Annotated in this window: 55 protein-coding genes and 1 riboswitch; of the genes, 25 read left to right on the forward strand and 30 right to left on the reverse strand. The window is 37.8% G+C overall.

Features of this window, described 5'->3' with window-relative positions:
* Positions 1-199 precede the first annotated feature (199 nt).
* Positions 200-1216 (reverse strand): GTP 3',8-cyclase MoaA, encoded by a 1017-nt coding sequence (moaA, locus tag E2K98_RS26365; RefSeq protein WP_235824937.1) that lies wholly within the window; start codon positions 1214-1216, stop codon positions 200-202.
* A 435-nt stretch (positions 1217-1651) separates the two neighbouring features.
* Here moaA and E2K98_RS26370 point away from each other — a divergent pair, with 435 nt between their 5' ends.
* On the forward strand, positions 1652-2350 hold the full coding sequence (locus E2K98_RS26370; RefSeq protein WP_133339430.1) for a Crp/Fnr family transcriptional regulator: 699 nt from the start codon (positions 1652-1654) through the stop codon (positions 2348-2350).
* 69 nt (positions 2351-2419) lie between these two features.
* Here E2K98_RS26370 and E2K98_RS26375 read toward each other — a convergent pair whose 3' ends face one another.
* The 3 genes from E2K98_RS26375 to E2K98_RS26385 form a co-directional block, all read right to left on the reverse strand.
* Complete coding sequence (locus E2K98_RS26375; protein ID WP_133339432.1) at positions 2420-3544, reverse strand: TIGR04053 family radical SAM/SPASM domain-containing protein; 1125 nt, start codon at positions 3542-3544, stop codon at positions 2420-2422.
* Positions 3545-3719: 175 nt separating this feature from the next.
* Complete coding sequence (locus E2K98_RS26380; protein WP_133339434.1) at positions 3720-4028, reverse strand: metal-sulfur cluster assembly factor; 309 nt, start codon at positions 4026-4028, stop codon at positions 3720-3722.
* 31 nt (positions 4029-4059) lie between these two features.
* The gene (locus E2K98_RS26385; RefSeq protein ID WP_133339436.1) at positions 4060-4827 is read right to left on the reverse strand and encodes an alpha/beta fold hydrolase; all 768 of its coding nucleotides are present in this window, start codon (positions 4825-4827) and stop codon (positions 4060-4062) included.
* A gap of 233 nt (positions 4828-5060) precedes the next feature.
* Between E2K98_RS26385 and E2K98_RS26390 the strand changes: the two genes are divergently transcribed.
* The 3 genes from E2K98_RS26390 (at position 5061) to E2K98_RS26395 (ending at position 6317) form a co-directional block, all read left to right on the forward strand.
* Positions 5061-5873: a Cof-type HAD-IIB family hydrolase gene (locus E2K98_RS26390; RefSeq protein ID WP_133339438.1), complete on the forward strand. Its 813-nt coding sequence runs from the start codon at positions 5061-5063 to the stop codon at positions 5871-5873.
* Between the two features lie 109 nt (positions 5874-5982).
* The gene (locus tag E2K98_RS31255; protein WP_165976391.1) at positions 5983-6135 is read left to right on the forward strand and encodes a hypothetical protein; all 153 of its coding nucleotides are present in this window, start codon (positions 5983-5985) and stop codon (positions 6133-6135) included.
* Between the two features lie 2 nt (positions 6136-6137).
* Positions 6138-6317: a DUF3813 domain-containing protein gene (locus E2K98_RS26395; protein ID WP_026574504.1), complete on the forward strand. Its 180-nt coding sequence runs from the start codon at positions 6138-6140 to the stop codon at positions 6315-6317.
* Positions 6318-6354: 37 nt separating this feature from the next.
* On the opposite strand, the gene E2K98_RS26400 is transcribed toward E2K98_RS26395, so the two are convergent.
* Positions 6355-7134 (reverse strand): BsuPI-related putative proteinase inhibitor, encoded by a 780-nt coding sequence (locus E2K98_RS26400; protein ID WP_133339440.1) that lies wholly within the window; start codon positions 7132-7134, stop codon positions 6355-6357.
* Positions 7135-7145: 11 nt separating this feature from the next.
* A complete protein-coding gene (locus E2K98_RS26405; protein WP_133339442.1) occupies positions 7146-7988 on the reverse strand; it encodes a YitT family protein in 843 nt (280 codons plus the stop codon).
* Between the two features lie 128 nt (positions 7989-8116).
* On the opposite strand from E2K98_RS26405, the gene E2K98_RS26410 reads away from it, so the two are divergent.
* The gene (locus E2K98_RS26410) at positions 8117-8974 is read left to right on the forward strand and encodes a DegV family protein (RefSeq protein WP_133339444.1); all 858 of its coding nucleotides are present in this window, start codon (positions 8117-8119) and stop codon (positions 8972-8974) included.
* 286 nt (positions 8975-9260) lie between these two features.
* On the opposite strand, the gene E2K98_RS26415 is transcribed toward E2K98_RS26410, so the two are convergent.
* Both E2K98_RS26415 and E2K98_RS26420 read right to left on the reverse strand, forming a co-directional pair.
* Complete coding sequence (locus E2K98_RS26415; RefSeq protein ID WP_081810752.1) at positions 9261-9392, reverse strand: DUF3941 domain-containing protein; 132 nt, start codon at positions 9390-9392, stop codon at positions 9261-9263.
* A gap of 71 nt (positions 9393-9463) precedes the next feature.
* Positions 9464-10327, reverse strand: a complete 864-nt coding sequence (locus tag E2K98_RS26420; protein ID WP_133339446.1) for a CvfB family protein — start codon at positions 10325-10327, stop codon at positions 9464-9466.
* Between the two features lie 121 nt (positions 10328-10448).
* Between E2K98_RS26420 and E2K98_RS26425 the strand changes: the two genes are divergently transcribed.
* Positions 10449-10940, forward strand: a complete 492-nt coding sequence (locus tag E2K98_RS26425; RefSeq protein WP_133339448.1) for a YajQ family cyclic di-GMP-binding protein — start codon at positions 10449-10451, stop codon at positions 10938-10940.
* A gap of 98 nt (positions 10941-11038) precedes the next feature.
* Positions 11039-11908, forward strand: coding sequence for an SDR family oxidoreductase (locus E2K98_RS26430; RefSeq protein WP_133339450.1), 870 nt, complete (start codon positions 11039-11041; stop codon positions 11906-11908).
* 86 nt (positions 11909-11994) lie between these two features.
* Here E2K98_RS26430 and E2K98_RS26435 read toward each other — a convergent pair whose 3' ends face one another.
* Positions 11995-13527, reverse strand: coding sequence for an alpha-amylase family glycosyl hydrolase (locus tag E2K98_RS26435; RefSeq protein WP_133339452.1), 1533 nt, complete (start codon positions 13525-13527; stop codon positions 11995-11997).
* 89 nt (positions 13528-13616) lie between these two features.
* A complete protein-coding gene (asnB, locus tag E2K98_RS26440; protein WP_133339454.1) occupies positions 13617-15464 on the reverse strand; it encodes an asparagine synthase (glutamine-hydrolyzing) in 1848 nt (615 codons plus the stop codon).
* 168 nt (positions 15465-15632) lie between these two features.
* Here asnB and E2K98_RS26445 point away from each other — a divergent pair, with 168 nt between their 5' ends.
* Positions 15633-16196 (forward strand): DUF2777 domain-containing protein, encoded by a 564-nt coding sequence (locus E2K98_RS26445; protein ID WP_133339456.1) that lies wholly within the window; start codon positions 15633-15635, stop codon positions 16194-16196.
* 30 nt (positions 16197-16226) lie between these two features.
* Here E2K98_RS26445 and E2K98_RS26450 read toward each other — a convergent pair whose 3' ends face one another.
* The 3 genes from E2K98_RS26450 to E2K98_RS26460 form a co-directional block, all read right to left on the reverse strand.
* Complete coding sequence (locus E2K98_RS26450; RefSeq protein WP_133339458.1) at positions 16227-16586, reverse strand: YisL family protein; 360 nt, start codon at positions 16584-16586, stop codon at positions 16227-16229.
* 91 nt (positions 16587-16677) lie between these two features.
* The gene (locus tag E2K98_RS26455; RefSeq protein WP_133339460.1) at positions 16678-17769 is read right to left on the reverse strand and encodes a CpaF family protein; all 1092 of its coding nucleotides are present in this window, start codon (positions 17767-17769) and stop codon (positions 16678-16680) included.
* Positions 17770-17898: 129 nt separating this feature from the next.
* Positions 17899-17984: riboswitch (cyclic di-GMP riboswitch) on the reverse strand.
* A 233-nt stretch (positions 17985-18217) separates the two neighbouring features.
* Positions 18218-18613: a globin domain-containing protein gene (locus tag E2K98_RS26460; RefSeq protein ID WP_026574485.1), complete on the reverse strand. Its 396-nt coding sequence runs from the start codon at positions 18611-18613 to the stop codon at positions 18218-18220.
* A gap of 188 nt (positions 18614-18801) precedes the next feature.
* On the opposite strand from E2K98_RS26460, the gene E2K98_RS26465 reads away from it, so the two are divergent.
* From E2K98_RS26465 to E2K98_RS26490, 6 genes are all read left to right on the forward strand, one after another.
* On the forward strand, positions 18802-19023 hold the full coding sequence (locus E2K98_RS26465; protein WP_026574484.1) for a spore germination protein: 222 nt from the start codon (positions 18802-18804) through the stop codon (positions 19021-19023).
* 17 nt (positions 19024-19040) lie between these two features.
* Positions 19041-19289, forward strand: a complete 249-nt coding sequence (locus E2K98_RS26470; protein ID WP_133339462.1) for a spore germination protein GerPB — start codon at positions 19041-19043, stop codon at positions 19287-19289.
* Positions 19290-19382: 93 nt separating this feature from the next.
* On the forward strand, positions 19383-20000 hold the full coding sequence (gerPC, locus tag E2K98_RS26475; RefSeq protein ID WP_133339464.1) for a spore germination protein GerPC: 618 nt from the start codon (positions 19383-19385) through the stop codon (positions 19998-20000).
* Positions 19997-20203: a spore gernimation protein GerPD gene (locus E2K98_RS26480; RefSeq protein WP_133339466.1), complete on the forward strand. Its 207-nt coding sequence runs from the start codon at positions 19997-19999 to the stop codon at positions 20201-20203. The genes gerPC and E2K98_RS26480 overlap by 4 nt, the downstream gene beginning before the upstream one ends.
* The gene (locus E2K98_RS26485; RefSeq protein WP_133339468.1) at positions 20184-20573 is read left to right on the forward strand and encodes a spore germination protein GerPE; all 390 of its coding nucleotides are present in this window, start codon (positions 20184-20186) and stop codon (positions 20571-20573) included. The genes E2K98_RS26480 and E2K98_RS26485 overlap by 20 nt, the downstream gene beginning before the upstream one ends.
* Positions 20574-20618: 45 nt before the next feature.
* Positions 20619-20837, forward strand: coding sequence for a spore germination protein (locus E2K98_RS26490; protein WP_133339470.1), 219 nt, complete (start codon positions 20619-20621; stop codon positions 20835-20837).
* Positions 20838-20881: 44 nt separating this feature from the next.
* Here E2K98_RS26490 and addA read toward each other — a convergent pair whose 3' ends face one another.
* From addA to E2K98_RS26515, 5 genes are all read right to left on the reverse strand, one after another.
* Positions 20882-24667 (reverse strand): helicase-exonuclease AddAB subunit AddA, encoded by a 3786-nt coding sequence (gene addA / locus E2K98_RS26495; protein WP_133339472.1) that lies wholly within the window; start codon positions 24665-24667, stop codon positions 20882-20884.
* Positions 24660-28145, reverse strand: coding sequence for a helicase-exonuclease AddAB subunit AddB (gene addB / locus E2K98_RS26500; RefSeq protein ID WP_133339474.1), 3486 nt, complete (start codon positions 28143-28145; stop codon positions 24660-24662). The genes addA and addB overlap by 8 nt, the downstream gene beginning before the upstream one ends.
* A 155-nt stretch (positions 28146-28300) precedes the next feature.
* Positions 28301-28855: a signal peptidase I gene (lepB, locus tag E2K98_RS26505; RefSeq protein WP_133339476.1), complete on the reverse strand. Its 555-nt coding sequence runs from the start codon at positions 28853-28855 to the stop codon at positions 28301-28303.
* The gene (locus E2K98_RS26510) at positions 28845-29501 is read right to left on the reverse strand and encodes a TVP38/TMEM64 family protein (protein WP_133339478.1); all 657 of its coding nucleotides are present in this window, start codon (positions 29499-29501) and stop codon (positions 28845-28847) included. The genes lepB and E2K98_RS26510 overlap by 11 nt, the downstream gene beginning before the upstream one ends.
* A gap of 33 nt (positions 29502-29534) precedes the next feature.
* Positions 29535-30467, reverse strand: a complete 933-nt coding sequence (locus tag E2K98_RS26515; RefSeq protein ID WP_133339480.1) for an LCP family protein — start codon at positions 30465-30467, stop codon at positions 29535-29537.
* A 266-nt stretch (positions 30468-30733) separates the two neighbouring features.
* Here E2K98_RS26515 and E2K98_RS26520 point away from each other — a divergent pair, with 266 nt between their 5' ends.
* Positions 30734-31099 carry a hypothetical protein gene (locus E2K98_RS26520; protein WP_133339482.1) on the forward strand — a complete coding sequence of 122 codons (366 nt, stop codon included), beginning with the start codon at positions 30734-30736 and terminating at the stop codon, positions 31097-31099.
* A 13-nt stretch (positions 31100-31112) separates the two neighbouring features.
* On the opposite strand, the gene E2K98_RS26525 is transcribed toward E2K98_RS26520, so the two are convergent.
* Entirely contained in the window at positions 31113-31682 is a 570-nt protein-coding gene (locus E2K98_RS26525; RefSeq protein WP_235824938.1) for a competence protein ComK, read from the reverse strand.
* 191 nt (positions 31683-31873) lie between these two features.
* On the opposite strand from E2K98_RS26525, the gene E2K98_RS26530 reads away from it, so the two are divergent.
* A complete protein-coding gene (locus tag E2K98_RS26530) occupies positions 31874-32107 on the forward strand; it encodes an IDEAL domain-containing protein (protein ID WP_026574472.1) in 234 nt (77 codons plus the stop codon).
* A 90-nt stretch (positions 32108-32197) separates the two neighbouring features.
* On the opposite strand, the gene E2K98_RS26535 is transcribed toward E2K98_RS26530, so the two are convergent.
* Positions 32198-33472 (reverse strand): M48 family metallopeptidase, encoded by a 1275-nt coding sequence (locus E2K98_RS26535; RefSeq protein ID WP_133339486.1) that lies wholly within the window; start codon positions 33470-33472, stop codon positions 32198-32200.
* A gap of 329 nt (positions 33473-33801) precedes the next feature.
* Between E2K98_RS26535 and E2K98_RS26540 the strand changes: the two genes are divergently transcribed.
* Positions 33802-35364, forward strand: a complete 1563-nt coding sequence (locus tag E2K98_RS26540; protein WP_133339488.1) for a fatty acid--CoA ligase family protein — start codon at positions 33802-33804, stop codon at positions 35362-35364.
* A 49-nt stretch (positions 35365-35413) separates the two neighbouring features.
* On the opposite strand, the gene E2K98_RS26545 is transcribed toward E2K98_RS26540, so the two are convergent.
* From E2K98_RS26545 to hemE, 5 genes are all read right to left on the reverse strand, one after another.
* The gene (locus E2K98_RS26545) at positions 35414-36403 is read right to left on the reverse strand and encodes a lipoate--protein ligase (RefSeq protein WP_133339490.1); all 990 of its coding nucleotides are present in this window, start codon (positions 36401-36403) and stop codon (positions 35414-35416) included.
* An 11-nt stretch (positions 36404-36414) separates the two neighbouring features.
* The gene (locus E2K98_RS26550) at positions 36415-37149 is read right to left on the reverse strand and encodes an MBL fold metallo-hydrolase (protein ID WP_133339492.1); all 735 of its coding nucleotides are present in this window, start codon (positions 37147-37149) and stop codon (positions 36415-36417) included.
* Positions 37150-37255: 106 nt separating this feature from the next.
* On the reverse strand, positions 37256-38695 hold the full coding sequence (gene hemY, locus E2K98_RS26555; protein ID WP_133339494.1) for a protoporphyrinogen oxidase: 1440 nt from the start codon (positions 38693-38695) through the stop codon (positions 37256-37258).
* 31 nt (positions 38696-38726) lie between these two features.
* A complete protein-coding gene (gene hemH / locus E2K98_RS26560) occupies positions 38727-39659 on the reverse strand; it encodes a ferrochelatase (protein WP_133339496.1) in 933 nt (310 codons plus the stop codon).
* A gap of 90 nt (positions 39660-39749) precedes the next feature.
* On the reverse strand, positions 39750-40796 hold the full coding sequence (gene hemE, locus E2K98_RS26565) for a uroporphyrinogen decarboxylase (RefSeq protein WP_133339498.1): 1047 nt from the start codon (positions 40794-40796) through the stop codon (positions 39750-39752).
* 271 nt (positions 40797-41067) lie between these two features.
* On the opposite strand from hemE, the gene E2K98_RS26570 reads away from it, so the two are divergent.
* Complete coding sequence (locus E2K98_RS26570; RefSeq protein WP_133339500.1) at positions 41068-41571, forward strand: antibiotic biosynthesis monooxygenase family protein; 504 nt, start codon at positions 41068-41070, stop codon at positions 41569-41571.
* Positions 41572-41740: 169 nt separating this feature from the next.
* A complete protein-coding gene (locus E2K98_RS26575; RefSeq protein ID WP_235824939.1) occupies positions 41741-42937 on the forward strand; it encodes a hypothetical protein in 1197 nt (398 codons plus the stop codon).
* A gap of 717 nt (positions 42938-43654) precedes the next feature.
* Here the strand turns inward: E2K98_RS26575 and E2K98_RS32150 are convergent.
* A complete protein-coding gene (locus E2K98_RS32150; protein ID WP_268884142.1) occupies positions 43655-43786 on the reverse strand; it encodes a hypothetical protein in 132 nt (43 codons plus the stop codon).
* A 336-nt stretch (positions 43787-44122) separates the two neighbouring features.
* A complete protein-coding gene (locus E2K98_RS26580) occupies positions 44123-44752 on the reverse strand; it encodes a GNAT family N-acetyltransferase (protein WP_133339502.1) in 630 nt (209 codons plus the stop codon).
* A 414-nt stretch (positions 44753-45166) separates the two neighbouring features.
* On the opposite strand from E2K98_RS26580, the gene E2K98_RS26585 reads away from it, so the two are divergent.
* The gene (locus E2K98_RS26585) at positions 45167-45349 is read left to right on the forward strand and encodes a hypothetical protein (RefSeq protein ID WP_133339504.1); all 183 of its coding nucleotides are present in this window, start codon (positions 45167-45169) and stop codon (positions 45347-45349) included.
* Positions 45350-45485: 136 nt separating this feature from the next.
* Here E2K98_RS26585 and E2K98_RS26590 read toward each other — a convergent pair whose 3' ends face one another.
* Positions 45486-45950 (reverse strand): GNAT family N-acetyltransferase, encoded by a 465-nt coding sequence (locus tag E2K98_RS26590; RefSeq protein ID WP_133339506.1) that lies wholly within the window; start codon positions 45948-45950, stop codon positions 45486-45488.
* A gap of 275 nt (positions 45951-46225) precedes the next feature.
* On the opposite strand from E2K98_RS26590, the gene E2K98_RS26595 reads away from it, so the two are divergent.
* Positions 46226-47248, forward strand: a complete 1023-nt coding sequence (locus tag E2K98_RS26595; protein WP_372512610.1) for a GMC oxidoreductase — start codon at positions 46226-46228, stop codon at positions 47246-47248.
* A gap of 87 nt (positions 47249-47335) precedes the next feature.
* Here E2K98_RS26595 and E2K98_RS26600 read toward each other — a convergent pair whose 3' ends face one another.
* Both E2K98_RS26600 and E2K98_RS26605 read right to left on the reverse strand, forming a co-directional pair.
* Complete coding sequence (locus tag E2K98_RS26600; protein ID WP_133339508.1) at positions 47336-47674, reverse strand: YmaF family protein; 339 nt, start codon at positions 47672-47674, stop codon at positions 47336-47338.
* Positions 47675-48004: 330 nt separating this feature from the next.
* On the reverse strand, positions 48005-48844 hold the full coding sequence (locus E2K98_RS26605) for a DUF2935 domain-containing protein (RefSeq protein ID WP_133339510.1): 840 nt from the start codon (positions 48842-48844) through the stop codon (positions 48005-48007).
* 490 nt (positions 48845-49334) lie between these two features.
* On the opposite strand from E2K98_RS26605, the gene E2K98_RS26610 reads away from it, so the two are divergent.
* The 4 genes from E2K98_RS26610 (at position 49335) to E2K98_RS26625 (ending at position 50239) form a co-directional block, all read left to right on the forward strand.
* The gene (locus E2K98_RS26610) at positions 49335-49445 is read left to right on the forward strand and encodes a YjcZ family sporulation protein (protein WP_133339512.1); all 111 of its coding nucleotides are present in this window, start codon (positions 49335-49337) and stop codon (positions 49443-49445) included.
* A gap of 36 nt (positions 49446-49481) precedes the next feature.
* Positions 49482-49646 carry a YjcZ family sporulation protein gene (locus tag E2K98_RS32450; protein WP_133339514.1) on the forward strand — a complete coding sequence of 55 codons (165 nt, stop codon included), beginning with the start codon at positions 49482-49484 and terminating at the stop codon, positions 49644-49646.
* A gap of 333 nt (positions 49647-49979) precedes the next feature.
* Entirely contained in the window at positions 49980-50099 is a 120-nt protein-coding gene (locus tag E2K98_RS26620) for a YjcZ family sporulation protein (RefSeq protein WP_235824940.1), read from the forward strand.
* 53 nt (positions 50100-50152) lie between these two features.
* On the forward strand, positions 50153-50239 hold the full coding sequence (locus E2K98_RS26625; RefSeq protein ID WP_133339518.1) for a YjcZ family sporulation protein: 87 nt from the start codon (positions 50153-50155) through the stop codon (positions 50237-50239).
* The last annotated feature ends 331 nt before the right edge of the window (positions 50240-50570 follow it).

Here is a 50570-nt window from a genome sequence, read left to right on the forward strand (position 1 = left end):
CTAACAGATTTAACATAGGGGTTTTTAGATAAAATTATGATTTCTTTCTCTGTAAAAGTCTTTTTACTCATGATTTCTCCGTCTCCAGTATGTCTCTAGTTGTGTTATTAAATTATATAAAAAAAGTACCCTATAGAAAGCACTTTTTTAAGTGTCTACTCTATAGGGTACATTTTAATTGAAGCAGGTTGTTTTTTTATTATCCACCAATATAAGACATTTCAATTTTTTTCCGCTTCTTATTGGATTCAGCCATTCTTTCGTCAGAATAGCGATCATCACGACCATTCCAAATTTCTGAAATCCGCCTGGTAAGCTCCTCATCCGTAGCACCATTTCTCATGATATTACGAACGTCATGACCGTTTCCATTAAACAAACAGGTAAATAATTGGCCATTTGCCGATAAGCGTGCACGAGTACAGCTTGAACAAAAAGACTCAGACACGGATGAAATAAACCCAACGTTTACATTCGTATCTTTATAACGGTAAAGTTTCGCCACCTCACCAAAATAAGCAGGGTTCACCGGCTCCAACTCATAATGTTCTTTTAGCATTTCATAAATCTGCCTTTTCGTAATGACATCATCCATCTTCCAGCCATTCGTTGAACCTACATCCATAAATTCAATATACCGGAGCTCAAGACCGTTTTTCTTGCAAAAATCCGCCATCGGGACAATTTCGGTATCGTTTAGCCCTTTTTTAACTACCATATTGATTTTCACGCCCAATCCTGCTTGTTTTGCCGCTTCGATTCCTTCTAGAACAGGTTTGGTTCCGATATTTCGCCCGTTTATTTTTCCAAACAATTCATCATTCAGGCTGTCAAGGCTGACATTAACCCGTTTTAGTCCGGCCTGTTTTAGTTTTTCAGCAAATTTCTTCAACATTACACCGTTTGTTGTTAAACCAATATCTTTAAGACCTTCTATTTCAGAGAGTTTACTAACCAATACAGGTAAATCTCTTCTTAACAGTGGTTCTCCACCTGTTAATCGAATTTTTTCAACTCCTATTTGAACAAAGATCTTTGCCAGCCGCTCAATTTCTTCATAGGTTAATAAAGCGCTTTTTGGCAAAAAAACAAAATCGGGTCCAAATTGATCTGCTGGCATGCAATACTGACAGCGGAAATTACAGCGGTCAATAACAGAAATCCGCAAATCATGTAATGGCCGATTAAATTTATCTTTAATAATGGTATTTTCCATTCTAATCAACTCCATTATTTTTAGGCTCTGTTGATATGGCAGTCGATTTCCGTTCTAGGCACGAAGAAAATGCGTTAGCATTTTCGAGGAGTCTTCGTGCCTTCCACTCCAATCAACTTTGTTGAAAAATCAACATTAACCTTTACACAACTTATTTAAATAACCACTCATTTTTTTGATGAAATCCTCACTTTTACTAGTTAACTTACTATTTATCATAACAGAAGATGGTTTTGGTACAAACGATTGTTTTTGGAAATATTCATTGAAAAATATTTCAAAACATTTATCAAAAAAAGCGATAATCAGTTTTCACTATATTGTCATGGTTTACTTCTTTTTTTCACAAAAACCTGAGGTAAAATGTTTATAACAATACAAAAATGACCTAGTGAAATATAACTAGTTTTTAACTATAGACGGGGTGAGAACTGAATGATGACGAAAATGAAACCTACCCATTCATTAGAAATAATAGAATTACTTAAATTCGCTGACCGTAAGTTCAGAAGTGAGAGAGGAAAATTTTTATTCCAAGAAGGAATGGTGGCTGAGGAACTCTATATCATCCTTTCCGGCAAAATCCAAATTAGTAAAATTACCTCAGATGGACGGGAGCTTTCCTTAAGAATCTGTGGGGAAAATGATATTTGTGGAGAATTGACACTGTTTACGGATAATCCAAAATTTTTACTTAGTGCCAAGGTCCTGGAAGAAGGGGAAATTGTCGCTATTAAAAAAGATGTGATTGAAAGCGAAATTTTCCAAGACAGCAAACTTGCTTTTGAATTCATGAAATGGATGAGTGATCATTTCCGCAAAACCCAAACAAAATTTCGTGATCTTGTCTTAAATGGTAAACGCGGCGCACTTTTTTCAACGCTTATTCGAATGTCTAATAGTTATGGTATTCATAAGGACCGTGAAATATTAATTGATTTACCCCTTACAAATCAAGAGCTTGCCAATTTCTGTGGCACCTCCCGCGAAAGTACGAATCGTATTTTAAGTGAATTAAAGAAGGACAATATTATTTCAGTTAAAAAAGGAAAAATCTCAATTTTGGATCTTCAATATTTAAAAGATGAAATCGGCTGCGAGAATTGTCCAGCTGTTTATTGTAATATCGAATAGGATGGGAAACCATCCTATTTTATTTTGGGTCGGGGAAGCACTCGGTTTGAATTACTTCCCCGAAATTTTTTACTGGACTTGCTTATCCCTTAATGCTTTTGGAATGTAAACGCAGAATGGTTCACTTTCAAGATAATCCCCTGTCATCGCATATGCTCTAGATCTTGATCCACCACAGACATAGCGGAATTCGCAAACACCGCATTTTCCTTTAAACGAATCCGGATCTCGCAACGATTTAAAGATTGGAGACTCACGGTAAATTTCCGCAAGTGGCCTCTCACGAATATTCCCAGCTTGTACAGGTAAAAGTCCACTAGGATAGACATCACCGATATGAGAGATGAACACAAAACCATTTCCGTCATTTACACCTTTTGGTGCACGGCCTAGGCCGTCAATTGAACCTGTAAGTCCTTTTTCTGTTAGAGCAGTTAAATAGTTAATTTCATCGGTTTGTTGTTTCGCTTCACGCATTTTTTGCTGGATGACCACACGACGGTAATGCATTGCTTCTGTTGTTTTAATATCAAAGGATACTCGTTTACTTAAATCATAAAGCCATCTTAGAACCCTTTCATGTTCTACTGGGGAGATCATATCCGAAGCCTGGCCTCTTCCAGTTGGTACAAGGAAAAAGACACTCCAAAGTACACAGTTTAAATCCTCGACCATTTTCGCCATTTCATCGAGATATTCAACATTATATCTTGAAATTACCGTATTAATTTGAATCGGCAGCCCTACCTCATGCAAGTAATTTATTCTTTCCATCGTCAAATCAAAGGACCCTGCAGTACCGCGGAAATGGTCGTGGACCTCCGCGTTTGGTCCGTCAATACTAAATGCCCAGCGGGAAAGACCAACTTCCTTCGCCTTTTGAATGGCTTCCTTCGTAACATTTGGAGTCGCACTCGGAGTCATCGAAACTCGGACGCCTTTTTCGACTGCATATTTAGCAATATCAAAGATATCTTCCCTCATAAGCGGATCTCCGCCTGTAAAGACTAGCATAGGATTATTCATTTCATATATTTGATCAATAAGATTTTTTCCTTCTTCAAAGGTTAATTCACGCGGGTCCCTTGCATATTGGGCATCGGCACGGCAATGCAGACATTTTAATTGACAAGCACGTGTAAGTTCCCAAATAACGATAAATGGATCTTTATTAAAATCTCGGCTAATAGCCATGATGAAACGCCTCCTACATCAGCTATTTCAAAACAAACAGCTTTAATAACTGTATTATAAAGTTGTTTATATTTGAAAAATGTGAAATAACTCACTAAAGAGGCGTTTAAATATGTCTGTTTTGTGAAAACAAAAAAACAGCAAGAGTTCGACTCTGCTGTTTAAAAACTAAATTCTAGCGAATTCCAAGGGCAATTTTAGCATAGCGTGACATCATTTCTTTATCCCATGGCGGATTCCAAACGATATTTACCTCTACATCTTTGATTTCCGGAATATCTGCTAATGATCTTTTCACCTGATCCACAATTGTTCCTGCAAGGGGACATCCCATTGAAGTTAACGTCATCGTAATATCAACTTTGCCTTGATCATCCATTTCCACATTATAGACTAAACCTAAATTAACGATATCAACACCTAATTCCGGATCGACTACTAGCTCTAGGGCACCCATTATATTTTCTTTTAATTCCTCATTCATTATGTTCACTCCTGTTCATTTTCTATTTACTTTACAAGTATTTTGCAAACCAATCAACCGTTGCTATTAAGCCCTTCTTGCTAACCTTATGACCGGCATGCTCATCTGTTATAAAGGCTAGCCTTTCAGGGTTTTGGCTATAGCTAGATATAATGGTTTCATAAAATTGATATGTTAAGGAATAGGGAACAATCGGGTCTTTTTTTCCATGCCAAAACAATAGCGGTCTTTGTTCTAGTTTTTCCGGATATAGACTTAAGTCATAATCCCTAAGAATCATGAGCTGATCCGCAATTTCTTCCTCAGTAAAAGGAATTTCCATTCCCTGGCTTTTTAAATGGTCAAGCTGCCAGAGAGAAAATTGCTCGTATGACGGCATTCCCATTAAGCTAACTGCCACTTTAATCCATTGGTATTGGGTGATAGCACCGAGTGTTACAATTCCACCCATTGAAGTTCCGACAAGACCGATACGGTTTGGATCAGCCAATCCATGTTGAACCAAATGTTCTTTTAGCGTCTTAAGTTCAGTAATGGTTTCGATGACGATGTTCCAAAATTCGGTGACTAACTCCCTCTCCTCTAATTCTTTCTGACGTTCACCATGGTGCATGGTATCAGGCAAAATCACCCGAAAACCTTTTTCTGCTAATAGATAGGCATAGTGCAGATTATGTTCCTTTGCACTTGTAATTCCATGAATAAAAATAATGGTTGGCAGTGAATCTTGATGTATTTCTTTTTTAACAACTTCTAAAGCAGGTATATCCTTAATGTAATCTCTTTCGATGATGACCACTATAGAATCCTCCTGAAGCTATATATAAGTATATCGATAATTTACATGGTATGATGTGAATTTTTTTACAGGTTAGGTATAAAATTGTTAACATAGTATTTATATAAGTTCTAAACCTGCTTTCAATTGTATGTAGAAAATCACATTTGTAGTGTATCATGTAAACAATCATTTTCCTAAAATAAAGCTTTTATCGCTTCCAAAATAAAAATAGAGAAGGAGTCCATATCCATATGGCAGAAAGACACTTAATTGCTTTAGATTTAGATGGGACATTATTAAAAGACGACAAAACGATTTCATTAAAAACAAAGGATATTTTGAAAAAAGCCAAAGACGCAGGACATATCATTATGATTGCTACAGGGAGACCATACCGCTCTAGTGAAATGTATTATCATGAATTGGAATTGGATACTCCTATTGTTAATTTCAACGGAGCATTTATGCATCATCCACGAAACCCTGGCTGGGGATTTTTTCATGAACCCTTGGATGTTAAAGTGGCAAAGGAAATTGTTGATGCCTGCAGATCCTTCCAATTTCATAATATTATTGCGGAAGTGATGGATGATGTTTATTTTCATTACCACGATGAAAAGCTTCTTGATATTTTTGGAATGGGAAAACCAAAGGTGACAACCGGGGATTTAAGTAATTTTTTAAAGGATTCACCAACAAGTTTATTAATTCATACAGAAGAGGATGAGTTACGGCTAATTCGCCAGCATTTATCTGAAATCCATGCAGAAGTGATTGAACAACGCAGTTGGGCTGCACCATGGCATGTGATTGAAATTATTAAATCCGGAATAAACAAAGCAGTTGGCTTGAAAAAGGCTGCTGATTTTTTCAATATTCCTGCTGAAAGAGTGGTTGCATTTGGGGATGAGGATAATGACCTTGAAATGATTGAATATGCTGGGCATGGAATTGCGATGGGCAATGCAATTGATCAGTTAAAAAATATTGCAAACGATGTTACCCTTACGAATGAAAAAGATGGAGTCGGAGTATATATAGCTGATTTATTACATTTAAAATAGTGCTTTTTTCGCCATTGTTTACCTAAATGAAAACGTCAATTCGGAGCATACTAATTTTTGAGGCAGCAACTGCTGTTTCAATCGAAGCTCAAACATTGGAGGGATTCGAATGGGTAAACGAAACAAATCAAAACGCTTTGTCCAGCAAGGAAAAGATACGGTCTCTAAGCATGCCGAACGTATCCCCTATCACATGACATACGCTGAAGCGGAAGCTCAGAAAATGTCCAATGTGCAAGACTCCTCGCTGGGAGGAATATAATAATGGGTAACCAATTATTCCAGGAAGCACGAAGATTTGTGGAGATGGCGAAGTCTGCCAGCCCTGCTGAACGTGATTCGGCTGTGGAAAAAGCCAAAAATGCTTTAAGTTCCGCATTTGCCAATTCTACATTCGCCGAACAACGTCAGCTCCAACAAATGCAAAATGAGCTTGAGCAATAAGAAAAAGGAAAGCGCCTGGCGCTTTCCTTTTTCATTCCTACTGATAAAATTTTTCTAAAACAACTGGGAAGGAATTCATTATTTTATTTTCATGGTCTCTTTCATATAAAAATAAAATGAAGGATCCATGCTCAGGAAGCTTTGTTTCAGAGATTTGAACTTGAATCGTAAACGGTTTCCACACTTCTGTTTTCTGTCCAATATTAATTTGTGTTTCTTTAACAAACTCCCTGTGTCCATCTTCCACTGTATAATAAAAATTCCCTTTTGATGGTTTTGTTTCGCCCATTATTTTATATTTCCCACGGTTTCCTGCCACCTTCACATGTCGGAAAACTGGATTCTCTTCGGGGATGATTATTGTTTTATGAATCGTTAATTTCTCTCTATTTGATATAGGTTCCTCATTCAAACTTACAGGTTTTAACGTGATATGAGCATTGTATTCACCAGCAGGGACCCTTTTTCCGTCAACCATATAATCCCAGACAGCAATTCTTTTATAAGAAGTTTTTGGCTCTATCTTTATTGTTTGAAAGGCCTGTAAAAAATAGCGTCCTTTGGAATAGCGATATACTTCATTGCCGCTTTTATCTGTGACGGTAATGTCAAAAAGTTGAGAAGTTGGGAATTCCAAGTTAAGCGGTATTTCTCCTTCATTCTTAAGAAGAAATTCAAATTCCACAGCTTCCGGCCCTGCTGAAGGGATTACATTAAAGGTAAAGGCAGAATCACTTACATTCCTCTCGTTTCCATTTGCAAACGTATTTGTATGAAAAGAAAAAAATAGTAGAAAGATACACAATAGATTCTTCATAATGCCTCCTGTTAATCTTTTCGAAAGAAACCGTAAATTCCCGCTGTTTCTATGATATTTGTAAATGCTTTTGGGTCAACCTCCTTAATAATTCTTTCTAAATCAAAAAGCTCATAGCGAGTAATCACAATCATCAACATATCTCGGGGTTCATTGGAAAAAGCCCCCTTTGCAGGTACCATTGTGATTCCTCTAACCAGTTTGTTTTGTATTTCCTTTTTTAATTCATCCGCTTTTTTTGTAATAATCATCGCAGTCAGCTTTTCATGTCGTGTGTGAATGGCATCAATGATCCTAGTGGACGTGTACAAGGTCACCAGTGTATAAAGTGCTTTTTCCCAGCCATAAAGAAGCCCGGCAGTTGCAATGATAATTCCATTTAAAATAAACATATACGTCCCAACCGGCTTGTCTTTCATCCTTGAGAGAACCATTGCAATGATATCCAATCCGCCTGTTGATGCTCCCCATTTTAAAGTGATTCCAACCCCAACAGCCAAAATTACACCGCCAAATACTGCATTTAACAGGATATCATGAGAGACCTTATGAATAGGGATGACGGATAAGAATAAAGAAGAAAGGATAACACTGAGAAAGCTATATATGGTAAATGACCTTCCCACCTTCATCCAACCAAGAATTGCAACAGGAATATTTAACACTAGCAATAAAAATCCCATTGAGACATGAATCGGGGTATGGTCACTTAACACTCTTGAAAGTAATTGGGCAATCCCTGTAAAGCCACTGGAATAGACATTGGCAGGAATTAAAAATAAGTTCATTGCAATCGCATTCAATAAAGCCCCCGCCACGACGATTAATATTTTTTTCGTTTGCAGCCAAAGCATTTCATCATCCCTTCATTTGTAAAATTCAATGTTCTGATTGTACAGTTCCTTCCATTTCTGAATTGTATTTTTAGCCTTAAACCGATAAACTAAAGTTAACTATATTAGCTTGAAAGCAGGTGAGCTTCATGCCGATAAAGATTCTGGCGGATAGCGCATGTGATTTACCTCTTAGTTTTTATTCTGAAAGCAATGTAACACTGATTCCGCTAAAGGTTCACGTAAATGGGCAGGAGTATGAGGATGTAAAAACCATTGATCCTAAAACTGTTTATGATGCCATTCGAAACGGAAGTGTACCGAAAACATCCCAAGCATCTCCTCTATTATTTGAGCAGATCTTTACAAACATGGCTGAAAATAATGAAGTTGGAATTTATATAGCCTTTTCCTCACAGCTATCCGGAACCTATTCAACCGCTGTTATGATTCTTGACCAAGTCAAGGAAAAATATCCAAATTTTGATCTAACAATTATTGATACGAAGTGTGCCTCTCTTGGACAAGGCCTTATTGTGACGGAAGCGGCAAGGCTTTCATCGAAAAATGTTCCGAAAGAAGAAATTTTGAAGGATATTATTTTTAGAAGTCAGCATATGGAGCATCTTTTCACAGTCGAAGACTTAGACTATTTAGCAAAGGGGGGCAGGGTTTCGAAAGCATCTGCCTTTCTCGGAGGATTACTAAATATTAAACCGGTTTTAAACGTAGAGGACGGAAAATTAGTTCCGATTGAAAAAATACGCGGTAAAAAGAAAGTGTTGCGCCGTTTAATTGAATTGATGAAGGAGCGCGGTTCCGATATACAGGAGCAAGTCGTAGGAATCAGCCATGCTGACAATGAAGAAACAGCCCTGGAAATAAGAGCAATGATTGAAGAGGAACTACACCCCAAAGCGGTATATATTTCTTCCATTGGCTCAGCAATTGGTTCCCATACCGGTGCCGGAACCATTTCAATTTTCTTCTTAAATCAATTGCCATAATGCCCTTTTGCCTCACTAAGCTGTCGAAAAACTTTCGATAGCCTTTTATTTCTTCATTCCCTTTAATAATTCACCGCAATAATTTATTAAAACATTCATAATATTAAAGCCTGTTCAACAGGCCCAATAGCATAGACAATCATTTTAAAAAATCAGTATTTTAATTAAATAAAAATTGCCAAGAAAAATAACATTTCTCGACAATCTGAGTGAGACTTTTGCTTATCTAGCTCTAGCGTCTAGGGGCTCTGGACATAAGCCCCTGGTAAAGACGCTTTCGCTTTTCTTATTTATGGTCTGTTTTCTTCGAGTATTGATTTTTCCCTGCTTGGCGATTTTTTTCGCGCATCATGTTTTTTTCGTGTCTTAAGGCATTATTGTCCTGTGCTTTTTTATCATTATCTGATGTATGAGGCAAATTCAAAACTCCTTTCCTTCATGTTCAATCATTAGTGTAAGCATTTCGAAAAGGAGTATGTAATATGTTTGCTAATCTTTTTTTACATAGGTCCAACCATTCTCTTGATAGACCTTGCCTTCTTTCATCAGCTTTCCAAGAGCACGTTTAAAGGAACCTTTGCTTAAACCAAATCGTTCTTTAATATCCTCAGGCATACTCTTGTCCCCGTATGGCATGGCGCCATTTCTGCTCATTAAATATTCATAAATTATTTCTCCATCCTGATCCAGCGATTCCTCTTTTCTGGCAAGCAGTGAAATATTAACCGTCCCATCTTCTTTTACATCAATGATCCTGCCTTCGATTTTTTGTCCAAGACGGGGTTCTTGCTGTCTTTGTGACTCATGAATAAAACCCTTAAAGCCCTCAATTGTATAGACCCAGCTGCCGACCTTTGCCGTACGGTAAATATGGCCCTGAACATTTTTATTGAATGCCTGTCTTGTTGCTTTGACGGAAATAGATTGAATGATCTGGTCACTGGCAAGCTTTGCGTACAAAAGATAATTACGATTTACCCTCAAAGTAATGTAAACCATATCACCAGGCTCCGGCCAGACGGATTTATGGGCTGGAAGATCGTCTGCACCTAATAAAAGGTCCTTTTGCATTCCAATATCTAAAAAGACTCCGATTTTCGGATTAACATCTGTTACCTTGACCCAGCCATACCTGCCAACAGAAATTTCCGGAATCTTTGTTGAAGCAATCATCCTGCCCTGCGAATCATGGAAAAGAAAGACCTCTAAGCGCTCTCCTTCTTCATATTCACGCTCGGTTTCATTTATATGTAACAAGACATCCTCATTTCCATCTGTTAAAAAATAGCCAAATGGCGCTTTTCGTGCCACTTCCAAACTGGTAGTCTGGCCAATCAATTCTTTTATTGACATGTTTATTCCCCTTTTCTTTCCCTTGGAGATAGTTGTTTGAACTGCTATATTTTACTATAATGTACCCATAAAGGGAAACCATGCAAATATTGGCGAAAATGATAAACAGGAGGTTTTTGTTATGTCTAAAGATAGTTCGTTTGATATTGTGTCCAAAGTAGACTTTTCTGAAGTCACAAACGCAATCACCCAAACAATGAAAGAAATTCAGACCCGTTACGATTTTAAAGGCAGTAAGAGTGAGGTATCACTCGATAAAGAAGATCTTGTCCTTATTTCAGATGATGAATATAAGTTAGACCAATTGAAGGATGTTCTGTTAGGCAAACTGATTAAGCGAGGGATTCCGATCAGAAATCTTGATTATGGTAAGATTGAAAAAGCTTCCGGAGGAACCGTAAGGCAAAGGGCGAAACTTGTTCAAGGAATTGATAAAGAAAATGCCAAAAAAATAAACACAATCATTAAAAATAGCGGTGTTAAAGTCAAAAGCCAGGTGCAGGACGACCAGGTACGAGTCAGTGGCAAGAACCGGGATGATCTCCAAAAAATCATTTCATTAGTCCGAGAAGCAGACCTTACTGTAGATGTTCAGTTTATTAATTATCGATAGAAAATATGGGAAATGGTTGAAAAACCTTTTCCCTTTTTTCATATTCTTAGGTTTTTATCGAAGACTAACAGGTGTAATTAACACTTGGAGGTAACAATATGAGCAGCCAAAAGCAACCAAAAGCAGTTTTTCCGCCACAGCACCAAAATCATCAGCCTGGCGTGGAAAGTGAAATGAACCCTCGACCCATTTCGATTGATGCAAATTATAAATCCAGCGGAAAATTATCCGGAAAAAAGGCGATTATTACCGGTGGTGACAGTGGGATTGGTAAATCGGTGGCCATTTATTTTGCCAAAGAAGGCGCGGATGTAACTATTGTCTATTTAGAAGAACATCAAGATGCGGAAGAAACAAAAAAGTTAATTGAAGAAGAAGGAAGGCGCTGCCTGCTCTTTTCCGGTGATATAGGCAGTGAAGACTATTGCAAGAAAGTCGTGAACAAAACCATCGAAGAATTTGGAAAGATTGATATACTTGTAAACAATGCGGCGGAACAGCACCCGCAAAAAAGCTTACTGAATATTACAGCGGCCCAGCTTGAAAAAACATTTCGCACCAATATTTTTTCCTATTTTCATATGTCAAAAATGGTCCTGCCACATCTAAAAAAAGGAGCATCGATTATTAATACGGCATCAATTACTGCCTACAAGGGAAATGAACAGCTGCTGGATTACTCTGCCACAAAAGGGGCAATTGTTTCTTTTACTCGCTCACTTGCCCTCTCGCTTGCATCGCAGGGAATAAGAGTGAACGGGGTTGCACCGGGCCCAATATGGACCCCGCTCATACCCTCTACCTTTACAGATGATCAAGTAGCCGTATTCGGTTCGACCACTCCTCTAGGAAGAGCAGGGCAGCCACATGAGCTTGCTCCAAGCTATGTTTTTTTAGCCTCTGATGATTCCTCCTATATTAGCGGCCAAATGTTCCATGTAAACGGCGGGGAGATTATTAATGGATAAATAGAATAGCTCCAGTGCTTTTCTAAGAGTCACTTTCGCTAGACAAAGAACGCACCGGAAGCCTATCAGCTTTCCGGTGCGTTCTTTTAATTCATATTTCTTTTACTTCTCCTAATGATTAAAAACAAAAATAAACAGGCCAATATGATTACAATCATAATGGCTGAAACAAACGGAATATTTATCCCTGTCTTATCCGCCAACACATAAATTTCAGAGTTATCCCGGTCGAGAATAATCGTATATCGATCGCCTTCACTCTTTACCGTATCACCGTTAAGTAAACCGCGAAGCTCTTTTCCCGCATCTAATTGCTTATCCTTTAACGTGATACTTTGTGATTTTTTCGTATTATTAATTGCAATGACCGAGGTTTCACCTTTATATTCCCGCTTATAAATAACCATACCATTCTTTTCATATAATATTTCAAGATTCCCTCTTGTTAAAGATGGAAGTTGATTTCTAAGCTCTCCGATTTTTGTAATAAAATCAATTAAATCTTTTTCTGCTCTGAAGCTCATCTGCCGGCGATTATCCGGAATATCACCGCCATTCAAAGCAATTTCCGTTCCATAATAAATTACGGGTATTCCTGGAATCGTATATAAATAGGTCAAAGCAGTTTTCCAACGGGAACCGGGGAACTGTCTATTTTTTACAATATCTTGCGTGAATCTTGTTGTATATTCATTATCGAAATAATTTGCCATATTGGCTGACGTGTCAAATGTTTTTTTCCCCTTGTCCAATTCAGAAACAACAGGTTGAATGGATTGGTCAGTATTGGCAAAGGCGTCCCTTAAATCCGCACTAACGGGCCCATTATAAAAACTATCAATCCCGGCTTTTTCATACTCTAGTTCATTGGATGGTGATTTTACTGCCGGAATTCCCATTAAAAAAAAGTTTTGCTTCACACCTTTAACTGACGTTGAAAAATCATGCCAAAAGCTGACAGGCACCATGTTTACTTCGGGTAAACTATATCCGTCAATATCTGTTTTCTGAATCCACCATTTAGCAGCCTTAATTAAATAGTTTTTTACCTCAGGGTTATCCTGATTCAGGTCCGGCAACCCATCTGCCCAGCCATTTTCAATCTCTTGGGCGTTGTTCCAGTCCTGGATATCCTGCTTTTTATGAAACCAATCCTGCTTATTTGGATCTGTCACCCACATATGATTTGCTGCAACATTGTTTGCAGGAAAATCAATTAATACTTTCATTTTGCGTTTATGAGCTTCGTTAACCAGCTTTTGAAAGGTCTTAATCGAGCCAAAATGCTCGTCCGTTTTATAAAAATCTTTCACCCAAAAGCCATGATATCCTTTATCGGCATTATCAAAAATCGGATTAAGACGAATAGCGGTAAAACCCATATCATGTATGTAGTCAAGTTTATCGATGATTCCTTGAAAATCGCCGCCGTTATAGACATTAGGATCTTTTGTATTTACATCGAAATTGATACTTGTGTCTCCATCATTAAAGCGGTCCACCATAATTGAATAGATGGACTCATCCTGCCATAACCGCTTATCTTTTTTTACTGCAGCATTTGCAGGAACGGAAGACATCAGAAAAACTGAAATTAAAATGAGTATGATTCTTTTCATATATTGTTCCTCCCTTAAAAAGGGAAGAGGTTCTCCCTCTTCCCTAAACCCATTTTAATCGAATTATGGTTTGAAATCCAAATTTTAACTCAATTTACTATGTTAATATTATAGTCTTTAAACCATGTGTGTAATTGAACAAAATAGGCTAACAACTGCGGTCCTGTCATCAACTGACCAAACCATGGTTCTTTAAAGGATTCTCCCCCGGAATCAACAATACTTTGTAATGAGGTCTTTTCAAAAAATTCATGAAGAGCTGATGATTTATCCTTTAGAATCTCTACCATACGTTTTTGGATCATAGCGGTATATTCCGGATTATGTGTTTTGGGATAAGGACTTTTCTTCCGATAAAGAACTTCTTCGGGTAATATCCCTTCAAATGCCTTACGAAGAATCCCTTTCTCTCTTCCTCGATACATCTTCACATCCCAGGGAATATTCCAGACATATTCAACAAGACGATGATCGGCAAAAGGAACTCTGACCTCTAGGCTGGCCCCCATACTCATTCGGTCCTTTCGGTCAAGTAAGGTGGTCATGAACCAAGTCATATTAATATAAAATAGCTCCCGTCGTTTCGCCTCTTCCAAGCTTTCTCCCGGTAAGCTCGGTGTTTCCTTCACCGCTTGCTGATATTTTTCCATCACATATTCAGATAGTTTTAATTTTCCCCGCCAATTTTGGTTCAATAAATTTTCCCGTTCAAAAACGGAACGCATCCATGGAAACCCCGCACGTTCAAGGTCTTGTTTCCGATGAAACCATGGGTAGCCGCCGAAAATTTCATCTGCACATTCGCCTGAAAGACTAACGACGAAATCCTTTTTGATTTCCTTGCAGAACCAGAGTAAGGAGGAATCTACATCCGCCATTCCAGGGCAGTCCCTTACATGAACCGCTTCGATCAAATCGTCTACAAGTTTTTGCTGTGAAATCATTTTGTTGTGATGTGAGGTATTAAATTTGTCGATAATCATTTGGATGTACTTTCCATCTGCATCCGGCTGGAATTCATTTGCGGCAAAATGGAGATCATTGCCCTCATAGTCAATTGAGTACGTATGGAGTTGCCCTTTCCCTTGGTCTTGAAAGCCTTTCGCAGCAATCGCTGTTATAATGCTTGAGTCAAGCCCGCCTGATAAAAATGTAGATAATGGAACATCTGAAACAAGCTGTCTCGTCACTGCATCTGTCACTAGATAACGTACCTTTTCTGCTGTTTCCTCCACCGAATCTTTATGTTCTTCACTTTTCACGTTCCAATAACGCCAAGTTTTTAAGCCATTTTTTGAAAAGGTCAATGCATGTGCCGGCCGTAGCTCTTTCATTCCCTTAAAAATCCCTGAACCTGGTGACCTTGATGGTCCTGTACCAAGAATCTCGGCCAGCCCTTCACGGTCGAGTTCTGTTTTGATTTCGGGGTGCGTAAGAATCGCTTTTAATTCTGATGCAAAGAGTAACCCTTTTTTGTGTTCCGTGAAAAAAAGTGGTTTTACTCCTAATCTGTCCCGTCCAATAAATAGCTGTTCCTTTTTACTGTCCCAAACAGCAAACGCATAAATTCCGTTTAAATAATTTACGCACTCTTCCGCCCATTCTATATAGGCAGTTAACAGAACTTCTGTATCAGAATGACCCCTAAAAGAATATCCTTTAGTAAGGAGAATTTTACGTAAATCTTCTGTATTGTATAATTCTCCGTTGTAGCAAATGGTATACACAATGCCTTCTTTTTGTTTCGACATTGGCTGTCTTCCCCCTTCTGGGTCGACAACAATCAGTCTCTTATGTCCAAAACCAACATGTGTATTTGTCCAGATGTTCGTTTCATCAGGGCCTCTTTTTGCAAGTGTATTGGCCATTTTTGCTATTGTTTCTGTTTCATTTTTTAATAATTTTTCAAAATCTACCCATCCAGATATCCCGCACACGGTAGTTGGCTCCTTTCTACTACTGTAACTCCAATTTCAATTACATGTTTTAGTGTATTCAGCCCAAAGCAATTGGTTAATTGTCCAAATAAAATGGTATACCAAGTTATAAATTTGCAAGAAGATGTCAACAAAGAAGATGAAAGCATTTGGCACGGAGGTTTAAACATGAATCGACAGCAGCGAAATAAACTTTATGATAATCAACAAAGAGCCTTTAACCAAGGAACTGTTGAGCAAATAAATGATCAATGGATTTTCTTTGATGAGGAAACGGAAGAAGCAAACATGCTTGATGATTTTCATCAGCAAGAAATGGAAATCTTCCGGATGAATCGCTGGAGAAGAGGGATTTTATTTGAGTCAGGAAAAATCCGTTTGGGAAACGAAGTCATTATGCTTCGTGACCATGATCAAGTAAGAATCAAGAAGCATTTGGTGTATTCCCTGGAGAGATTGCTTGAAGGGATTAATGATGATGCCTTTTTTCAATTTGTTACTACCCTAAACTCATTAGGTTTTTCTATTTATGATTGTATCTACTGCTATAACCATTTATCTTTCTTATCAGAGGAACAGCGAAAGGATGGGGTGAATTTTATTGTTTTTGATAATCAGGAACAAATTTGCAATGTGCAGCACCATTTTTTCTATTTTGAAAAGGTCAATGATCGATTTGAATTTACATTGAATACAGGGAAAAGGTTAATCATTGAGAAAATGATTTCATAAAAAAAAGCTGCCGATAAAGGCAGCCTTTTTTTATGGATGTAGGAAAGACATTGGCAGTACGGCAAATCCTAAATATAAAGCAAGGGCGAAAGCCACAACAAACTGAATCCAAAAAACGGAAGTCCTACGATCATTTTTTACCCGTGTTAAAATCATTTCAAAGGTTCCGATTACCCATAGCCCAGCTACTGCTTTTAAAATATATTTCCAGTCAATAATAGATACCTGCGAGAGCAGACCAACACCTGTTGCAATAATCAATAGATAAAATAATCTTAAAATCATTTGGACAATTTTGGCACCTTTTGTTTTGCCGCTTTTATTTAAAGAAAGTGCAACAAAAAATAAAATAAGTGCTACAATCCATGTCGTAATATGTGCGTGAATCATGTAAATTTGCCTCCTTATGTATAGTCCAAACTATCATATCACAGGCAAATTAAAATTACTAAAAATTAAGGCTTAAATCCTGACAATATTGTTAATGAAATAAAGAAGTCGGCATGGCTATACCTGTTGCTTCAAGCTGCTGATAAAATTTCGGCCTTACGCCAGTTGGTACCAAACGACCGATAATTTCCCCTTTCCGATTGATTCCTTCTTGTTTAAAGGTAAAAATCTCCTGTAATAAGATTCTATCTTCTTCCACTCCTAAAACCTCTGTAATACTAGTTATTTTTCTGGAACCATCCTTTAAACGTGATTGATGAATAATCACATTAAGTGCTTTTGCGATTAGGTTTCGAGTAGCCCTTACCTCTAAATCCACTCTTACTATACGCACCATCGTTTCCAAACGAATAATCATATCCCTTGGGCAATTGGAATGTCCTGCAGCCAAAGCCCCCGTGTTACTAGTATTCAGAGCTTGAAGCAAATCAAATGCTTCCTCTCCGCAAATTTCATCAATTATAATATAGTCTGTTGCTACCTTTTCTTCTTCCTCAATATCTATCAAACGTTCACCATTCGGAATAAAATTTTTCAGAGCATTGAGAGTAGTCGATTTACCTGAACCTGTCCCACCACTGAGAAACAGATTGAGCCTGGCTTTTACGCATGCATTCAAGAAAACTGCAATATCCTCTGTTACTGTACCAAAATTAATTAAATCATTCATTTTATAAGATTCCTTTGAAATCTTTCGAATCGTAATAGCCGGTCCATTAATTGCTAATGGCGGAATAATTGCATTCACATGCGACCCATCGGGAAGCGTTGCATCCACCATTGGCGAACTCTCGTTAATTCTTCGCCCAAGTGGAGCTATCATTTTTTCTATTAATCTTATAACATGTTTGTTATCCGAAAATTGGATGGGGGTTAAGATCAATTTCCCCTTCCGTTCACAGTAAACCTGATTAGGACCATTCACCATTACTTCCGAAACGTCCTGATCTAAAAGGAGTTGTCTAAGCTGGGAGAATTCCGCAAAATCGCATAGTAATCCTTGATTACAACTTGCTTTATGATTCGCATGATTGGGAGAGGATGAATTGAGTTTAACAAAAGATGCCTTTTTAGCTGCCTCACCGCCACTTTGGTTTCTTTTATTTTTATTTATTAAACCCATTAATACACCCTGCCTTTCCCAAAAAAAATAACCCCGCCTTTACCTAAAGGGGGGTTGTAGACACAATACTCTTCAGAACATAGAGTGCCTATGCTTTCTAAAAAATATTGTGATAAAACACCCTGATCTTTCGGTAACTGGCTGGCATCGTGCGTAGCACCTTAGCCCCTGTAGCTTTGCGTCACTGATTTTCATCAGCTTTGCCTTTATCGAGTTCAGTGTCTTTCTTATACCGACTGATCTCGTAATCCCATCATAGAACGTTTTCCCCTCGGAGAATACCCAACTTTTTTCTTATTTACTAACAAAAACGATAGTTCTTTTTGACTATCTTATCTTTTTAACGTCATAACTATTGATTACTTTTGTAGAAAAATGGACTTTCATCCTATATCACTAGAAAGAAAAATCCCCCTGCCTGAATCAGCAAGAGGATTTAAACCTATATTTATTCATCCGAATCTGGACTGTTAACCATGATTCCGGCAACTTGTGTTAAACGGTCATAGAATGCTAATCCGGCCGGATTTTGATCCAGACCAATTTCCTGAAATGCCTCCCACATACAACGGAGCCAAGCCCTTGCCCTTTTAGGTGTCACTTCAAATGGCAGATGCCGATCACGCATCGCCGGTGGTCCAAATTCCTGGCTGTATAGCGCTGGCCCGCCTAAGAACTGCGGCAAAAACATGCGCTGTTTTCTCATAATTTCACTCATATCGCCCTCAAATAATGGCCTTAAATCTTTATCATCATATACACGTGGATAAAAGGCATTAACAAGCTGATCAATTGTTTCTTGTCCGCCAATTTCATTATAAAGCGTCTTAAATTGATAATTCATTTTCTTCACCCACTTTAATATTTACTATTTTTATAATTATAAACTTAAATTAAGAATAGTTTTGTGATTCATATCACACAAAAACAGCTTGTAATTTTTAGGGCCTACATTTTTTGGGCGAATGAATCACATTATATCCGCCTATACATATGATAAGTAAAGAAACTTATAAAAAAGGGTGTTGATTTATGCCGGCCATTGTTGGAGTTGCTCAGGTCATTACACTGGGGAACAGTTCAGTTTTTCACATTGGAGATGTTTATAAAATTATGCCCTTTGCTGCTGCTAAAACATTCTCTGGAGCAGGTTCCTTTAACACTGGGGAACGTTTAAACGTCCATAACAATTTAAGTTCCACTAATACAACGGATCCAGACATGATTGATCAAGCAAATGCCTTTAATATGTAATGAATGGGTGATCTAGAATGAATTTTTACATCCAGCAGTCCATTCAAATTAATTTTATCAAAATTGGCGGGATTACCAATTCCTCTGTCCTGCAAATTGGCAGTGCTGGTATCATTAAACCGGCCGCTTATTTGTACAACACTGGCGGGTTTACAGGACCGGCACCGCAAGCTATCAAGCCCGGTGAAGTTCTCCAAACGCCACAGTCCTCACAAATTCTGGCACCGGCTGTTCCATTGCAGGCACCGGTAAGAATGGATGAGTAAATTCCCCGTTATCAAAAATAATTAGCATGTCTCAGGTCGTTCCGCATATATATTTATTTAGGATAGGGAGACGACTAGACGGGGTGATTTTAAATGTATCAGGATTTATACCAATATCTTCAGTGGCTGCTGTCAAACATTCAAACACAGGAAAAAAGGATTGCTGCATTAGAACAGGCTTTGCAGAAAATGCAGAACGATTTAAAGCAAATAGGAGAAAAGCCAACGATTCATGTTGATACAATTGAATATAAATTTGATCAGTTAAAGGTTGAAACTCTTGAAGGCACGCTTTCGATTGGCCTTAATCCTAATGATTTATCCGGTATTGAGGATTTTGCGATACAAGGTCAATCATTAAATACCCCAATTTCTCCAAAGGACCAAATGCAGCGGTCAATGAAAATTGAAGAGGCGATTTATCGTTATTTGGAAATAGATTTACCACAAATAATTGAGGATACCGAAAAACAATTAAGACTCCAGCCAAATGAGTCCTATTTAGCTTTCATCAAACAGGATATAATCAAACAGCTTCCCAATAGAATTGAATATCATTTAAAATCCATTCCTGTAAATGAACAATCAGAGGAAAATAAAACGTTAGTGGAAAATCGAATTATAGAATTACTGAAACAGGAAATTCATAATGGTGTTTATACCTTTTTCAATAATTTACCAGATAATGTGAAAGGAATGAATATCGAATGATCCTTGAAGTTTATAACCGTGAGCTGGTAGTAGGAAACATTCAAATTACTGGTGTAGCCAGTTCTTCTTTAGTCCTTGTGGGTGATACCCAAACGATTCAATTGGCCTCAGCTTTCGACACTCCTGCTGAATCATTAATTATCGGACCATTTGTTCCGCTAGAACCGGATGTGACCCCTGGTTATGCTACAACGAACATCTAATGTTGACCGATTAAATGTAATGGTCCTATCCTACTCCTCGATTATTCAGCTTGGGGATTCCTGCATCGTTAATGGATTTTCCCGCGCCATCGCAGTTCAAAGAGAAGCTGAAATATTCTACGGAAATGAGGGAAATTTCCCAACCTATATGATTTTTAAAAAACCTATTCCATTACCGCCTATCGACGAAGCCATTTCATTTATACCTCACAATCCAAAACCAATAATTAAAGTGAAAAATATTGATATTATCGGTATTTCATCATCCTCGATTTTACATGTAGGAAACAGTAGAAATATTTCAATGGAGGCTAGGGTAAAACATATTCGGCAAGAACTCCCCTTTGGGCATGAGCAGGATATGCAATAGCCGCATATGTTACCTTAGACATTTTTATGGTAAAGGATGTTTTTGATGCCAGCAATTATTGGCCCTGTACAAATCGTTACGGTAAGTGGAGGAATTGTTCAATTTGGTGATACGTTTTATATTTCGCCAAAAAGCACTGCAAAAGCTAATGGAGGCTCTGGGGGATTTAATACCGGTGGAATTGTTGTTACCAACAACGCTATCAGTGGAACAAATGTATTGGATACCGATCTAATTGATCAGCCCATTGTTGGAAACAATTAAAAAACGACATAAACCTATGAACTGGTTTATGTCGTTTTTTTAGTTTATCGCGTATTATCCAAATTTAACATATGGGCACCATCGAAGAAAAACAAATAGCGTTCATTCACTTTTCTTTTCCAAATTTGCTCAATTGCCTTTGTATATAAATTAATCTGCACTTTATAACGTTCATGAAGTATTGGTTTTGCCTGCTCAAACCCGCCTTTATATCGGTCCGTTATTCCATCTGATTTGTAATCAATCAGTACCAGCCCTTGGTCATCTTCAAATATACAATCAATAATCCCTTGAACAAAGATTGATTCTGTATCGTCTTTCCAATTGATGTATACCTCTTCTGCAGGGAGTGATATGGTAAAAGGAACTTCACGGTAAATCTCTTTCGCAGCGCACAGCCTTTTCCCCAATTCCGATGTAAAAAATTGAACAATTAACCGGGCATCGATTACCTGTGCTTGTTCAACTGTCAATAATTCATTCACGACCATATTATTTATTTGTGCTTGGATCGACTCAACACTGACTGGTTTTGTTAAATCAACATGCTGCATCACCATATGAAGAGCTGTACCACGCTCCGCAGGGGTCAATTGTTTTTCTTGCATAAACTTCGGCCGCTTTAAAATCGGCTTGTTAAACCTTCGAATAAGGTCGGTACCACTCTGCTCATCCGAAATCTCCCTTTGCCGTTTCATTTCTGAAACGGATTGTTTTGAACGATTGGCCACAGCATCCCGGTGGATATATTCCCATGTCAACCGATCCTGTATTTCTCCAGCATAGGGTGAATCAACCAACACGGACTTGGACAATCTTACTAAATCTAAATTGTCATCTTGCTCACCCTCATTGCCTATTTCTTGATTTTTAAGAATTTCACTCGTCAAAATGGAAATCTCCCATGCCGAAGGATGGCACATAATTTCACTGGAAGTTTGCAAGTCCTTATTTTCAGAGACTCTTAAATCTGCACAATCCTGATGCCGAACCAATGCTGGACCAATCCAATCCATATAACAGTAAGCAGATGCCCTTTCATAGTCCTTTAAAAGCCATTCCTGATTTGTCGCCCCATCATTCCATTGGTCTATTTTTTTACCGGCATCATTTACTGTACCAAGTAAATATAGTTTTTCCTTTGCCCGCGTTAAAGCAACATACAATACGCGCATTTCCTCCGCAAGCATTTCCATTTTCTTTTTTCTCTTAAAAGCCATTTGCGGCAAGGACGGGAAGGTAATTCTTTTTTCTACATTTACATATTTGGCAGCAAATCCATACTCCTTATCAAGCATATAGGAATTTCGAATATCCGACATATTAAAATTACGGGACATCCCTGCAACAAATACAACCGGAAATTCAAGACCTTTACTGCTATGGATGGTCATAACCCGAACAACATCTTCCTGCTCTCCAAGCGCTCTTGCCGCCCCCAGGTCATCTCCGCGTTCAATCATCCTTTCGATAAACCGTAAAAACCTGAATAATCCTCTGAAGGAGGTTTGTTCGTACTGCCGGGCCCGATCATATAAAGCGTTCAAGTTCGCCTGACGCTGTTTGCCGCCTGGTAATCCTCCTACAAAGTCATAAAAATAGGTATCTCGGTAAAGCTGCCAGATCAGTTCTGAAAGTGCTCCTTTTCTGGCTGTCACCCGCCATTCATTCAATAACTCAGAAAAACGACGGACTTTTTTGAAAAACACTTCGGTATTTTCGGCCTCCGTACTCCTCGAAAACGCACGAACTGCATCCCAAAAGGACCCTCTTTTTTTATGAATTCGAATTTTGGCAAGCTCTTCTTCATTTAGCCCGACAATGGGAGAACGAAGAACAGACGCCAAAGGGATATCCTGATAGGGATTGTCGATTACACGAAGCAATGACAGCATGATCGCGATTTCGGTTGCTTCAAAGTAGCCTGATGATAAATTTGCATAAATGGGTATTCCCTGCTGCTTGAACTCTTCAAGAATTTGCGGCGCCCATGTCATCGACCTGAGCAAAATGACAATATCCCGATACATAAGAGGACGGCTGGTTTTTGTTTTAGTTTGATATACCTGTCTGCCACTAGAGACTAATGCCTTAATTTTCGAAGCCATCACTCTTGCTTCAAGCTGTGACTTTTCTAAATCAACCGCATCAAACTCAGCCTCCGGTGTATCTCCTTCATCCTCTGTACCATGGGTTTCTTTCTGCTCTTTATTTAAATCTACAAGCAATAGCTCTACCGGATAAGGCTCCTCCTCAGGATAAGGGGCACCATTACGGAGTTCAGCCGCTTCATCATATTCAATTTCCCCAACCTTTACTCCCATGATTTGTTTGAATAAAAAATTCGTTCCATCTAAAACTTCTTTTCGGCTTCTAAAATTTCGGGCTAGGTCAATTTTAAGGCCCGATAATTCTCCATCATGGCGAAATCGATTATATTTTCCTAAGAATAAATTGGGTTCCGCAAGTCGAAAACGATAAATAGATTGTTTGACATCCCCAACCATGAACAAATTGCCGTTTAGTTCATTTTCGTTTGCCACCAGCTTTAAGATCGTTTCCTGAACCATATTCGTGTCCTGGTATTCATCGACAAATATTTCTTTAAAATGCTTTTTGTAGGCTAAAGCAGCACTTGACGGGAGAAATTCACCTTCATTGGTAATTACCCCAGTGAGAATTCGCAGACAATTATGCTCTAAATCGGCATAATCTACTAGTCCTTTTTCCTTTTTCTCTTTCTCGAACCGTTCTGAAAAGTCACTTACCAAACGAATAAGTGTATCAATCAGCGGATACATTTCCTCCATATCACGCAAGAAACTTTCAGGCTTTCTCGAAAAAAGTTCATCCTTTAAATCAGTCAGCTTTTTCTTCGCTTTGTCCCGTAGTTTTTGGGCTTTTTCGGTTAAATCTTTATTATATTCGTCCCCTTTAACTGGCTTAGCTCTGGAAAAAGACCAGGCCTGCATGGCGTTGTAAAGCGTTTGCCATGAATCTCGATTCGCCGATATAAGCGTATCAATAACATTTAAATCATCTAAAAAGTTTTCTGACCTAGGGTGTGGACCGCCTGGCTGTTTTGCGATTTCCAAACAACTCATAATCATTTCCTTAGCAGCCTCTAGCTGCAATTCAATATCATAAAGAAGCGGCCCAATAAATGGTAAATTTTCAATTGTCGTTATCGATGTGACATCGTACATTTTAAGAATCGATTCCAAATACTTTTCCGGTTCCGGGTTCGAACGTGCAAAATCATAAATGGAGCGGACAATATCCATTAAGGCAGCGTCGTTCCGATCGTTCGTAAACGAATCAACCAGGGTAAAAAATGCCTCATTTTCCGGCTTTCCATATTGTTCTTCAAACAATTCATCCATGACTTCATCTCTAATTAATTGAGCTTCAGTCTCATCCGCGATCCGGAACCCTGGGTCAACATCGATTAAATAATAATACTTGCGGATTACTTCCATACAAAAGGAGTGCAGCGTAGAAATAGACGCTTTATTTAATAAACTAAGCTGTTTTCTTAAATGTCTTGATTCCGGATCATGGTCAATAGCTTTCTCTAATGCTTCACCAATACGATGGCGCATTTCTGCCGCTGAAGCATTTGTGAAAGTAACCACCAGCAATTCATCCACATCGATTGGGTCATCTGTCGAAAGGATCTTTTGAATGATTCGCTCAACAAGGACTGCAGTTTTCCCCGATCCTGCTGCTGCTGCAACAAGTATATCCTTATTTTTCGCCATGATCGCCTTCCATTGATCTTCTGTCCAGGTTGCCCCTTCCGGCATAGGCGGGATCATTAATTTACTCATTCTGGTTACTCTCCTTTCCAATCAACTCAAGAACATCCTCTTTTGAGTGCGGAGCTAAAATCCGGTACTTGTTATCTTCGATTGCTTCGTCAAATTGACAAACTGATTTATAGGCACAAAATGTACAGGGTGTTTTATCTTTTAGCTTATATGGTGCGATCTGAACCGCCCCATCAATAATCGAATTTCCCGTTTTTTGATAGAGATTTCGAACATAATGCCGTAAATTTTCAAATTCATTTATGCTGGCTACTTTGGACTTTTTAGATAAATTTCCATCTTTTTTGATTCCCGCAGAAATAATTTGTGAATCACCGGATTCAAGTGTTTGATCCATCAAACGAATGACATTTTGATCACTCAGCATTAACCCGTTCATTTTAAACTTTTTCATAATTTCCTTTTCGATTTCATCGATGGTTAACATTTTTTTCGTACTAATAAACGGGTTGTGAACATGGAAATAAAGAACACCAGCAGGAGTCGCTTCCATTTCTACCAGCTCTTTTGAATGGGTAATAACGATATCGAGATAGGTCAGCATTTGCAATGCAAGCCCATAATAAACTTCGCCTAAATTAACATCTTTTTCACTGGATTTGTAGTCAATTACCCGCAAAAAGACACTTCCGTTTTCATCTTTTGCTTGATCCACACGGTCAATCCGGCCTGCCAACTCCATTTTCTTTCCATTTTTTAAAGAAAAGCTTAATGGAGGAAGTTCTCCTTTTGTGCCAAACCCTAACTCTAAGCCAATCGGTGAAAAGCCGCTAACCTTGGCATGTTCACTTAAAACTAAAGAGGCACGGGTAATAATTTGCTCCAATTTTCTTTTAATATAATGATGGCGTTCAGAGCTCAGTAAAATTTCATTTTGCAGCTTAGGAGCTAAAGTATTAACCGCTTCTTTTGATAAAACTTCACATTGCTGCCTCGTTAAATTACTCCAAGAAATCTTTTGTTCATTTACGGTATCTGATATATGCTTTAGTGCTGCATGGAATAATTCCCCAATATCAGGTGCTTCCAACCGGAAGATTTGTCGTTCCCTTAGTTTGAGACCATGCTGGGCAAAATGAGAAAAAGCACATCCATTGAATAATTCCATTCTTGAAACACTTGCCTGAATGGTCTCTCCGTACAATTCCTCTGCTACATCCTTTGAAAGGTTTACCGTTTGATTGGTGTAAAAAAGGCTGGATAAAATTTTTTCAGCCTGGGCCTTACCTACACCTTCTATATAAAAGTTATATACCTTCCACCAAAGAGGAGAAATCGAATAATTCCTCTTCTTTAATTGAAGTTGAGCCGTTAAATAAGACAGTGTTGAAGTTGGATTTGAAACAAAGCTAAGCTGATCTTCCTCCACCAGCTCCACTGGGTCGTTTACAAAAACATGTTCAACTAATCCTGGGAACATATCTTTTACTCTTTTAATATAAGAGGAAGGAATAAGTGCTTTTCCCTCGTTATTAGCAAGCGGATAGGTAACATAAAGCAAATCTGACGGGATTGTCAGTGCTTTATAGGCTAAAAAGTTTTCATCAAGAAGGCGTGTCCTGCTGCTTGGTGCAACCTTGATACCTGCAATCATCAACATTTCTCGTTCATCATCTGCTAGTATTCCTTCATCCGTTAGTTTTGCAGGCAATACCCCTTCATTAACACCGACCACGAATGCGACCTTGATTTCTGTTAATCTTGATTTCTCCAAGTCTCCGATTAAAACTTGGTCGATTGCCGGAGGAATAAGAGAAAAACGCAGGGATTCAAATCCTGCTTCTAAAATAGCCGTATACGCTTTTAATGAAATCGGTTCTTCCCCTAGGATTTCTACGTATTGGTCTAAAAGGTCTATCACTGCATTCCAGACCTGTTCATGTTCCCGCATTTTAACAAGATTGCCTTGTTCCTCTTCAGCCAATTTCCACTTTTCAAGCTTGGCAGGTACCTCTAATTCTTCTAAATATAAGTAAATGGCTTCACAAAGCCTTCGTCCGGTATCTGCTTTTTTCAAACGTCTAGATAATCGTAATATAGGGGCAGATACCATAAGTTTCAATTCATTTAATTCCTGTTCAATTTCCTTTTCAGCATCCGTTTGAACTGTTTCTAACTCCAAACCGTAGGAACGGCGGTAACTCCACCGCTCTTTTTTCGTCCACTTACTTCCTTTTATACCATAAGCTAGGCAATAGTTTTCGAGTCGGTCCATTTTTTCACGCATTTTATCGGGATTCTCCTGAAGTGGGTAAAGCAATTCCGTTTTAATTACCCTAAATATTGGCTCATAGCGCCAATACGTTTGAATAACCTCCAGGCTTGAACGAAGGAATTCGATAAGAGGATGGTTTAACATCGTTCTTTTTTGGTCGATAAAATAAGGAATTTGATGGTCATCAAAGACCGGGACCAAAAGATCATGATAGTCCCCTCCATTACGGATCACTAAGGCTATATCGCGGTAGCGGTACCCTTTTGTCCGGACCAATTCACGTATTTCTCTCGCAATCCCTTCTATTTCGGCCCGCCTGCTGACTGCTTGACCAATATGAATCGCCGTTGGCCCTTCATATGGCACAACAGGCCTCTCATCGAACATTTCCTCAAGATGGCGTAAGGACGGTTGATTCCACTTTTGTTGGTTTTTTAGTAGAATCGGCTCTTCCACCTCTATCCCTTCCGCGCTCGCCATTTCAAAAATAGAATGACAAGCATCAGAAGACAGTCTGAATAAATCAAGTTCATCAGGTGCTGCATGAACAGATACATGATCTGTCGTCATCGCAATGGTAACGCTTCGGCAATTCCTCATGAGTTCCTTTATGACAAGATATTCCTGTGGTGTAAAGCTGTAAAATCCATCAATATAGATTTCTGCTTCCTTTAGATATCGGGAAGATGTCACTTTTTCTGAAAGGAGGTGAAAATAGTCTTCAGAGTCAATGTATTTTCCAAAAACCTCATCTTCAAAATGTTTATAGATAATTTCTAAATCATGTAATTTATCTTGAAGTGCCTTAGCGGATTCATTGCCGAGTTTTACTGACCCTTCGATCAGTTCTTCAGGCCGAACACAATACCGCTTAAATTCAATAATCATTTGCTCTAATTGTTGAATAAAGCCTTGTTTATCTGCAGCACGCTCGAACAAATTTAATTGTTCCTTTTGTTCTTCAATGATTTTACGAATCAGCATACTCATACCGACATTGCTTAAATGGTATCGGCTGATTCCGCCCGTTTCTTGTAAAATTCTCCATGCCAGCCGCGGAAAACTATAAACCTGGGCTCGAATCGTACCGCCAATTTGCGGATCTCTTGCTAAATGATACTCCGATAAAAACGTCATTTGCTCGGGAACAATGTAAATAATTGGTTTACCCATTGGATTTTCCATTAAGCGATCTCGTATTTCGTTTAAACACAGCGATGTTTTGCCGCTTCCAGACCGCCCGATGATCATTCTTACTGACATGTACGGACCTCCATTCGCTAATCTCTCTGTTTTTCATTTTATCACGAAATGGGCACAAACGTTTGGAATTACGTCCGTTTTATGCAACCAAAAATGGTAAAAAATTCGCAGCAAAAAAAGAGCATGCTAACATGCTCCCTGCTTAAAGTTTTATTTTAAAAATGGACATCCATTTCGTTTAATGGCCAGTAGCGTAAATCCACTTTGCCAACCACTTGATTGACTGAGATGAAGCCAAAATGGCGGCTGTCCCAGCTGCCTAATCGATTATCGCCAAGAACGAATAGCTTACCGGCAGGCACTGTATTTACCCCGGTAATTTCTTTTAATGTAAAATCACCTGTTAATTTTACTCCTGGGTTTTTTTGTTTATAAATATCTAAAAATGACTCCTTATACTTTTTTCCATTTACATATAAATGATCATCACGATAAACAATTTTATCCCCTGGCAATCCAATGATACGTTTGACGAAATCTTCCTTTTGATTGGCATGAAAGACGATCACGTCAAATCGGTTTAGATCTCCAATTTGGTAACCAAGCTTATTCACAACAAGTTTGTTCCCGTCCTGAAGAGTTGGCATCATTGACTCCCCTTCAACTATGTAGTTTGAAAAGAAAAATGTCCGAATAAAAGCAAAAATAATGATTCCAATTGCAAAAGCCTTAATCCATTCCACGCCTTCCTTTTTCCATTCAATCTTCATTGAAACTCCTCCATCGATCCAATCCCTCTTTTTCCCCATTATGGTCATTTTCAATTCTTCTATTCAATCTTACTTCAATTCTTTTTCCAACATACCAAAGAATGAAAATTACGCCCACTACAATAATCGTTCGGTAAGGCTTCGTAATGAGTGAATGGAGATCATAGCCAACAAAACTAATGGTAAAAATCATCACCATTTTCCCAATAAAAACGGCTAGCATATATTGATACATACTAATTTTAGATAGACCGGCAACAATATTTACCAAGGCCGATGGTGTAAAGGGGAAACAAAGAAGTATAAATAGCGGGCCAAATCCGTGACGGTCTACCCAATCCATTAATTTGCGAACTTTTGGATGTTTTGGTAGAAAAGATAATAAACGCCTTTGCCCAAATCTTCTGATAACGAAAAAAAGCAGTAATGCACCAACACAAGCACCAAGCCAAGAAAATAAAAATCCCCACCATAATCCAAAAGCACTTGCATTGGCCATTACAAATAAAAAAAGTGGCAAGAATGGCAAAAAGGCTTCAAGCATTGGAAGCAATATCCCCGGCAACGGGCCAAGTGAACGATATTGCTTTATTAAATCCATGATATTATCGAGTGAAAACCACTCCTTTATCATCTCAAAATCCATCATACCTCTCCTCTTTGCCGAACCTTGCTAATTCTATTTTTTAATAAATTGGTGAAGGGCCTCCCGATTTTTAGCAACATCAATGGCTAATACCGCTCCTTCTCCATAAATCCGTTGATTGGTATAACTATTGTCCACGGGAATCCTTAAGGTCTCAACAGGACCTTCCCTTTTGGAGAAATAATTTGTTGACATAAATATTATATCGGATGTTTTCATGTTTGTATTGATATATGGTGTAATTACACCAATTAATTTTGGTATTTTCGGAATTGTGTTTATGCTTGTCAGCTGATCTCCAATTGCTTTCACTGCCTGCTGTTGCCGTTTTACGCGTCCAAAATCTCCAATCGCATCATGGCGGAAACGAACATAGCCCAGCATTTCCTTTCCGTTTAGTCTTTGAACCCCCGGTTTAAGCGATACTCCAATATTTTTTGACATGGCCTTTTCAACATCAATCTTTACACCATCTGGAAACGCCTCATCAATTAATTGAACAAATCCTTGAAAATGGACGATCGCATAGTATTGTAGATCAATATCGAAATTTTCTTTAATCGTTTTCCTCATCAAATCAGGGCCGCCACGAGCAAACGCAGAGTTAATTTTATGTTTACCATAGCCCGGAATATCTATATAACTATCCCTCATAATGGAAGTAAGTTTATATGTTCCTTTATTTTCATTATAATGGGCAATCATGATGGTATCAGCTCTTGATACTTCATTCCCTCTTGCATCACTGCCCAGCATGAGAATGTTTGTATCCCCGTATTGGTCCTTTTTCCCATCAAAGGTATAAACTACTTTATCTGTTTTGCTTACTTTTTTTAATGATTGGTTCACTCCTTGTTTATATTGGTAATAAGAATAGCCTGTACCGGCTATCAGCAATACAAGGATTACCATCAGAACAGAACGCCATTTTCCTTTTTTCTTTTTCTGATTTTGTTCATATCTCATTCATCCATCACCCATCCTAGTTAAATTTTCCCACCTATATAGACGCTTGTACCAAAACACAAGTTTCTTCTATCTTCATTTTCCCCTACTCGATACCCTTCTATAAAAAACTTTCTTAAAGATTTCCTAACGAAAAAAAACAGCATATGAAAACGAAGCGGTTGTAAGTACAGCATCCTTAGAGAGCCTATTGCCTTTTCATATCTTTTTTTATAAAATATAGGAACAAACGTTCGAATCAAATAACAGGAAGGAGCTTAAATCAAATGACAAGAATTCCTGAAGAAGACCGTAATATTATGGAGAAAGCCATTTACTTACCAATGGTTTTAATTATCTTAAACCGGGATTTAAGCGTAGTGGAAAAGAGTCCTTTTAAATTAAAAAAACCTTATTTGGGATTAATTGAGGAAACGATGAAAGAGGTCCAAAGAGAATTGGCAGAGGCTAAACAATATATGAAAAAGAATAAACTCCAAGTAACCGAAACAAAACGGGACGATGCCTTTACGATGTATCTGTTCTTATATAAGGGCTATGAAGAAAGCCATAGTTACTTTAATCCAAGAATCCGAAATAAAGTTCAAGAGTTAATCGAGCTCTATTTTTTAAAAAAGCACTCGGCCCGTTAGATTTGCGCTATGTTTAATTTTTTGTAAAAAGATCTTCACCATATTTTCGGGTGTTTTCTGAGGCCTCCATCGAAACTGGTTTTTGCATCAAATAAAATGATTTTCTATCATTAAATTCAATTCTTTGCATTAACTTTGTTCTTAAAAAAGATGTTCTTAATAATTGATTGTCAATCGTGCTATAAGGAACTGGAAATAAGTGTGCCTGTTTATTGCGAAAGGTAATGAGTGTTTGCTGATTGGAAATACGGCGATGTTCCTTTACATGATCATGTGAAATCCAAATGCATTCAGGACGGGTCGGTGATGTAGTTGGGAAAAAATAGAGGCGGTTGGACGGTTCAATCGCGATTGGAATTTTATGTGTAATCCCAATGAGTTGTCTTGTTCCTTTCTTCCGGCTTTCGTAATCACAGCCAAAATAATCACAGCTTTTTTTAATTATATCCAAAGGCTTAAATGGAGAAAGAAACTCATCCTCTTCCTCAAAAATTTGTGAATATATTTTACTGCCATACTCTACAGGCCGAATAAACATGGTACCAGAATTAATTTCATATTCTTCAATCTGATTTTGCTTCAATACTGCCAACTCCCCATTATTCTATTTTTTCCATCATATCATGTTCATTTGCCAATATCTTGATTTTTTCGAATCGTTACCAAATTGGTCACAATTAATGTCAAGAAGATTATTTCTGAAGATTATAAATATTTGTTTGATTTTATCTGAAAAAATCCATATAATAAAAAAAAGCATCAGGGGTGATTTTCATGAATGAAAAATCCTACACGGAATTAATGAAAATTGGTGCCATGAAACGTCAAAAGAAAGAAAATTACGTTCAGGATTTGTACATTGAAATGCTCCTAGCAGAAGTCCAATTAAACATTGAAAAGGAAAAGCTGTTAAAAAAAATTGACTGTGCCATTGATCATCGGGACAAAAAGGCATTTTTCTTATTATCCGGCCAGCTTAGAGAGCTTAATAAGCGATTTGGAACTTAAATTTTTTAAGAGCCGTCCAAAAATGGACGGCTCTTTTTTGTTCCAAGAACGAAAAGGACTGAAGAAACACATCAGTCCTTAACCAATTTTTTATTTTATCTGCTTCCGATGTTTGATTTCATATTCTTCGAGCATTGAAATCCGATCTAGCATGGACGGATGATCATAGCGGAATATTTTTACCAAGAGAGGTGGATTTACTTGGCTTAAGCCTGACTTGGTTAATTCCTGGAAGGAGGTAATGGCGGCCTCCGGATCTTTGGTCATATGAATCGCATAATTGTCCGCACGTGACTCTTCATAACGGGAAATAAGGTTTGTAAATGGGCTTGCTGCAAACATTAGGAATGAAATAATCATTAAAAACAACGGCAATGAGCGTATATCCCTCTTTTCCGGTATCTTCAGTTCAGTTCCCCAACGTTTAATCGCCCAATCCATTATTCGATTGGCTAAATACAATCCCAGCAGTGAAAGCAGCAAATAACCTGCTATTCCAAAATAAATATGTTTCTCCACATAGTGGCACATTTCATGTGCCATGATAAATAAAATTTGTCGATCCGATAGTTGATTTAAGGTTGTATCCCAAAGGACAATCCGCGCATTGGAACCAATCCCCGTTACATATGCATTCATTGAATTTGTTTTTTCCGCCATATTCACTTCAAAAACATGTTTTGCCGGTATGTGAGCTTTATCAGCCATCGTTAATATTTTTGTTTCAAGTTCCTTATTTTTCAAGGGATAGAAGTCATTATACAATGGGTCAATCACAACCGGCTGTAAGAACATCATAAATAATGTAAAAGGAATGGATAACAGCCAAGCATAGAACCACCAGCGCTTGCTTTTTTTCATCAGCCAATATATGACTGGAACAATAATCAGCCATGTCCCATAATTAATCCAAAAGTCAATTAATTCATCCTTCATCCACGATGGGAAGGTTTGCGTCGAGATGTGATAGGTTTTTGATAAGGAATAGCTTATATAGCTTAACGGGAAGGTTGCCACATAAGCAAAGAATGATAACCAAATCAGATAAATCGCCGTTTGAAGCAGTTTATACTTAGAAGTGCTTTCCGCCCAGCGTTTGAAGGCCCTTGAAAAGCCAAATAATAAAATGACAAAGTAGAAAAGCCATTCAAATGGGGTGGATAAGAAAAATAAAAGATTTCTTATCTTCGAATACTCTTCACTCAGCATTAGTTCCCTTCCATTTAGGAAAGTGGCAGGGTCGGCTTTTGACCCTTGATATTCAAAGGGCAGTTTTGTATCGGCAAAATAGAATAAGTACCAATAAAAAAACAACCCATATATCACATAGGCCAGAACCGCATAAATCCCCATTTTCCGTACCATGAATTGTCCTCCTTTTTGTACAACCTCTCTTTACTTAGTTTAGTTAAAAAGCGCTGTTTTAGAACTGAACATTAAAAAAAGCCTGTTTTTGCCGAATTACATGAGGTAGGAGAATACTTCCAGAACGACAATCGACTCTAATTCAACAATTATGACGATCGCACCACAAAAGGCTGCAAGGAAACCTGCAGCTGTTTCCGTCCGTCATTGGACCCCAGTTTAATTTTTTTACTTTCTACTTGAATACTTAAATTTCTAGCAATATAATATATTTAGAAAATTAAAAGAATTAAATGAATGAGTATTCATTCATAAAAGGAGGGAACTAAATGAATTTATCGTCACAGCTTCATGAAACTGCAAAAGCTTCGGCCAACAAACCTGCCTATTATTTTTTAGACAAGGTCACTACATATGCCGAACTGGATGGAGCGATTACAAGGTTTGCATCAGGTCTTGAAAAATTAGGGGTTAAAAAAGGTGATCATATTGCCCTATTGCTTGGGAACTCACCGCATTTTGTCATTAGCTTATACGGTGCATTACGACTAGGCGCAACGGTCATCCCCATTAATCCTATTTATACGGCAGACGAAATTGGCTATATTCTAACCAATGGTGATGTGAAAACAGTGATTGCACTAGACTTGGCAATACCTTTAGCAGAGGAAATGCACACGCATCTCCCAAAGGTTGAGCATTATGTATTTTGTGAAACAGGATTAAGTGACTTTGAACAAACAAATTTAGAAAACCTCTCAGTATTTTCAAAAATGAAATCGTTTACAAGTGTAGTAGCCTCCGGTGACGTAAGCTTTCAAGATCCCAAACTTGATGATGATGAGGTTGCCTTGATTCTCTACACCTCGGGGACAACCGGAAAACCAAAAGGGGCGATGTTGACCCATAAGAATTTGTACAGCAATGCAAAGGATGTCGGTGATTATTTAAAGATGAATAATAATGACCGCGTCATTACAGCATTGCCAATGTTCCATGTATTCTGTTTAACAGTGGCTTTAAATGCTCCATTATTAAGCGGGGCAACCATGCTGATTGTTCCAAAATTCAGCCCAAAGGAAGTCTTCCGTCTTACCAAAGAATATAAAGCGACTGTTTTTGCCGGTGTTCCAACCATGTATAATTTTCTATTCCAATATCATGAAGGAAATCCTGAGGATCTCCAAACCTTCCGATTATGTATTTCCGGGGGAGCTTCCATGCCAGTCGCGCTTCTTAAAAATTTCGAAAAGAAATTTAATGTAATAGTCTCAGAAGGATATGGTTTATCAGAGGCGTCGCCTGTCACATGTTTCAACCCGCTCGACCGTCCGCGAAAGCCCGGATCGATTGGAACATCCATCCTGAATGTGCAAAATAAAATAGTCAATGAACTTGGTGAAAAGGTTCCTGCCGGTGAAGTAGGAGAACTGATTGTCCAAGGTCCAAATGTAATGAAGGGCTATTATAAAATGCCAGAAGAAACTCAAGCATCGATTCGAAATGGCTGGCTTTATACGGGTGATTTAGCGCGGACAGATAAAGAAGGCTATTTTTATATCGTAGACCGAAAAAAGGATTTAATTATTGTCGGGGGATATAACGTTTACCCTCGTGAAGTTGAGGAGGTTTTTTACAACCATCCGGATATTGTTGAGGTCGCCGTGCTTGGTGTTCCGGATCCAAATCAGGGCGAGGCTGTCAAAAGCTATGTGGTTAGTAAAAACCCAAATCTAACAGAAAATCAACTTCTTGAATACTGTAAAGAGCATCTCGCAAAATATAAAATTCCATCGTCGGTTGAGTTTTTGGACGAACTTCCGAAGAATACTACCGGTAAAATATTAAGAAGGGCGCTAAAATCCCAAATAAAACAAAAGGTCAATCAATAAACTTGATATAAAAAGGCAGGTTTTCAGCCTGCCTTTTTAGTGAAATGGATCAATAGACTAGCTGAATAAATTCCTCTTTCGTTACATTCCCAAAATAATGGGCGACATCTACATCAGCAAGCACCTTTTCAATTTCTGATTTTTCATAACGAATATTCTTTAGTTTGTCTTCAATTTCACTTACATCTCCGACACCGAAAAAGTCCCCATAGATTTTACAATTCTCAATCATCCCTTTATTTACCTCTAAACGAACATCAATTGAGCCAACAGGGAATCGGTGAGAATTTTGCAAATTGAATTTCGGAGATTTTCCGTAATTCCACTCCCAGTTTTGATAGCGTTCCTTGGACAGCTGGTGAATTTTCTCCCAATCCTCATCGGTAAGGACGTATTCGTTAATCTTCTCTTCCCCACCAAAAATATAATTTAGAAGCAGCGAACGAAACTCCTCAATACTAATCTTATCAGTAAGATAATCAGAGATATTCGCTACCCGGCTGCGGATGGACTTAATACCCTTCGACTCAATTTTTTCCTTCTTAACCTTTAATGCTGAAACAACATTATCCATTTCTGAATTAAATAAAAGCGTTCCGTGGCTAAACATTCTCCCTCGTGTTGAAAATTGAGCATTACCGGAAATTTTTCTGCCTTCTGCAAGGAGGTCATTTCGACCGCTTAGTTCCGCATTTACTCCAAGCTTTTTAAGCGCCTCGACTACCGGTTCGGTGAATTTTCGGAAGTTATGAAAACTTTCGCCATCGTCCTTTGCAATAAAGCTAAAATTTAAATTACCGAGATCATGATAGACGGCGCCCCCGCCGGACAATCTTCGAACGACAATGATCCCATTCTTTTCTACATACTCTGTATTAATTTCCTCAATCGTGTTTTGGTTTTTTCCAATAATGATGGATGGCTGATTTATGTAAAATAATAAATAGGTTTCATTGATATCAAGATTTTTAAGGGCATACTCTTCGATTGCAAGGTTCATTTGCGGGTCTGTTATCCCTTTATTATCAATAAATAACATATGCCTTCCTCCTAGAGTAAAATCGTTTGAAATTCTTCAGCAAGCCTTATTATACCAGTAAATTCAGCAGAAGCCTCGTGAACTAAATCACTTAAATTTCCGTAATGCGGAAGGTGAGTAAGAATTAATTGTTTCACGGCAGCCTCTTTCGCGAATTTCCCCGCCTCTATACTTGTCATATGACCTGAAGACTTGCCGTTTTGATTTCCATAGAAATTGCATTCACATAACAATAGGTCGGCCTCTTTACTAAACGGAATAAACTCTTCCTTAAAAGAACTATCCGCAGTATAGACCACAACCTTACCGTTTGCTTCAATCCGCATCGCATAGCACGGAACAGGATGACTGGTCTTTAAAAAGGACACCTGAAAAGGTCCCACTGTAAGAACCTCATTGGGATCATAGGCAATTCCCTTGGTAATTTCCTTATAGGTTAATTTGGAAAATTCATGTTGATCGAAATGATGTCCATAAATAGGCAGGGTGGGGATTTCTTTTCCTAAAAACCCCTGGATCAATCTTGCATGCTGAAGTACACCAATGTCGGCAATATGATCCGGGTGGTAGTGGGAAATCAACACCGCATCCAGTTCTTCCGGCTCTAGTTTATTTTGCAGCTTGGATAAAACACCGCTGCCACAGTCAATTAAAAGATGAAAGCCTTCATGCTCAAGTAAGTAACCAGAGCTTGCCGCATTCTTTTTCGGATATCCGCCCCAATGTCCAATAACTGTAAGTTCCATGGAATTACCCCCTCTTATTTTAACTAATTGTTGATTTCCGCTCCAATCAACGTTGTCAAAAATCAATATTGTCCTTTTACACAACCATTTGTTTAAAAAGAAGCTGTTATGGCTGAACAGCTTCTTTTTGTGTCTTTTCTTGTAAATATTCAAAAACAGCCTTAACAGCGGCTTCCCCTTGGTCAATACAATCGGGGACACCTACACCTTCATAGGAAGCTCCAGCCAAGAATACTCCAGGTAATTCTTCTTTTATATGTTTCTTAATGGTTTCAAGCCTTTGTTTATGACCTACCGTATATTGCGGCATAGCATTTTTCCAGCGAGAAACAACGGCAAAATCAGGTTCCATTGAAATATCCATTGTTTTGTTCAAATCATCTAGAACAAACTTAATGATTTGATCATCTGAGAGTTCAACAATGGTCTCATCCCCCGCTCTTCCCACATAACACCGGAGCAAAACTTTTCCTTTAGGAGCGGAATGCTCCCATTTTTTATGTGTCCACGTACAGGCAGTAATCGAATAATCACTATTTCGCGAAACTACAAACCCTGTCCCGTCAATATCCCTTTTAATTGCTTCTTTTGGAAAAGCTAAGGCAACCGTTGCGACTGATGTTGATGGAACCGATTTAAACGGGTGAAAAAATTTATAGTGCGAAAACATGGACTGTGTCACCTTATGAGGTGTTGCTGCAATGATACAATCAGCTTCCAATGTTTCTCCATTGTTCAAAAAGATTTCATATCCTTTATTTACCTTCGTGATTGTATCCACACGATGCCCTTTTAAAATCGAATGAGGGTCCAATTTCGCTTCGATGGCTTCACCGAACGACTGAAGTCCGGATTTAAAGGTCAAAAAGCCGCCCTTTCCCTTTTGAGTGTTGACCGGTTTTTTCGGCTGGGCTGGGGCAGATTTTTTCATCCCGATAATCAAGCTTCGATACTTCTGCTCGACCTCATAAAATTGCGGGAAGGTTGACATCAAACTTAAATGATCAATATCACCCGCATAGATTCCTGATAAGAGTGGCTCAATTAAATTCTCCACTACTTCATTACCCAATCTTCTTCGAAAAAAATCACCCAATGATTGGTCCTGTCCACTTGGGGATTTTGGCAAAATAAAATCGGCAGCAGCTCTAATTTTACCGGGAAGAGAAAATAATTTCGTCGTAATAAACGGACCAATCTCAGTTGGAATTCCCATGATGGATCCGCCTGGCATAGAATGCAGTTCCTCATTGACCATGACATATGATTTACCGGTTGAATTTGGAACCAATTGATGATCCATGCCCACTTCCTTTGCCAGGCGGATAATGCTCGTTTTCCGTGCCAAAAAGGAATCCGGGCCCCTTTCAATCGTGAAGCCGTCCCTCACAACGGTTTGCATTTTTCCTCCGAGACGGTGGGAAGCTTCAATTAACATGACCTCGATTGGCATTTGATTTTCTCTTATTGTTTTTTGAAGATAGAAGGCTGCCGCGAGCCCGGCAATTCCACCCCCAATGATGGCAACCTTTTGTTTTTCCGCCACGGATGTCACCTTCTTCCTACTTGAATTCCCTTCAATCCGTTAACGTTTTTAAAATTACCCCAGCTAAGCAATCAATAAATTCTTCTTTGGCATTCGGCATTTCCGGGCGATAGTATGTTGCCCCCACCTCATCTGTAACTCTTTTACATTCAATATCATTATCATAAAGAACTTCAAGATGATCACAAACAAACCCGACAGGTGCATAAACAAATGCCTTATAGTGATGTTCTTTGAATAAATCTCTTGTTAAATCTTGAACATCGGGGCCTAACCATGGTTCTGGAGTGTTCCCCGCACTCTGCCAGCCAATTTCATATTTGTCAATGCCTGCTTGCGAAGCAATTAAATCTGCTGTTTCTTGAAGCTGTTTAGGATATGGGTCTTTAAATTGGAGGATTTTTTCCGGCAGGCTATGGGCTGACACAATTAGAACAGCATTCTCCTTTTCATCCTCTGGCATATGTTGATAAATCCCCTTAAGCTTCTCTGCCCAATAATCAATGAATTTAGGTTCTTGATACCAGCTTTCAATCGAAGTAATCTTCGGTCCGCCTAATTTTTCCGCTTCTTCAACTGCTCTCCCATTATAGGATTTAACACTAAAAGTTGAAAAATGAGGAGCAAGTACAATACTAATAGCTTCTTCTATTCCATCTTCATGCATTTGTTTAACAGCATCTTCAATAAATGGTTCAATATGCTTTAATCCAAGATACATTTTAAATTCCACTTTATCCTGGATTTTATTTAAATGCTCTTCAAGTTTTTCTGCCTGTTCGAGCGTAATTTTTGCAAGCGGGGAAATACCGCCAATTGCTTCATAACGATTACGAAGGTCTTCGAGCATTTCATCTGTCGGCCTCCGTCCATGACGAATATGTGTATAATAGCGTTCAAGATCTTCTATTTGATATGGGGTACCGTATGCCATTACAAGCAGGCCCATTTTTCTTTTTGTCATGTTTTGCACCTCTTTTTAAGTCTCTATTGACAACTCACTATATTGTCCAAAAAATTAATCATCTTATCAATTTTAACACTTCATTGGTAATTACCGACTTAACTTCGATGCAGAATAATCATGGATGAATGCAGTTAGTCTTTTCAATGTATCTGGGCTAACAGAAGGGAAGACTCCATGTCCCAGATTAAAAATATATCCATCTTGTGCCATACCTTGGTCTAAAATGGCTTTTGCTCTTTCTTCAATAACCTCCCAAGGAGCGAGCAAAATGGCAGGGTCTAAATTCCCTTGAACCGTTTTATGAATCCCTAATTCTCTCGCCTGCTGAATCGGCATACGCCAATCCAATCCAACTACATCGAGCGGAAGGTCATTCCATTCCAATGCTAGATGACTTGCGCCCACACCAAACATAATAAGCGGCACATTTTCTTCCTTAAGGGAGGCGAAAATTCGGTTCATAATTGGCTTTATAAAAGTTCGATAATCTTCAACATTGAGGGCTCCAACCCATGAGTCAAAAATCTGAATCGCTCTTGCCCCTGCATTGATTTGAGCTTTTACGTATGTAACAATCATATCGCCAAGCTTTTCCATTAAGGCAAACCAAGCCTTTGGTTCTGCATACATGAAGGCTTTGGTTTTGTTATAGTTTTTTGAAGGACCCCCTTCAATCATATAACTGGCGAGTGTAAATGGCGCACCAGAAAAGCCAATTAATGGAACACTCAACTGTTCCTGTGTTAATAGTTTAATGGTTTCTAGTACATAGGGAACATCGTCCTCCGGAGAGATTTCCCCTAGTTTTTCCACATCCGCTAAGGATTGAATGGGATTTGAGATGACTGGACCAATTCCGCCTTTAATCTCAACGTCCACTCCTAATGCTGGCAGCGGCGTCATAATGTCTTTATAAAGGATCGCGGCATCCACATTATAATTCTCAACAGGAAGGCGAGTCACATAAGCACATAGCTCCGGTTGATGGGTAATCTCAAATAAGGAATATTTCTCTTTAATTTCTCTATACTCAGGCTGTGAGCGTCCGGCTTGTCTCATATACCAAACTGGAACATAATCCGTCTTCTCTCCTCTTGCAGCTTTTAAAAATGTCTCGTTGATTACTTTTGACATTTACGAAAATCCCCTTTCAAAACATGTCTGTTTTCCATTGTAATATATATAGAAGTAAAATAAAACTTCACTGCAGTGCAGTCTTGTAATGATTACACTCTTCACTATATCCATTATTCCTATTGGTGTATAGATAACTAGTATAAGTGTCAAAAAATAGTCGTTTTTACGTTTCACAAGTGGTTTCAGGGGTAGTAGAAATATGTAAGCATGCAAAAAATGATTTTAGTATAAACTAATCCGTAATGAAACTTAAGCTGGAGTGATGTAAATGAACATTTATATGACAGTTGGCACATATGATTTTTTAAAAAGTATTGAAAAAAAGTATCCCAGTGAAACCATGATTACGATGACAGGTGGAAATGGCGCCTTATTACTGCATGAAACAAATGGAAAAACTGTTTTTCAGGAACCGAGAATTTATGAGGTATTTGAATCAGCGGGGAATATTCAAAATGGGAGCATGGTCATCCTAAGCAATTATCCGGTAACGGATGAAGGACGCCCATTATTTGAGCATTATTTTAAGAAAAAAGCGCAATCGATTGAAAACGAACAAGGATTTATCGCGATTCGTGCCCTTCGACCGAAAGACTCCAATACATACGCAATTTTAACTGTTTGGGAAAACGAAATGTCCTTTCATAGCTGGCAGAATACCTTATCCATTTCCACGCAAGAAGGAGAAGCGGCAGGGGAAAATGGAATCGATACCCTTCCACATATATTTGATAGTGAACCATATATTAGTCAATATTCAATCCCAAAATAGGAACATTGGAATGGAGCACGTCTCCGTTCCATTTCTTTTGTTAAAAAGCTTAATCCCTAAAATTTTTCTTACGCCTCCTCTCACCACTTTGGTGTTTTTTCATATTCTGTAATACATCTAAGGGCGAATGACCTATTCGCCTTTGGGTGAATGAAAGGAGGTTAGTACTATGCTAGTAGAGCTCACAGCTCTCCATTGGATATATGTTGTCTTTATTGCTTTGATCATTGGTTTTATGGTGATGAGAAGAGATACCACACTTGTCTGTATCGCTGGGATTTTCTTAATTGCGATTACGGCCACTGGATCATTAAGTGCTTCTGTTAGCAGTATTTTTAACAGTTTTGCTTATGCCATAACAGAGCTTTTATCTACTATTTTAGTTATTTCGATAATAGTTGGAATGAGTAAGACCTTAACAGACACCGGAATTAACGATGTTATGATATCCCCTTTTACAAAATTAATCCGAAACCCTACTCTTGCTTATTGGACTATTGGTATTTTGATGATGATTATTTCATGGTTTTTCTGGCCTTCTCCGGCTGTCGCTTTATTAGGCGCTGTACTCCTTCCTGTTGCGATTCGGGCCGGACTTCCAGCGCTTGCCGTAGCGATGGCAATGAACCTGTTTGGTCATGGGATTGCTCTATCAGGAGACTTTGTTATTCAAGCTGCACCGAAATTAACCTCTGATGCCGCCGGACTCCCCATTCAAGATGTAATTGATGCAAGTATTCCCTTAGTATTTGTCATGGGGCTTGTAACAACCTTAACGGCTTTATACTTTATTAAAAGGGATATGAAACGAGGCACACTTACACTCAACTCTTCCGTTGTAGATGAATCTAATACGGAAACCTCTGAAAAACCAACCCTTTTATCCACTGCCCAAAAACGCTTTTTTGCCATCTTAGTTCCCCTTCTTTTTGCAGCTGACGTGGCAGCTATGTCACTCCTTAAATTGCAGGGCGGTGATGCAACCGCTTTAATTGGCGGTACCTCCATCCTTATCTTGCTATTAATCACAATGACAGGTCATAAGGGAAAGGGTTTGGAACAAACAACACAATATTTAATAGAAGGATTTCAGTTTGGCTTTAAGGTGTTTGGACCGGTAATCCCCATCGCAGCTTTCTTCTATTTGGGCGACGCTGGATTTACCAAAATCATCGGAGACTTTTTACCAAAAGGCTCGCAGGGTATTGTCAATGATCTTGGTATAGCATTAGCCAATATCGTGCCGTTAAGTAAAGCTGTTGGCGCTGTTACCTTGACAACCGTGGGTGCAATCACGGGATTGGATGGTTCAGGATTCTCAGGAATTTCCCTTGCTGGGTCTGTTGCCCATTCATTTGCTTTTTGAGGCTATTGAATTTGGGACATGTCCATTAATCTACAAAATAAAAACACTCAGGGTTTAATTCCGCACCGAGTGTTTTATTTTCTTCATATTTAATTAATAGTCATGCTAAAATTCTTGAAATTCCTCTTTAGTTACTATCCTGTCTGAAAAAGTTTTCAATTGATATGCAATTAATAAGCATTTTCCCTATTTAAATTCCAATAAAAGCTTCTTATTTCCTGTGTTTTCTACTATGTTGATAAGATGCAAGTTAAAATTTCCCTGTTAAAATCAATTTATGAAAAAAACATGGAGGGGATTGAAATGCAATATCCCTCAACTATCCCTTTGCCGTACTGCTAAAACCTCAATAATAGCAGTTCCTATCCCTTTGCCGTACTTTACTACTTGTCCAAATAATTTATTGGCTAGTTTTTAATAGCTTCATAACATTACTATAATAAAAACCACCATAAAAATTTACAATGGTAACTTTACTATTAATTATCCTAAAAAATAGCTTGTACACATTGAATACAAAAAAATATAAAGTTTCTATTCTTTGGATAATTTCCTTCAAGGTAGGACCCTTTAGCCATTAATGAAACGGAAAAAACATTACCTTTAAAATTGAAATATTCCCTTTGCACATAAAATTGCGTGTTTCAATTTCACACGCAATTTTATGTGTCATTTTATACTTTTACTCCCGAAAATGGAACCCAAAACGCTTACGACCTAAGTGGCTTTGGTTTTATATTCTTCATTTTTTATCAGTAAACGTGCTAAGAAGTTATAAAATTCTTCTTTAGAAATAGATTTATCTGAAAAGGAAATTCGAACATGCTTTATTTCTTTTTGTAGTTTCATTATTCCCCCCTCCTCTTTATCTATAAATCTATGAATATACGAGATTGTCCCATTCCGATGAACAGTTAAGATAATTTTCGTTTTAAAAAAAGTGACTATCCTAAATACATTAAAAAAAGCTCAATAATCAATTTATATATATGGGTTGTCATGTATGGTGGAATAAAAAAAAACCTTTTGATACAAGCATTCACTTGTAATTAAAGGCTTTTTTGTATGATACCTATTCTAAATACCCAACCAATAGGATTTTTCTAATAATCATTTCATTAAGAAACAAATTTTTAGTTGTATCTTTTTAATATATGCATATTTCTTCGATAGTTTTTTCATTTGTTAAAGATTAATTAGGGAAGATTTGTTATTTGTCTTCAAATCGTATTGACTTATTATTACCTTTTCTCCCCTAAATGAATTTTGATAACTTATTTTAATTGACATCTTAGGTTCACTTATTTTTTTAATGAAAGGTCGGGTCATACTTGGAGTATACGAAGGGTAAAGATCTGCTTCTGTAAATCCAACTTTACTCCAAAATGATGCTGCTTTTAGATCCTGTGCCTTCAATATCATTATCTCAAATCCCCAATTCTTATCTTCTATAAAATCAATTAATTGGTTAATAACTTTTGTACCTAAACCTTTTCTTTTTGGATGCATTACAAAATCAACAATTTCCACTGTTGGATTAATAATTTCTATATCCGCAGCCCCAAATGTTTCTACGCTTGGATCATATACATAGAGGATAAGCCGAATGGAAGAACCTATACCATGTCCATTAAAAGAAATTGTCCACCTCTCCTTATCGCTATTATTTACATACACCTCAATTGGATAACCTAAGATAATTTCAAGTTTCTTACCCAGTTCATCAAACAAAGATGGGCACAAATTTTTTAAAATGTAGGTAAGTTTAGGTTGATAGTACATTTCACTCCAAAAAAAATGTGTTTTTCTATTCATATACTTCCCCCTATGGATTTTACTTTGAACAATATAAGGACGGAACCAACTAAATAAATCACCCCTTCGTCATAAAATGAACCCAAAGAACTGAATAATATATCCAATAGACAAAAAAGCATAGTCTGACGTATATAGCCCTCCCTTGTCATATTTACTAATCGATATGAAATAAATGATGAAAAAAACACTCCAAATTGGAGTGTTTTTCAATTATTTTCTCTGCCTTTATTTATTCTGATTTTTTTATCTTTTAATTCCATTGCCTGTTTTAAAGCTTCAAATATATGAGTATTTTCATAAGCAGAAAGTTCTGTAAAGTCTCCCTAATTTTCTCATTGAACTAAAACCAATTTCAGTTTAATATTATTTGAATTTAAACTTTATTGCACTTATTTAAGAGGTGTTGGAATAGTGAATTGGTTTGAATACCTTACCATCATTGAGGAACTTGGTCGGCTATTTGAAGAATATTATAGGTGTGAGGATAATAATATTCGTGAGCAAATATATGGAGAAATTAAACGATTAGGAACTTTATTAGTGGAAAATCGCAATCTTCCTTTTTCACTCTTGAATAGTGATTCCTTACTTTAATAAAATTACGAAAGTAATCGCCTAAGCCGTCCCCCATCTTTAACTCTTGCACCCGTTAGTGTAAGTACAATTCTTCACAATGTTACCAAAAAAGCATTACTCTACGATGAAGTAATGCCAATGGTAATTTATTAGATTACAAAATTTTTTTCATTCTTAATACGGGCTGTCCTTTATTCTCTTCCCTTAATTTGACCATTCCCGAATTAGTATATAATTGAATTGCCCTTTGGTTGGTTGAGGATACCCGTAAATGGTACTCAGAAACATTCATATCCCTGAAAAAGTTTTCTGCATTCGTAATTAAATCTTTTCCAAGTCCTTTTCCACGATAATCAGATAACAAATAAATTAGATTTATATATCCAATCTGTGTTCCACAATAATCAACGATACCAAGTCCTATTTGTCCTATTGGAGTATTATCTTCTTCAACAATTAACTGACCACTAGGGCATTTATTAACCCTTTCTTCCATTCGGTTTATATATCCTATTTCATCAAAACCTTCATCTGTACCAAAACTGTGGATATAAGTGTCCTTCCTAAACTTAATAAGTAAATCCTTGTCTTTCTCAATGTCTATTATACGAAAATTCATTTCTTACTCCTCTTTTATTAATTTCCTTCATATAAACTAAAATGCCTATAATAAAATATTCAGTAAAAAAGTCCAAAATCCGCTTAAGCTAACCTGCCCCGTTACTTGAATAAGAAAAAGCGACCCTTCGTTATGGAAGAATCGCAGTCCAGAAATTCATGGATTTAATGGTCGTATAGATATAAGACAAACTCCAAAAACCCCCCCTACCGTTACGAAAAAATTGGTTTCAGCCATGGAACAAGCAACTGATTTACCTAAAATTCTTGATTATAATGACCCTAGAACTCCCATTTGACCTTTTAACCGCTGGCAATTATATCAAAAACCTAATGGGTTCTTCCACCGCATTTTTATCTTCAGATATTATGACTCCTAATGGAATTGGGGTAAATGGGCGTAAACTAAGGGTATTATACAAAACAACAGCTCTTCGTATTTTATTTAGGGGGAAAACGGCTAATGGAGTTGAACTCCTTAAAGAGGGCAAAAGGATTCAAGCCTTTGCCCGAAAAAAGGTTATTATATCAGCAGGCATAAACAGTGCTCAGCTTCTAATGTTATCTGGAATTGGACCATCACAAGACCTAAAACAGGCAGGAATTAAAGTAATTTTTGATAATCCAAATGTAGGAAAATATTTAACGAATCATACGTTAAACACAGCTACATTTACAATGAATCAAAAGGATCTTCCTGAGCTTGAAAAAGACCCGTTTGCACTATACACAGGAGGGGCCTTTTTACCAAATCCTCTTTCTGGAAAAAAGAATCAACGCCGTGCTGTCCAACTGATTGGCATTGTATCTGAAGGGAATTTAAATATTGCCATTTTATTTTTACAACCTAAAAGTCGAGGGTCTATCAAAATACAAAATAACGATCCCCCAAAAATTGTTCTTGCAGATGAAGGATTCCTTGATAACGAATCTGATTTGGAAAGCGTCAAAGTCATTTATCGAACTTATATTAAACATATCGCAGAAAGCCTTTCAAAAATTGATTCAACATACCAACTGGTAAGTCCAACAATTGAAATAATTAATGATGACGAACAACTTGAAGACTTCATTAAAGAAAACTTTGGGCATAATCACCATCAACAAAGCTCATTACGGATGGCACCATTAAATTTGGGTGGTGTAGTTGATTCTTTTGGGAGAGTACATGGGTTCAATAATTTAATTGTTGCGGATGCAAAGATAATCCCCTTTACTGTTGATGGCAACACATCTGCCGCTGCATTCCTAATTGGATATACGATAGCGAAACATTTAATACAGGAAGGCGATCGTTAAGATTGGGCAAAAGTTCTTGGTGAAACGAAAATTAAATAACCAACCTGTCAATCGATAGGTTGGTTTGTGTATTTTTTATTTGACATTCTATTTATTACCAGGAGCTGGTTGGTCAACACCCTTAATATGGTGTCGATGTCCATCGTCTTCTGTTGTGTGAAAATCATAGTAATGGACATGCATTCCATTTCCAACAGGAATAGCTGGACCTGAATATGCCTTATAATGATGAGTATGCCCGTTTTCAAAGACAACATATCCCTCAGTATAATGAATATGGTTGCCATCCTGCGTTTGAATTGGAGGAGATGTAACATCTAAACACTGATGAACATGGTCTGCCTCCACTGAAGTATAATCAACTGAACCATGATTGTGGTGCGGAACAAACCCATTTACAAAATCATCTTTTCCTACCTTTGCCACTGCCTCCACCCCTTATATTTCCTCCTATAATGGATTTTTAATGTTATTAATCACGGATTATCCAACTCAGAGACCTTTAACCTCATGATAAAGATGTTTTTATATGATTCCCCCAACTTTATTACACATGATATTTGTTAAATTATTAAAATATGTCCATTAAATAAGTAAAAAAATACCTTTTTCCATTGCCCACCCGTTACTTTCAGTACAATTCTTCACAATCTTGTAACTATAATAAAAAAAGAGCTGCCACCGCAACTCGATTTTTAATTCAAGCACCAATCCTTTATTAACCCAACATGTACATCCTTTAACTTTTGATCTAGATTATCGGGTACCACCTGTAAGATGCGCGTCAAACATATCAATGATCTCAAGGAACCTATCGGCTTCCCGAAAAACATGATCTGCTAATAGAGGATGAATAATACTCTTTATTTTACATTGTTCAATTAAATCACGGGCTGTTTTCTTGAAGTCCCTAAGAGATGCGACCGACACCCGATTTTGATCAAGGAATTGATCTAAAAGAGGCACTGTTTGAGATTGTGGTTTCATAGATTCTAAGTCCTTTGCTTGATACAGCAATTGATCAAAATCATTGCTGAAATTCCGTGCTACATCAACAAGTTTCCTTTCGGACGGATCAAGGAGATGCCCAATAAATTTGGCGTGATCTGCCATAATCCTTAAGAAGAAGACATTTTCTTTAATAATGGCATCTGGAAGCGATTGTAATTTTCCTTCGTTTAATTCAATTAATCGTTTTCTAAAATAATTAGCTTCCCTACTTATATGGTCAACTAATAGTGGGAAATTATTTGCCCCTGGCAATTTGCATGTGAGAATTAGTCCTAATACTTTCCGTTTAAATACGAAAATATTAGTTGCAGCTTGCTGTACTTCTGAATTAAACCTTCTTATTTGTTCGGGGTCTGTTTGATTATTAAAGGAATGTGCAGTTTGTTCGATTTGTTCAAATAAGCGATAAAATTGATTAGCCTCTTGAATTAATTGAGTATCTTCTGCTCTAAAACCCAATCGAAGAAATAAAGAATGTTCTTTCATAATCCTAGCCCAAAAACGAATTTCATTTATAGAGCGCTCAACAAACAATGTAGATGTAACACCAGTATCAGCATGCAAAGATATATCATCCCCGTGCATTCTATAACCTCCCTGAAAATACTCCTTTTGCTCTATTCATATTTAAATAGTCAATTGAATATGCCTTAAAGCAAAAGTTCCGTTTTACTTTGAAAATTATGAAATAAAGAGGACTTTATCTTTGTTCTGCCTAAATACTATCGTTAAAAACTTTGGTTCCCACATTAATCTTATGGAACTAAACTGTAATGTTAGCTCAATAAGTCAAAATGTAGCTCTGATTCTCAACTTTTGCACTCGTTAGTGGAACAACGGAAGTACTCAAAGCTTATGATTTATTAAATAAAATGTAATTTATGTAAGAAGAAGAAAATCCCAAACTTTTCTTCTTCAAGAAAGGAGGCGGAACACACCTGAGGTGCAGCAGGCGAATTCGGTCTATATAACATATGCCAAATATGACTTTATGGGCAGGGCTTGGTTAAGCGCCCACCCCCTTTTTGGTGTTATTACATATTTTATAAGTAACAGGTGAAAGGAGGTTCTGTATATGTCTGATGGTGTAGCTTTCGCAGGTGGTGGCTTTGCGTTAATCGTTGTATTGTTCATCCTTTTAATTATTGTAGGAACTGCCTTTGTTGGTGGTTGTGGTTTTGTTTAAAAAATAACCTATTCCTTATTGAAAGGAGGATTTAATATGGATGGTTACGGTTTCGGTGGCTGCGGTGGATTCGGTGGCTACGGTGGTGGTGGTTGCCCTGGATTTGGCTACGGTGGTGGCTTTTGCGGAGGCAATCCATTCGTTTTAATTGTAGTATTGTTCATCCTGTTAATTATCGTTGGAGCAGCTTGTTTTTACTAATTTAAATTCTCGAAAAAAGTCTTATAAAAAAAGACTTTTTTCTTTTTGTGTAATCTGTTTAATAAATACAAAAAAATCAGCCCTTGTCCATTACATTTCAATATCTTGTACATATATTATGATTACCACCAGCGAGCCAGACATATTACATTACCTTCTCGGATATAAAGAACGTCTGCCTATAAAGCAGACGTTTCTTTGCATTTATAGGCAAATCGTATATTTTTCCTTCTCAATATGATGTTTGTCCAAGCGATTCTTGTCTTTTAAAATATGATACATAGTGAAAGTTTTATTTTAGACATTCTAACAGGTGGTGATAAGTATGTTTGGATACGGCTCGGAGGCTGCGGTTTTGGCTACGGGGGTGGCTTTTACGGAGGTAGCACTTTCGTTTTAATCGTAGTATTGTTCGTTCTTTTAATTATTGTTGGTACTTCTTTTATTGTTTAATAAACCAATACACGTTCTAGCGGAATGAATCATTAAGGCTGGGGGTGTAATAAATGGACGGAGTAAGAAATAGTTTTGCGTTAATCGTAGTATTGTTCATCCTTCTAATCATCGTTGGTACAGCATTTGTGTTCTACTAATAATAAGATGGATGGAGCAGGAAGAAGGCCCTTTATCGGGCCTTTTCGATTATCGTAAATTTTTGAGCGTTTTGTTGGTGGATCCCTATAAAGATCCTAGATGGGCTATTTTTTTTCTTGGCTCAGTTAAAGAATGACCCAATTAAAAAGACCTTTAGAGGTCTTTTTTGTATGTCTTCTTAAAGTAGTCGAGTAGAAGGGAGCCTTTCTACCTTGCGGTAGATTGTACTCCTCCCCCCTCACAGAACCGTGCTTGCGCTATTAACGCACACGGCTCCTCCTAGTCATCATTTACAAAATATAGCTAATTTCTTTTCTTAAGTCGTATATA

It is taken from the genome of Bacillus salipaludis (assembly GCF_004358205.1).

Bases quoted from the DNA above. Each gene is read 5' to 3' on its own strand.
- hemH (WP_133339496.1), bottom strand. From the start codon at position 39,659: ATGACAAAAAGAAAAATGGGCCTGCTTGTAATGGCATACGGTACCCCA.
- E2K98_RS26450 (WP_133339458.1), bottom strand. From the start codon at position 16,586: ATGATTCACGCACATATTACGACATGGATTGTAGCACTTATTTTATTT.
- E2K98_RS26480 (WP_133339466.1), top strand. From the start codon at position 19,997: ATGATCCTTGAAGTTTATAACCGTGAGCTGGTAGTAGGAAACATTCAA.
- lepB (WP_133339476.1), bottom strand. From the start codon at position 28,855: ATGAAGATTGAATGGAAAAAGGAAGGCGTGGAATGGATTAAGGCTTTT.
- E2K98_RS26470 (WP_133339462.1), top strand. From the start codon at position 19,041: ATGAATTTTTACATCCAGCAGTCCATTCAAATTAATTTTATCAAAATT.
- E2K98_RS26485 (WP_133339468.1), top strand. From the start codon at position 20,184: ATGCTACAACGAACATCTAATGTTGACCGATTAAATGTAATGGTCCTA.
- E2K98_RS26610 (WP_133339512.1), top strand. From the start codon at position 49,335: ATGTCTGATGGTGTAGCTTTCGCAGGTGGTGGCTTTGCGTTAATCGTT.
- E2K98_RS26430 (WP_133339450.1), top strand. From the start codon at position 11,039: ATGAGCAGCCAAAAGCAACCAAAAGCAGTTTTTCCGCCACAGCACCAA.
- E2K98_RS26490 (WP_133339470.1), top strand. From the start codon at position 20,619: ATGCCAGCAATTATTGGCCCTGTACAAATCGTTACGGTAAGTGGAGGA.
- E2K98_RS26515 (WP_133339480.1), bottom strand. From the start codon at position 30,467: ATGAGATATGAACAAAATCAGAAAAAGAAAAAAGGAAAATGGCGTTCT.
- E2K98_RS26625 (WP_133339518.1), top strand. From the start codon at position 50,153: ATGGACGGAGTAAGAAATAGTTTTGCGTTAATCGTAGTATTGTTCATC.
- E2K98_RS26390 (WP_133339438.1), top strand. From the start codon at position 5,061: ATGGCAGAAAGACACTTAATTGCTTTAGATTTAGATGGGACATTATTA.
- E2K98_RS26375 (WP_133339432.1), bottom strand. From the start codon at position 3,544: ATGGCTATTAGCCGAGATTTTAATAAAGATCCATTTATCGTTATTTGG.
- E2K98_RS26545 (WP_133339490.1), bottom strand. From the start codon at position 36,403: ATGTTATTTATTGATAATAAAGGGATAACAGACCCGCAAATGAACCTT.
- E2K98_RS26580 (WP_133339502.1), bottom strand. From the start codon at position 44,752: ATGAATAGAAAAACACATTTTTTTTGGAGTGAAATGTACTATCAACCT.
- E2K98_RS26540 (WP_133339488.1), top strand. From the start codon at position 33,802: ATGAATTTATCGTCACAGCTTCATGAAACTGCAAAAGCTTCGGCCAAC.
- hemE (WP_133339498.1), bottom strand. From the start codon at position 40,796: ATGTCAAAAGTAATCAACGAGACATTTTTAAAAGCTGCAAGAGGAGAG.
- E2K98_RS26605 (WP_133339510.1), bottom strand. From the start codon at position 48,844: ATGCACGGGGATGATATATCTTTGCATGCTGATACTGGTGTTACATCT.
- E2K98_RS26410 (WP_133339444.1), top strand. From the start codon at position 8,117: ATGCCGATAAAGATTCTGGCGGATAGCGCATGTGATTTACCTCTTAGT.
- E2K98_RS26405 (WP_133339442.1), bottom strand. From the start codon at position 7,988: ATGCTTTGGCTGCAAACGAAAAAAATATTAATCGTCGTGGCGGGGGCT.
- E2K98_RS32150 (WP_268884142.1), bottom strand. From the start codon at position 43,786: ATGAAACTACAAAAAGAAATAAAGCATGTTCGAATTTCCTTTTCAGAT.
- E2K98_RS26420 (WP_133339446.1), bottom strand. From the start codon at position 10,327: ATGTCAATAAAAGAATTGATTGGCCAGACTACCAGTTTGGAAGTGGCA.
- moaA (WP_235824937.1), bottom strand. From the start codon at position 1,216: ATGGAAAATACCATTATTAAAGATAAATTTAATCGGCCATTACATGAT.
- E2K98_RS26380 (WP_133339434.1), bottom strand. From the start codon at position 4,028: ATGAATGAGGAATTAAAAGAAAATATAATGGGTGCCCTAGAGCTAGTA.
- addB (WP_133339474.1), bottom strand. From the start codon at position 28,145: ATGTCAGTAAGAATGATCATCGGGCGGTCTGGAAGCGGCAAAACATCG.
- E2K98_RS26530 (WP_026574472.1), top strand. From the start codon at position 31,874: ATGAATGAAAAATCCTACACGGAATTAATGAAAATTGGTGCCATGAAA.
- E2K98_RS32450 (WP_133339514.1), top strand. From the start codon at position 49,482: ATGGATGGTTACGGTTTCGGTGGCTGCGGTGGATTCGGTGGCTACGGT.
- E2K98_RS26550 (WP_133339492.1), bottom strand. From the start codon at position 37,149: ATGGAACTTACAGTTATTGGACATTGGGGCGGATATCCGAAAAAGAAT.
- gerPC (WP_133339464.1), top strand. From the start codon at position 19,383: ATGTATCAGGATTTATACCAATATCTTCAGTGGCTGCTGTCAAACATT.
- E2K98_RS26435 (WP_133339452.1), bottom strand. From the start codon at position 13,527: ATGAAAAGAATCATACTCATTTTAATTTCAGTTTTTCTGATGTCTTCC.
- E2K98_RS31255 (WP_165976391.1), top strand. From the start codon at position 5,983: ATGGGTAAACGAAACAAATCAAAACGCTTTGTCCAGCAAGGAAAAGAT.
- addA (WP_133339472.1), bottom strand. From the start codon at position 24,667: ATGAGTAAATTAATGATCCCGCCTATGCCGGAAGGGGCAACCTGGACA.
- E2K98_RS26535 (WP_133339486.1), bottom strand. From the start codon at position 33,472: ATGGTACGGAAAATGGGGATTTATGCGGTTCTGGCCTATGTGATATAT.
- E2K98_RS26445 (WP_133339456.1), top strand. From the start codon at position 15,633: ATGAATCGACAGCAGCGAAATAAACTTTATGATAATCAACAAAGAGCC.
- E2K98_RS26455 (WP_133339460.1), bottom strand. From the start codon at position 17,769: ATGGGTTTAATAAATAAAAATAAAAGAAACCAAAGTGGCGGTGAGGCA.
- E2K98_RS26590 (WP_133339506.1), bottom strand. From the start codon at position 45,950: ATGAATTTTCGTATAATAGACATTGAGAAAGACAAGGATTTACTTATT.
- E2K98_RS26460 (WP_026574485.1), bottom strand. From the start codon at position 18,613: ATGAATTATCAATTTAAGACGCTTTATAATGAAATTGGCGGACAAGAA.
- E2K98_RS26520 (WP_133339482.1), top strand. From the start codon at position 30,734: ATGACAAGAATTCCTGAAGAAGACCGTAATATTATGGAGAAAGCCATT.
- E2K98_RS26465 (WP_026574484.1), top strand. From the start codon at position 18,802: ATGCCGGCCATTGTTGGAGTTGCTCAGGTCATTACACTGGGGAACAGT.
- E2K98_RS26395 (WP_026574504.1), top strand. From the start codon at position 6,138: ATGGGTAACCAATTATTCCAGGAAGCACGAAGATTTGTGGAGATGGCG.
- E2K98_RS26370 (WP_133339430.1), top strand. From the start codon at position 1,652: ATGATGACGAAAATGAAACCTACCCATTCATTAGAAATAATAGAATTA.
- E2K98_RS26570 (WP_133339500.1), top strand. From the start codon at position 41,068: ATGAACATTTATATGACAGTTGGCACATATGATTTTTTAAAAAGTATT.
- E2K98_RS26425 (WP_133339448.1), top strand. From the start codon at position 10,449: ATGTCTAAAGATAGTTCGTTTGATATTGTGTCCAAAGTAGACTTTTCT.
- E2K98_RS26510 (WP_133339478.1), bottom strand. From the start codon at position 29,501: ATGGATTTTGAGATGATAAAGGAGTGGTTTTCACTCGATAATATCATG.
- E2K98_RS26595 (WP_372512610.1), top strand. From the start codon at position 46,226: ATGACCCTAGAACTCCCATTTGACCTTTTAACCGCTGGCAATTATATC.
- E2K98_RS26575 (WP_235824939.1), top strand. From the start codon at position 41,741: ATGCTAGTAGAGCTCACAGCTCTCCATTGGATATATGTTGTCTTTATT.
- E2K98_RS26400 (WP_133339440.1), bottom strand. From the start codon at position 7,134: ATGAAGAATCTATTGTGTATCTTTCTACTATTTTTTTCTTTTCATACA.